This is a genomic window from Pseudomonas sp. UMAB-08 (genome assembly GCF_900095225.1).
Classification (GTDB): Bacteria; Pseudomonadota; Gammaproteobacteria; order Pseudomonadales; family Pseudomonadaceae; genus Aquipseudomonas.
In genome coordinates this window covers 1-57,671 of record NZ_LT607414.1, presented here as the reverse complement: position 1 = coordinate 57,671, position 57,671 = coordinate 1, and the positions used below count along the sequence as shown (strand labels likewise).

Annotated in this window: 45 protein-coding genes (1 of these 45 running past the window's edge); 21 read left to right on the top strand and 24 right to left on the bottom strand. The window is 56.5% G+C overall.

Annotated features, from left to right (window positions below; genetic code table 11):
• Window positions 1–392, top strand: partial view of an undecaprenyl-diphosphate phosphatase gene (locus K0F75_RS00225; RefSeq protein ID WP_219059759.1) — the 3' end only. The gene continues 439 nt to the left of window position 1, outside the view; the window shows 392 of its 831 coding nt (coding positions 440–831); the start codon falls outside the window, past its left edge; the stop codon is at window positions 390–392.
• An 11-nt stretch (window positions 393–403) separates the two neighbouring features.
• Window positions 404–865 (top strand): DUF1294 domain-containing protein, encoded by a 462-nt coding sequence (locus K0F75_RS00220; RefSeq protein ID WP_219059758.1) that lies wholly within the window; start codon window positions 404–406, stop codon window positions 863–865.
• On the opposite strand, the gene K0F75_RS00215 is transcribed toward K0F75_RS00220, so the two are convergent.
• Together K0F75_RS00215 and K0F75_RS00210 are read right to left on the bottom strand one after the other, a co-directional pair.
• Complete coding sequence (locus tag K0F75_RS00215; protein ID WP_257604211.1) at window positions 860–1,207, bottom strand: MmcQ/YjbR family DNA-binding protein; 348 nt, start codon at window positions 1,205–1,207, stop codon at window positions 860–862. The genes K0F75_RS00220 and K0F75_RS00215 overlap by 6 nt on opposite strands.
• A 27-nt stretch (window positions 1,208–1,234) precedes the next feature.
• Window positions 1,235–2,143 (bottom strand): LysR substrate-binding domain-containing protein, encoded by a 909-nt coding sequence (locus K0F75_RS00210; RefSeq protein WP_219059756.1) that lies wholly within the window; start codon window positions 2,141–2,143, stop codon window positions 1,235–1,237.
• Between the two features lie 128 nt (window positions 2,144–2,271).
• Here K0F75_RS00210 and K0F75_RS00205 point away from each other — a divergent pair, with 128 nt between their 5' ends.
• A complete protein-coding gene (locus K0F75_RS00205; RefSeq protein ID WP_219059755.1) occupies window positions 2,272–2,883 on the top strand; it encodes an FMN-dependent NADH-azoreductase in 612 nt (203 codons plus the stop codon).
• A gap of 377 nt (window positions 2,884–3,260) precedes the next feature.
• Entirely contained in the window at window positions 3,261–4,295 is a 1,035-nt protein-coding gene (locus K0F75_RS00200; protein WP_219059754.1) for a dienelactone hydrolase, read from the top strand.
• Window positions 4,296–4,341: 46 nt separating this feature from the next.
• Here the strand turns inward: K0F75_RS00200 and K0F75_RS00195 are convergent, their stop codons facing one another.
• The 9 genes from K0F75_RS00195 to K0F75_RS00155 all read right to left on the bottom strand — a co-directional run bounded on the left by K0F75_RS00195 (window position 4,342) and on the right by K0F75_RS00155 (window position 19,129).
• A complete protein-coding gene (locus K0F75_RS00195) occupies window positions 4,342–5,100 on the bottom strand; it encodes a PIG-L deacetylase family protein (RefSeq protein WP_219059753.1) in 759 nt (252 codons plus the stop codon).
• 138 nt (window positions 5,101–5,238) lie between these two features.
• Complete coding sequence (gene glgX / locus K0F75_RS00190; RefSeq protein WP_257604210.1) at window positions 5,239–7,449, bottom strand: glycogen debranching protein GlgX; 2,211 nt, start codon at window positions 7,447–7,449, stop codon at window positions 5,239–5,241.
• 159 nt (window positions 7,450–7,608) lie between these two features.
• Window positions 7,609–7,923, bottom strand: coding sequence for a DUF2934 domain-containing protein (locus tag K0F75_RS00185; RefSeq protein ID WP_219059752.1), 315 nt, complete (start codon window positions 7,921–7,923; stop codon window positions 7,609–7,611).
• 17 nt (window positions 7,924–7,940) lie between these two features.
• The gene (locus K0F75_RS00180) at window positions 7,941–10,724 is read right to left on the bottom strand and encodes a malto-oligosyltrehalose synthase (RefSeq protein ID WP_219059751.1); all 2,784 of its coding nucleotides are present in this window, start codon (window positions 10,722–10,724) and stop codon (window positions 7,941–7,943) included.
• Window positions 10,721–12,799, bottom strand: coding sequence for a 4-alpha-glucanotransferase (malQ, locus tag K0F75_RS00175; RefSeq protein WP_219059750.1), 2,079 nt, complete (start codon window positions 12,797–12,799; stop codon window positions 10,721–10,723). The genes K0F75_RS00180 and malQ overlap by 4 nt, the downstream gene beginning before the upstream one ends.
• Window positions 12,792–14,603, bottom strand: a complete 1,812-nt coding sequence (gene treZ, locus K0F75_RS00170; protein WP_219059749.1) for a malto-oligosyltrehalose trehalohydrolase — start codon at window positions 14,601–14,603, stop codon at window positions 12,792–12,794. The genes malQ and treZ overlap by 8 nt, the downstream gene beginning before the upstream one ends.
• 13 nt (window positions 14,604–14,616) lie before the next feature.
• Window positions 14,617–16,203 (bottom strand): glycogen synthase GlgA, encoded by a 1,587-nt coding sequence (gene glgA / locus K0F75_RS00165; RefSeq protein ID WP_219059748.1) that lies wholly within the window; start codon window positions 16,201–16,203, stop codon window positions 14,617–14,619.
• A 601-nt stretch (window positions 16,204–16,804) separates the two neighbouring features.
• On the bottom strand, window positions 16,805–18,550 hold the full coding sequence (locus K0F75_RS00160) for a phosphoethanolamine transferase CptA (protein WP_219059747.1): 1,746 nt from the start codon (window positions 18,548–18,550) through the stop codon (window positions 16,805–16,807).
• 393 nt (window positions 18,551–18,943) lie between these two features.
• Window positions 18,944–19,129: a DUF6026 family protein gene (locus K0F75_RS00155; protein ID WP_219059746.1), complete on the bottom strand. Its 186-nt coding sequence runs from the start codon at window positions 19,127–19,129 to the stop codon at window positions 18,944–18,946.
• A gap of 191 nt (window positions 19,130–19,320) precedes the next feature.
• Here K0F75_RS00155 and gnd point away from each other — a divergent pair, with 191 nt between their 5' ends.
• The 4 genes from gnd to K0F75_RS00135 are packed head-to-tail and all read left to right on the top strand — an operon-like array spanning window position 19,321 to window position 24,600.
• Window positions 19,321–20,415, top strand: coding sequence for a phosphogluconate dehydrogenase (NAD(+)-dependent, decarboxylating) (gene gnd, locus K0F75_RS00150; RefSeq protein WP_219059745.1), 1,095 nt, complete (start codon window positions 19,321–19,323; stop codon window positions 20,413–20,415).
• Window positions 20,415–21,944 (top strand): glucose-6-phosphate dehydrogenase, encoded by a 1,530-nt coding sequence (gene zwf, locus K0F75_RS00145; protein WP_219059744.1) that lies wholly within the window; start codon window positions 20,415–20,417, stop codon window positions 21,942–21,944. Before gnd ends, zwf begins: the two co-directional genes overlap by 1 nt.
• Window positions 21,941–22,759, top strand: a complete 819-nt coding sequence (locus K0F75_RS00140) for an HAD family hydrolase (RefSeq protein WP_219059743.1) — start codon at window positions 21,941–21,943, stop codon at window positions 22,757–22,759. Before zwf ends, K0F75_RS00140 begins: the two co-directional genes overlap by 4 nt.
• A gap of 17 nt (window positions 22,760–22,776) precedes the next feature.
• Complete coding sequence (locus tag K0F75_RS00135) at window positions 22,777–24,600, top strand: glycoside hydrolase family 15 protein (RefSeq protein ID WP_219059742.1); 1,824 nt, start codon at window positions 22,777–22,779, stop codon at window positions 24,598–24,600.
• Here K0F75_RS00135 and nhaB read toward each other — a convergent pair.
• From nhaB to K0F75_RS00115, 4 genes are all read right to left on the bottom strand, one after another.
• A complete protein-coding gene (gene nhaB / locus K0F75_RS00130) occupies window positions 24,584–26,086 on the bottom strand; it encodes a sodium/proton antiporter NhaB (protein WP_219059741.1) in 1,503 nt (500 codons plus the stop codon). The two genes, K0F75_RS00135 and nhaB, sit on opposite strands and share 17 nt — an antisense overlap.
• 97 nt (window positions 26,087–26,183) lie before the next feature.
• Window positions 26,184–26,864 (bottom strand): DNA oxidative demethylase AlkB, encoded by a 681-nt coding sequence (alkB, locus tag K0F75_RS00125; RefSeq protein ID WP_219059740.1) that lies wholly within the window; start codon window positions 26,862–26,864, stop codon window positions 26,184–26,186.
• Between the two features lie 48 nt (window positions 26,865–26,912).
• A complete protein-coding gene (locus tag K0F75_RS00120) occupies window positions 26,913–27,092 on the bottom strand; it encodes a hypothetical protein (protein ID WP_219059739.1) in 180 nt (59 codons plus the stop codon).
• Window positions 27,093–27,126: 34 nt separating this feature from the next.
• Window positions 27,127–27,432, bottom strand: a complete 306-nt coding sequence (locus tag K0F75_RS00115; RefSeq protein WP_219059738.1) for a DUF1883 domain-containing protein — start codon at window positions 27,430–27,432, stop codon at window positions 27,127–27,129.
• Window positions 27,433–27,598: 166 nt separating this feature from the next.
• On the opposite strand from K0F75_RS00115, the gene K0F75_RS00110 reads away from it, so the two are divergent.
• Window positions 27,599–27,949 carry a hypothetical protein gene (locus K0F75_RS00110; protein ID WP_219059737.1) on the top strand — a complete coding sequence of 117 codons (351 nt, stop codon included), beginning with the start codon at window positions 27,599–27,601 and terminating at the stop codon, window positions 27,947–27,949.
• Between the two features lie 51 nt (window positions 27,950–28,000).
• Window positions 28,001–28,231: a hypothetical protein gene (locus K0F75_RS00105; RefSeq protein WP_219059736.1), complete on the top strand. Its 231-nt coding sequence runs from the start codon at window positions 28,001–28,003 to the stop codon at window positions 28,229–28,231.
• Between the two features lie 58 nt (window positions 28,232–28,289).
• Here K0F75_RS00105 and K0F75_RS00100 read toward each other — a convergent pair whose 3' ends face one another.
• Both K0F75_RS00100 and K0F75_RS00095 read right to left on the bottom strand, forming a co-directional pair.
• Window positions 28,290–28,571, bottom strand: coding sequence for a hypothetical protein (locus K0F75_RS00100; protein WP_219059735.1), 282 nt, complete (start codon window positions 28,569–28,571; stop codon window positions 28,290–28,292).
• Window positions 28,572–28,704: 133 nt separating this feature from the next.
• The gene (locus K0F75_RS00095) at window positions 28,705–28,893 is read right to left on the bottom strand and encodes a hypothetical protein (RefSeq protein WP_219059734.1); all 189 of its coding nucleotides are present in this window, start codon (window positions 28,891–28,893) and stop codon (window positions 28,705–28,707) included.
• A gap of 371 nt (window positions 28,894–29,264) precedes the next feature.
• Here K0F75_RS00095 and galU point away from each other — a divergent pair, with 371 nt between their 5' ends.
• The 3 genes from galU (at window position 29,265) to K0F75_RS00080 (ending at window position 33,454) form a co-directional block, all read left to right on the top strand.
• Window positions 29,265–30,098, top strand: coding sequence for a UTP--glucose-1-phosphate uridylyltransferase GalU (gene galU / locus K0F75_RS00090; RefSeq protein WP_219059733.1), 834 nt, complete (start codon window positions 29,265–29,267; stop codon window positions 30,096–30,098).
• 128 nt (window positions 30,099–30,226) lie between these two features.
• On the top strand, window positions 30,227–31,585 hold the full coding sequence (gorA, locus tag K0F75_RS00085) for a glutathione-disulfide reductase (protein ID WP_219059732.1): 1,359 nt from the start codon (window positions 30,227–30,229) through the stop codon (window positions 31,583–31,585).
• Between the two features lie 45 nt (window positions 31,586–31,630).
• Window positions 31,631–33,454: an ATP-binding protein gene (locus K0F75_RS00080; RefSeq protein WP_306823010.1), complete on the top strand. Its 1,824-nt coding sequence runs from the start codon at window positions 31,631–31,633 to the stop codon at window positions 33,452–33,454.
• A gap of 21 nt (window positions 33,455–33,475) precedes the next feature.
• Here the strand turns inward: K0F75_RS00080 and K0F75_RS00075 are convergent, their stop codons facing one another.
• Window positions 33,476–34,492 (bottom strand): DNA-binding protein, encoded by a 1,017-nt coding sequence (locus K0F75_RS00075; RefSeq protein WP_219059731.1) that lies wholly within the window; start codon window positions 34,490–34,492, stop codon window positions 33,476–33,478.
• 177 nt (window positions 34,493–34,669) lie between these two features.
• Between K0F75_RS00075 and K0F75_RS00070 the strand changes: the two genes are divergently transcribed.
• The 3 genes from K0F75_RS00070 to ahpF all read left to right on the top strand — a co-directional run bounded on the left by K0F75_RS00070 (window position 34,670) and on the right by ahpF (window position 37,983).
• Window positions 34,670–35,629 (top strand): site-specific integrase, encoded by a 960-nt coding sequence (locus tag K0F75_RS00070; protein ID WP_219059730.1) that lies wholly within the window; start codon window positions 34,670–34,672, stop codon window positions 35,627–35,629.
• A gap of 101 nt (window positions 35,630–35,730) precedes the next feature.
• Window positions 35,731–36,294 (top strand): alkyl hydroperoxide reductase subunit C, encoded by a 564-nt coding sequence (gene ahpC, locus K0F75_RS00065; RefSeq protein ID WP_219059729.1) that lies wholly within the window; start codon window positions 35,731–35,733, stop codon window positions 36,292–36,294.
• 126 nt (window positions 36,295–36,420) lie between these two features.
• Entirely contained in the window at window positions 36,421–37,983 is a 1,563-nt protein-coding gene (gene ahpF, locus K0F75_RS00060; RefSeq protein WP_219059728.1) for an alkyl hydroperoxide reductase subunit F, read from the top strand.
• Between the two features lie 67 nt (window positions 37,984–38,050).
• Here ahpF and gloA read toward each other — a convergent pair whose 3' ends face one another.
• Window positions 38,051–38,572 (bottom strand): lactoylglutathione lyase, encoded by a 522-nt coding sequence (gene gloA / locus K0F75_RS00055; RefSeq protein ID WP_219059727.1) that lies wholly within the window; start codon window positions 38,570–38,572, stop codon window positions 38,051–38,053.
• A 153-nt stretch (window positions 38,573–38,725) separates the two neighbouring features.
• On the opposite strand from gloA, the gene K0F75_RS00050 reads away from it, so the two are divergent.
• Window positions 38,726–39,277, top strand: coding sequence for a DUF4946 domain-containing protein (locus K0F75_RS00050; RefSeq protein ID WP_219059726.1), 552 nt, complete (start codon window positions 38,726–38,728; stop codon window positions 39,275–39,277).
• A 523-nt stretch (window positions 39,278–39,800) separates the two neighbouring features.
• Here the strand turns inward: K0F75_RS00050 and K0F75_RS00045 are convergent.
• The 5 genes from K0F75_RS00045 to mexE all read right to left on the bottom strand — a co-directional run bounded on the left by K0F75_RS00045 (window position 39,801) and on the right by mexE (window position 47,651).
• Complete coding sequence (locus tag K0F75_RS00045) at window positions 39,801–40,163, bottom strand: histone-like nucleoid-structuring protein, MvaT/MvaU family (protein ID WP_219060318.1); 363 nt, start codon at window positions 40,161–40,163, stop codon at window positions 39,801–39,803.
• A 377-nt stretch (window positions 40,164–40,540) separates the two neighbouring features.
• Entirely contained in the window at window positions 40,541–41,641 is a 1,101-nt protein-coding gene (locus K0F75_RS00040) for a tetratricopeptide repeat protein (protein WP_219059725.1), read from the bottom strand.
• Window positions 41,642–41,826: 185 nt separating this feature from the next.
• Complete coding sequence (locus K0F75_RS00035) at window positions 41,827–43,221, bottom strand: efflux transporter outer membrane subunit (protein WP_219059724.1); 1,395 nt, start codon at window positions 43,219–43,221, stop codon at window positions 41,827–41,829.
• Window positions 43,218–46,397 carry an efflux RND transporter permease subunit gene (locus tag K0F75_RS00030; RefSeq protein ID WP_219059723.1) on the bottom strand — a complete coding sequence of 1,060 codons (3,180 nt, stop codon included), beginning with the start codon at window positions 46,395–46,397 and terminating at the stop codon, window positions 43,218–43,220. The genes K0F75_RS00035 and K0F75_RS00030 overlap by 4 nt, the downstream gene beginning before the upstream one ends.
• Window positions 46,398–46,409: 12 nt before the next feature.
• Window positions 46,410–47,651, bottom strand: coding sequence for a multidrug efflux RND transporter periplasmic adaptor subunit MexE (gene mexE / locus K0F75_RS00025; RefSeq protein WP_219059722.1), 1,242 nt, complete (start codon window positions 47,649–47,651; stop codon window positions 46,410–46,412).
• A gap of 789 nt (window positions 47,652–48,440) precedes the next feature.
• On the opposite strand from mexE, the gene adhP reads away from it, so the two are divergent.
• From adhP to avs1c, 4 genes are all read left to right on the top strand, one after another.
• Window positions 48,441–49,451: an alcohol dehydrogenase AdhP gene (adhP, locus tag K0F75_RS00020; protein ID WP_219059721.1), complete on the top strand. Its 1,011-nt coding sequence runs from the start codon at window positions 48,441–48,443 to the stop codon at window positions 49,449–49,451.
• Window positions 49,452–50,256: 805 nt separating this feature from the next.
• The gene (gene avs1a / locus K0F75_RS00015; RefSeq protein ID WP_219059720.1) at window positions 50,257–51,447 is read left to right on the top strand and encodes an AVAST type 1 anti-phage system MBL fold metallo-hydrolase Avs1a; all 1,191 of its coding nucleotides are present in this window, start codon (window positions 50,257–50,259) and stop codon (window positions 51,445–51,447) included.
• A complete protein-coding gene (gene avs1b / locus K0F75_RS00010; protein ID WP_219059719.1) occupies window positions 51,440–57,265 on the top strand; it encodes an AVAST type 1 anti-phage system protease Avs1b in 5,826 nt (1,941 codons plus the stop codon). Before avs1a ends, avs1b begins: the two co-directional genes overlap by 8 nt.
• An 8-nt stretch (window positions 57,266–57,273) precedes the next feature.
• Window positions 57,274–57,558, top strand: a complete 285-nt coding sequence (avs1c, locus tag K0F75_RS00005; protein ID WP_219059718.1) for an AVAST type 1 anti-phage system protein Avs1c — start codon at window positions 57,274–57,276, stop codon at window positions 57,556–57,558.
• Window positions 57,559–57,671 lie beyond the last annotated feature (113 nt).

Below are 57,671 nucleotides of genomic sequence, written 5' to 3'. Positions count from 1 at the left end.
TCGATGCCCTGAAAGTGGGTTGTGCTCAGTGTCTGGCGATGATTCCCGGCACCTCGCGTTCTGGCGCAACCATCATCGGCGGACTGCTGTTCGGCCTGTCACGCAAGGCGGCTACCGAGTTCTCGTTCTTCCTCGCCATGCCAACCATGGTCGGTGCGGCGGTCTATTCGGCCTATAAATATCGCACTCTGTTCCAGCACGATGATTTGCCGGTGATTGCCATCGGTTTTGTGACCTCGTTCATTTTCGCCATGATCGCGGTTCGCGCGCTGCTCAAGTTCATCTCCACCCATACCTATGCGGTGTTTGCCTGGTACCGGATCGCTTTCGGCCTGGTGATTCTGGCGACCTGGCAGTTTGGCTGGATCGACTGGTCCTCTGCGGCCGCGTAAGGATCAAACCGATGGAGCAACGCACGCAGTCTCAAGGAAAGTCTGGACAGGGCAAGCCAGGCGCCGATGCACGCCGGCCAAAACAGTCGGTGCAGCATGTTCGGCTCAAGCTCCTCATCCTCTTGGGGTTGTGCGCGTTGCCAGGCTTCGGCGCGCTGTCGATGGCAATCAGGGGCGTTTCAGCGATCCCGGCCAGCGCTTACGCAGTGATGAGTTTGCTGGCGTTCTTTCTCTATTGGCACGATAAAAACAGGGCCCGCAATGACGGCTGGCGCATGCCGGAGAAAGTCCTGCATGGCGTCGAGTTGCTGGGCGGCTGGCCGGGTGCCTTGCTGGCACAGCAACGCTTTCGGCACAAAACCCGCAAACTCTCTTATCAAACGGTGTTCTGGATGATCGTTCTGCTGCATCAGGTGTTCTGGATCGACCTCTTGTTTCTGCAAGGCAATTTCCTGGCCCGCCATTTCTCATGACACCTTCAAACCTACCTGTCGGATTTTGGGCAATTTGCTCACCACCAACTGATGCGAGCGTGTCAGCAGATCGCGCAACTCGTTGTCGCTCATGGGGTAGGGCGGTGCCACGCTGATCCAGTACGCGCGCGCCAGATAGGGCGCGGGGCGGATACCCGGTCGGTCGACATAACCCAGAAACAGCTCGGCACCGATTTTGAACGACAGCCCGGCGCCTGCCAGATCAAGCACAGCGAACATCTTGTTTGTTGCCACTGAAAACACTCGGGTGCCCCCCCATTTGTAATCCTCGCGGGCACCAGGCAGTTGCAGACAAAACTGCGCCACTTGCTCAGGATTCATCCTCGCTTTCCTCCCTATCATTGGCGTTCACTCATGACCGTGCAGGTCATGAGTGAACGCGTTGCTGATGTGATCAATCCATGCCCTCACCGCCGGAAGCATACCGCGCCGCTGGGTATAAGCCGCTTGCAGGTGTCCGCCCGGCAGTGACCAATCAGGCAGCAACTGAATCAGACGCCCGTCAGCCAATTCTTCACGGCAGTTCATCATCGGCAACATGGTCAGACCCAGTCCACTCAAGGCGGCGCTTTTGCGGATAGGGAAATCATCGATGGCCAGGCGCGCCTCAATCGCGACTTCACATCGCTCGCCGCTGCTATGGACCAGATCGTAGTGGACCATCCGATCAGCCTCGATAGCGCCCAGTACCGGCAGGCTCGCCAAGTCCCGAGGTGTACTGATGACGCGACCGGTCAGCAAAGTGGGTGACGCTACCAGTGCGGCAAGAGCCGGTGCCAGTTGGCGTACGATCAGGCTGGGGTCTTCATCGCCGATGTCACGCACCCGTAACGCGACATCGATGCCCTCATTCACCAGATCGACACGTCGATTGACCAGCAACATTTCCAGCTGGACCTGTGGGTGACTTGCCAGAAACGAGCTGATCACGCTGGCCAGATTCCAATGGATCAAGCCGGCCGGGCAGGACACCCGTAGCCGCCCGCGAGGTTCGGCCGACAGTGATGCGACGGCTTCATCGGCCATTTCCGCTTCCAGCAACATGGCTTGGCAATGTTGCAGGTAACGCTCGCCAACCGCTGTCAGCGACAGTTTGCGTGTTGTGCGTTGCAGCAGGCTTGCGTTGAGGCGGGTTTCCAGCTCGGCGATACGTCGAGACAGGCGGGATTTGGGGATGCCGAGCAAACGTCCCGCAGCCGCGAAGCCTCCGGCCTCGACGACTTTTGCGAAGTAATAAAGATCGTTAAGGTCTTGCATGCAGATGCCTCGACTGTTCTATATATAGGACAAACTATCGCATTTACGCTGACTAATCATGAATTGGTTTGCCCTGTAGGATTATCCGTACTTGATCGCCCGGCGGCGATCCCTTCTTGGAGAGCCCTATGAAACTTCTGCATCTCGATTCCAGCATCCTTGGTGACCACTCTGCTTCTCGCCAACTCAGCCAAAGCGTCGTTCAGGCCTGGCAGGCAGTCGAAACTGACGGCCAAGTGACTTATCACGATCTGGCAAATGATGCGCTGGGCCATTTTTCCGCTGCCAGCCTTGCCGCTGCCGGCACGCCAAGTGAGGCTCGCAATGCTGCGCAGCAGGCCGACGTCGACCTGAACGAAGCGACTCTGCAGGAGTTCCTGGCCGCTGACGTGGTTGTGATCGGCGCGCCGATGTACAACTTCACCATTCCAAGCCAACTCAAGGCCTGGATCGACCGGGTGACTGTCGCCGGCCGTACCTTCCGCTACAGCGAAACCGGGCCCGAAGGCCTCTGCGGCGGCAAAAAAGTCATCATTGTCTCCACTGCCGGTGGCCTGCACGTTGGCCAGCCGACCAGCGTGGGTCACGAGGACCTGCTCAAGGTACTGTTTGGCTTCATCGGTGTGACTGACCTGCAATTCGTCTTCGCCCATGGCCTGGCGTACGGTGATGAACCACGTGCCAATGCAATGGCTTCAGCCCGCAAGCACATCAGCGAAGCGTTGTTCGCCACCGCTTGATCGTTGCCCTGAATAGGGCAACACCGCACACCAGAAACTCTGCCGCCCTGCGTAATGACGTAAGGGTTGCAGGGTTTTTTGCGTTTGGCGCCATTCAAGAGCGCCATTGCGACAAACCTTCATCTTTGACGATTTACTTACGGGTAAGCGGACTGCAATCACAGTAAGATTGCATTTGTTAGCTATCGAACAGGCAGCGGGGTCATTTTGGATCTCGTTTTCATGTTTTTTTAGTATGTGGCTCGGCTTATGCACTATTTGTCGAGCAGCTACTCTTATAGCTATCGGCGCCGGGAGCGCGGATCAGTGTAGAGCGCTGCAACCCGCAGCGGACTTCACCGTTCGCTTACTCGGATCTACAAAGGTGGGGCCTTGCGATGGTGCGTCTTTGTGCGGTGATGTTGGTATGTCTGCTTGGGAGCCTGATTTCGGTGCAAGTCGAAGCAGGTACTCACTGGAGCGCGGGATTTCATCGCCTGACGTTTCTTGATCCGCTGGATTTGCAGCCGATGAGCGCGATTGCGTTCTATCCATCGACTGACTCAAAAAAAATCAGCAAAGTCGATGGCTATCAAATTGCTGCCGGTGAAGACGCGACGATCGCCATGGGGCGTTTTCCCCTGCTGATGCTATCCCACGGCAACACCGGTACGCCGCTGGCGCTGCATGACCTGGCAACCTCTCTGGCCCGTAAGGGGTTTGTCGTGGTCGCGGTGATTCACCCCGGTGACAACTATAAGGACCACAGCCGTCTCGGCAGTCTTAGCAATTTGTACGGACGGCCCCTGCAAATATCCGAAGCCATCAGTGCTGCGCTCATGGACCCGATGCTTTCTGCTTATGTTGATGGGCAGCACGTTGGCGTCATTGGTTACTCGGCCGGTGGTGAGACCGCGTTGATCCTGGCCGGTGCTCAACCTGATCTGCAACGCCTGCGTAAATATTGTGCTGAACGTCCAATGGACCGCGATGCTTGCACGAGGCAGGGCGAGCTGATTGCCGATCGGGACGATTTACGTGCAGAAGCGGACCCGCGTGTAGGGGCGTTGATGCTAATGGCGCCATTGAGCTTGATGTTCGGTCGCCATACCTTGGCTGACGTTCATGTACCCGTGCTGCTCTACAGCGGTGATGGGGACCAATTGCTCGCTCTGGACAAGAATGCCGAAGCCCTGGCGCGCAAACTGCCTAAGGCACCGAATTTCAAACTGTTGCCCGGGGCAGGGCATTTCGTGTTCCTCGCACCGTGTACGGATGAGCAGCAAGTAAGTACTCCGGGCCTGTGTACCGATGCCGAAGGTGTCGACCGAGTCGATATCCACCGTAACCTGAGTGCCGACGCCGTGCGTTTTTTCAGTGACACACTGAGCCAGCCGAGTCGCGCAGGGTTACAGACAGCGCATCAGGAATAACGCGTGAGCGGCGAGGGTGGTAGCGCTCGCCGCTACTCCCCGCTACTCATAGAAACACCACTTCGAAAGGTCGCAGCAGGCGCTCCAGCACCGGGGTAGCCAACTCCGGTAGCAGGCCAGTCTCGGGATCACCTTGCAATTGGCTGGCGAATGCGTGTGCGGCATGCCGTTTACGCGCCACCGTCGCCGGGTCCAGCAAAATCTTGCGCGCGCGCTGCCAAGGGATCAGGTCGTCCTCCGGTTGCGCCCAGTGCCAGGCCCAGATCGGTACTTCGTGGCACTGGGCACCCGCGGATTCAACCGCTTTAGCGGTCGCGCGGCCCACCGCATCATGGTCGCACTGGCCGTCGTGATCCCATGGGGTGAAGACCACGTCGGTTGTGCGCAGATAACGCTGGATGAAATCGGTGAGTGCGTCCTCCTGTTTAGCGACAGCATTGTCGGTAAAGCCGCCACGAATCCATTGCAAACTGTGCAGCGGCAGGTCCAGGCGGCGCAGGGCTTCGGCGCTTTCTTGCGGGCGGATCACACTTAAACGCGCCACTGGCCAACTGCTTGATCCAGGGTGACTGGCACTGCCGTCGGTCACTGAAATCAACTGAAGTGGCCGTCCCAACTGCGCCAGTTGTTGCATCAGGCCGCCGAAGCCCAACACTTCGTCTATGGGATGAGGCGCAATGATCACGGCGCGAGAACCGGGCGGCACCAGCATATTGGTGCTGATGACGGGCAGTTCGGCCAGGCGTTTAGAATGCTTCCAGGCATGGCGAGAGGCACCACTGCCCACGATCAGATGTTCGCTCACAGATCTCACGTCCTTGTCGGCGGATGGCCAACGCCTTGACTGCATGCCAGCTACCCGGGGCGGCCAGTAGAGGCCGCTCGGGTACAGCATTCGTCGATGATTGTCAGCGCGTCTGTACGTCCTTGCCCAGCGCCCGGTTTAGGGTTGCTCTTCGCGGTGCAGTTCGAACAGCAGCAGGGAGCGCCCCGTGATTGTGTATTCCGTCCCGAATTGCAACTCCCCATGGCTGTGACTGTCGGGCTGATTGGTGTCTATCAGGCACGTCCAGAAGATGCCTTCGGGCACTTTGGGTAACGTGAAATTGACGCCGTCGTGATGCGCATTGACCACTAACAGCAGCGTGGCGTCCTGGCCGGGGCGGCGAATGCCGGAGACCTGTGCGCGGCCATCCATCAACATGCCAAGGCAGCGACCGTTACCGTCTTCCCACTGCTCAATGGACATCTCAGAGCCGTCTGGAGACAGCCAAGTGACATCCTTTACGCCGATTTCTTCATTGTAATTGCCGACCAGAAAACGACCACGGCGCAGGATCGGATAGGCTTGGCGCAGCTTGATCAGGCGTCGTACGAATCTTAGTAGCGACTTGCCGTCATCATCCAGTTCCCAGTTGACCCAACCGATTTCGCTGTCCTGACAATAGGCGTTGTTATTGCCGTGCTGGGTGCGGGCGAATTCATCCCCGGCAACCACCATCGGCGTGCCTTGGGCGAACAGGAGTGTAGAGAAGAAATTGCGCATCTGCCGCAAGCGTAGTTCGTTTATTTCCGCATTATCGGTGGGGCCTTCTACGCCATGGTTCCAGGACAGGTTGTTGTTGCTGCCGTCCTGATTGTCCTCGTCGTTGTCTTCATTGTGTTTTTCGTTGTAAGACACCAGATCGTGCAGGGTAAAGCCGTCGTGGGCGGTGATGAAGTTGACGGACACATAAGGCCGACGCCCGCGCTGATTGAACATCTCGCCCGAGGCAGTCATGCGGCCAGCGAAGTCGGCCAGCTGGCCGTCGTCGCCTTTCCAGAACGCACGTACGGTGTCACGGAACTTGTCGTTCCATTCCACCCAGCCAGGCGGGAAACCACCGACCTGATAACCACCGGGACCACAGTCCCACGGTTCGGCGATCATCTTCACTTGGCGCAGCACGGGGTCTTGGCGGCAGGCGACCAGGAAGCTGTGGCGTTCATCAAACCCGTCGTGATAGCGGCCCAGAATCGTCGCCAGGTCAAAACGGAAGCCATCGACGTGCATTTCTGTCGCCCAATAACGCAGCGAGTCGGTCACCATCTGCAACACGCAGGGGTGACTGAGGTCGAGGGTGTTACCGGTGCCGGAATCATTGATATAGAAGCGTTTGTCGTCGGGCATCAAACGGTAGTAGGAGGCGTTGTCGATGCCGCGCATCGACAGGGTCGGGCCAAGCTCGTTGCCTTCGGCGGTGTGGTTGTAGACCACGTCGAGGATCACTTCCAGGCCGGCATGGTGCATGTGAGCGACCATTTCCTTGAACTCGGCGATCTTGCCGTGGGCCAGGTAACGCGGGTCAGGGGCAAAGAAGGCGATGCTGTTATAGCCCCAATAGTTGGTCATGCCTTTCTGTAGCAGATGCTGGTCATTGACGAACGCGTGAATCGGCAGCAATTCCACCGACGAGACGCCGAGCTTGCGAATGTGCTCGATGACTTCATCGACCATCAGCCCGGAGAAGGTGCCGCGCAATTCCTCAGGCACCGCAGGGTGGCGCATGGTGAAGCCACGCACGTGGGTTTCGTAAATGATGGTTCGGTCCCACGGCACACTGACCCTTTGGTCACGACCCCAGGTATAGGCAGGGTCGATTACCTTGCTTTTCGGCACGAAAGGGGCGCTGTCACGTTCGTCGAAGCTCAGGTCGCCATCCGGGTGACCGATGGTGTAACCGAACAGCGATTCAGACCATTTCAGTTTGCCAACCAGTTGTTTGGCATAGGGGTCGATCAGTAGTTTGTTGTGATTGAAGCGGTGACCGTTCTGCGGGTCGTATGGGCCGTACACACGGTAGCCGTAGATCAGCCCAGGGTGGGCGTCGGGCAGATAACCGTGAAAAATTTCGTCGGTGTACTCGGGAAGCTCGATGCGTTCCAGTTCGACTTCGCCAGCGGCATCGAACAGGCACAGCTCAACCTTGGTGGCGTTGGCCGAGAACAGCGCAAAGTTCACGCCCAGGCCATCCCAGTTGGCGCCGAGCGGGAAGGGCAGCCCTTCACGGATTCGCGACACAACGGCTTCGGGCTTTACGTCACTTTTATGGGCTTTTTGATCATGGGCGGGTTGAACGTTCTCTTTCGGGGTCTTGGAGTGCGGTGTGCTCATATTCATTCCTGACGACGGATGATTTCTTGAAAGCGGCCAAGGCCGCCACCGCAGCTTAGGGCGCTCCGATGTATGTAGGTCACCTGTTAGAACTACCGCAGTTAATGGCCGGGTTTAAAGCGACTGCTGCGGTAGTACACGTTGCGGCACCCAGGAATATCAGGTCCCAGCGGGCTTGCCCGGCGACTTTGGTTTCTTCGCGGGCGCGGTTTTCGGTGTCGGGGGTGAGGCAGGCTTGGCCGCTGATTTAGAGGCGGCTTTGGACGCAGCAGGCTTGGCATCGCCCGGCCCGTCAACTTTCGGCAGCTTGGGCTTGACCGTTTTGCTCACGTCTTTTTTGTTTGGCGACAACGCCTCGGCCTCGGCCAGCTTGCGGGCCATTTCCCAATGCCGTTCTTCCTGACCGTGAGGTTTACCCTCGGACTCCCAGATTTGATAGGCAAAATCGCGGATTCGTTTTTCGTCGGCACTCATCTCGACACTCCTAGGTATTACGCAGTTTGAATAAACAGGTTTACAGAAAAATCCTTGAGCGCTGCGCTGAGCATCAGCGCGTTGTTAGTTGTGACTACTGTCTCTGAAAAAAGTCCCTTCCAGCAATGATCTGAATCCTTGAACGGCAACATAACCTGTGTATCTCCCCAACTACTCGCATTGATCAATGGAGTTTGGGCAGTGCCTAATAGTTCACTGCTCAATCTGGGGACCACAACGATGGCATGGCGTCCGTCGATCACTCGAGCAAACGCCAGGACTTGATCGGCACACAGACCGACCACGCGCAAAGGAATATAGCTCCCCCGGCTGAACAGCGCTGAGTGTTGGGCGCGCATATTCAGCACCTTGGCGATCAAGGCTTGTTTGATTCGCCCATCCTGCCAGTTTGCCAACAGTGCATCGGCGCTCATGGAGTGTTCGAGAGCGTGTACCCGCGCGGCGTAATCCACGGGGCGACGGTTGTCCGGGTCGACCAGGCTGAAGTCCCAGAACTCAGTGCCCTGATACAGATCAGGTACGCCGGGAACCGTCATGCGCAGCAGCGTTTGCGCCAGGCTGTTAAGCGCGCCAGCGGTTGCGATACGGTTGGCAGTGGCGCCGACAGACTGGCGCAAGGCCAGACCCTCCGGCGCCAACAGCAAGCGATTGAGAAAACTCCGGCAAGCGCTTTCATAAGGCTCGTTCGGCGTGCTCCAACTGCTCTGCAATTTGGCTTCGCGCAGGGCTTTTTCCTGCCACATCACCAACCGTTCGGCGTAGTCTTCGAACGCGTGCCCGCCTTCCATATTCAGCGGCCAACTGCCGAGCAGCGTCTGATAAAGCATCAACTCGTCACCGGCGCTGATGCTGATACCTTCATCCTTGAGGGGTATCGCCAATTGTCGCCAATGCTCAACCTGTTCGGTGTACCAGTTCGCGCATTCGCTCAACACCGCCAGGCGTGTGCGGCTGTCTTCGCCGCGCTTGTGGTCATGGGTGGCGGTGGCCAGAAGATTGTCCGGGAACGTCTCGGCGCGGCGGGTACAGGCGTCATGAAAACGGGATGCCGGAGCACTGAAGTGCTGCGGATGAAAACCTACATCATTACGTGAGAGCAGCACTGCCGAGCGATAGAAGGCGGTGTCTTCCACTGATTTGGCTGCCACGGGCGACGTCAGTTGCTGGAAGCGCACGCAGGCATGGCGATGAATCTTGCGTAAACGGCCCAGTGGCAATGCACGCCATGATTGGCCTCCGAGCCAGCATTGCAGGTAATCAAGTACTGGCCAGTCGGCTTCGCTGAGGTTGAGTCGGGCACCTTCAAGCGCTTGCCGGAAGAAACGATCGTCTTCGGCCGAACGTCCGCATGCGCTGATATAGGTGCGGTAAACGGGGAAGTTGACCACCAATGCCAATAACGCTCGGCGAATTGCGCCATAGGTCAAATCACGGCTCATCAGGTCGCTACGGGCCACTTGCAGCATGGCCTGAGCAACGTTTTCAAAATCCCCTGCCAGGCTGCCCTGTAACACCAGGTTGCGCGCTTCCAGTACTTCCAGGTTGAAGTCTGCGGTGCGTTCGCTGAGACGACTCCACAACTCGCCGAGAGGGGCTTCGCCTTTGGCGTCGTGCTGCAATAACGACACCTGATTCATGAATTCGTAACCGGTGGTGCCGTCAACGGTCCAATCCTCGGGCAGTTGTTCATCCGGACCGAGAATCTTCTCGACGAAGATGGGCAGGTGACTCAACGGCGCAGCCGGCGGACGCTGAGCCAGCAAACCGTCTACCCGGCGTCGCAACTTGCGACAGTAGCCGCGCGGATCGGCCAGCCCGTCGATGTGATCAATGCGCAGTCCATCTACCAGACCCTCGCTGATCAGTTCGAAAATCTTGCCGTGGGTTGCTTCGAACACGGTAGGGCGCTCGACACGCAGTCCGCCAAGTTCGTTGATATCGAAAAAGCGCCGCCAATTGATGTCGTCTCCCGCCGTGCGCCAACTGGCCAGCCGGTAGTGCTGGCGTTCCAGCAGCTCATGAAGGCGCTCAAAGCCGTCTTGCGTGCGCGAATCGAACTGCTTCAGCCCGTGCTCGATGGCCTGTTGGATACCCTTCTGTTGGGCCAACGTCGCCAGTTCTGCGCGCGCTTGTCGGGCGCGTTCATACGCTTGCGGGTAGTGATCGAGTACTACAAAGCGCTGGGCCAGTTCGCTCAGTCTCGGGTCATTGGCCGCTTTGAGTAGCGGCGCATAGGTCGCCGGGTTGACGGGAAAGTAATGCTGATAATGTTCGACGTAAAATGCACCGTGCTCGGCATCGAAGCGCAGCGGTATTTCGCCTGCCTTAAGTACGGTGCCGTAATCGCTGCTGAGAAAGGGCAGGAGTAATTGACCTTCCAGCAATGGGTCCGGAGAGTGCCACTGGATGTCGAAAAAGTCGGCATATGGGCTGCGACGCCCCCATTCCAGAAGGTCGAGCCACCAGGGGTTGTCCGCACCACCGACCGCCATGTGATTGGACACGATATCGAGAATCAGACCCATGCCCTGCGCACGCAGGGCACTGACCAGGCGCCGCAACGCCGGTTCACCGCCCAGTTCCGGGTTGATGACGCGCGGATCGACCACGTCGTAGCCGTGCATCGAACCGGCGCGCGCTTTGAGCAGCGGCGAAGCATAGAGATGACTGATGCCCAGGCTGGCGAAGTAGGGCACCAGCGGCACGGCGTCATCCAGGGTGAAACCCTTGTGAAACTGCAGGCGCTGTGTGGCTCTCAGTGGTTTGAGTGGAGCGTTCATCGGTCCCGCTCCGCCGCTTCCTGGCGTGCTTGCGCCAGCAATGCCAGGCGTCGGGTGGCATCGTCGCCCTCAAGCAACGTGGCACAGTCACCGGGTAGACGTCGACGCCAGTTTGGATGGCTATCAATGGTGCCTGGCAGATTGAACTGCTCCTCGACGCCCAGCAGATCCTCCATGGGCAGCAGTACAAGCGGGGCACGGGTGTGGCCAAGGTAGCGAACGCTGGCATCAATGATTTGATCGCTTTCGCTGACGTCATTACGGAAATTGGCTGAATCCTGACTCAAGGCCTGCCGCAGGCCTCGGCGTTCGCGTTGCCGGCTTTCGCGCCAATCGCGCTCGGTCTGTTCATCAATATGACCGAGCGTGCTGTTCCAATCGATATCACGCTCGCTCCACCAGCCCGCAAGGGTGGGCAAATCGTGGGTGCTGGTAATCGCAAGTGCCTGATCGGACCACTGCAGAATGGGTTTGAAGTGGGCGTTGTCTTGTTCAAACAACAGTACGCGCATGCCAAGAATTGCCCGCGCCGACAATTTATCGTGCAAGCCGTCCGGAACGGTGCCGAGGTCTTCGCCCAGTACGATGACCTTGTGCCGCCAGGATTCCAGGGCCAGCAATCGCAGCAGATCGTCGAATGGGTAGTTGAGGTACGCCCCTTCGCTGGGTGGCGAACCCACAGGTACCACCCAGAGCCGTTGCAGGCCCAGGACATGGTCGATGCGCAAGCCTCCGGCGTGGGCCAGGTTAGCCTGGAGCATCTCGATAAAGGCGCGGAAGCCGTTGCGCTTCAAGCCATCCGGCGAGAACGCTGAAATGCCCCAACTTTGCCCGGAGCGATTGAGAATGTCGGGCGGAGCGCCAACGCTCAGCGCCGAAAGCAGCTCATCCTGTCGGCTCCATGCTTGACTGCCAGCACCGTCGGCACCTACCGCCAGGTCGGCGATCAGGCCGACGCGCATTCCGCTGCTGCGGGCCGCCACCTGTGCACGCTCCAGACTGCGCGCGATCAGCCATTGGGCAAATGCATGGAAGCTGATTTGCTCCCCATGACGTACGGCGAACTCCGTAATGGCGCCGCTCTGGGGGTTCTTGAATTCGTCCGGCCATTCGCGCCAATCCTGACTCATGCCAAGCGTGGGGCATTCGGCCTGCAAGGCTTCGAAGCGACAATGGTTCTCCAGTGCTTCGCCACCGCAATGGCGGAAGTGGATGAAGTCGTCATACAGCGGGTGCGCTTCGCTGCAAAAGTTTTTATACAGCGCGTGCAGTAACGTCCATTTGGCGTGGGCTGCCCCTGGCCAATCAATCAGTGGCAATGCCTCGAGACGCTCAAGCTCTGCGCCCAGTCCGGTCTCGCCGATGGCCATGCGCACTGCTTGCTCGCCAAGAATGGTCTCGGGCGAGGCGTATAACGCATTGAGGAACAACCGGCTGGAAGGTGAGTAGGGGCTATAGCGCTGGGTGTCGCAGGCAAACATGGCGTGAACCGGGCTGATAGCCAATGCATCGGCACCGCGCTCACCGGCCGCTCGGGCCAAGGCTTCCAGTGCCTGGATGTCGCCAAAACCACCATCGCCCCGACGCCGTAGCCCATACAGCTGTACGGTCAGTCCCCAGGCGCGAGGGACGTCTGTGTCGGTCGCCATGGCCATGCTGTAGCAGGTTGCAGGCGCGACGGCCAAGGTTACGTGTTGACCGGCAATGCGCAGTTGCTGATACCCCACAGGCGCCACGGCGGGCAGATGGGCTGTATCCGTCAGCGTTGCAGCGACGGTGGTGCCGTCCTCGAGGTTTAACACGAACGGCGTTTCTGGCGCGAACCACGTCGACAAATCCAGCAGGCTGCCATGGTCCAGCGTCAGCAGCGGTGGGACCGCGCTTGGCGTACTGGACTTGTGCAGACGTTGCAGGCTGATGCAAATATCATCGGCACTTTCGGCGGGGTAGCCCAGGCCGTCGAGTACCTTGCGTAGCGCCTCAGGGCTGACGGTTTGCAGCCGCCCGTTGGCATCGATCCAATTCACAGACAGCCCGGCCCGGGCAGCTAAAATATGCAGTTGCTCATTACTCATCCTGTTCCTCCAGAACATCAGTCGTTATCAGGCTGACAATGGCCGTGTAGGGGTTGAGGGTTCCCCGCCGGAAAAGTTCGGCCGCCCCAGGCAGAGATTCATACAAAAGGGTGTCCAGATGGGCCGCGGCCAGCTTGACCGGGCGCTCGCCGAGGTTGAGGTCGATGCGCAAGACACTGCCGTCACCCATACGCCAGCGAGCCGTAACGGCTCCGTCGTCCAGCACGTCAGTCTCCAGTGCCTGCGTACCTGACAGGCGTGGAATGATTTCGCGATGGCGAATGTTCAACAGCTGCTGGTATAGCGCTAGCCAGCGTTGATGATCAATGCCTTTGTCGGTGTTCAGGTGCGTTGTCTCGTAGGCGGGGCGCGATGCCTCGAACGTGCTGTGGGCATTTGGGTCGGGGATGCGCTCACGCTGCTCTTCATCGGCAAACGCCGGGAAGTCGGCAAACTCGGCGCGACGACCCTCACGCACGGCATCGGCCAACTCATCATGGTGGCTGGTAAAAAACAGAAAGGGTTCGCTCGCGGCCCATTCATCGCCCATGAACATCAACGGAATCATGGGTGAGAGCAGGAGCAACACCGTGGCCGCTCGCAATGCAGGACCGTCGCTCAGTTGTGGCAGGCGCTCGCCGAAGGCACGGTTGCCCACTTGATCGTGATTCTGCAGGAACAGCACGAAGGCGCTAGGGGGTAAATGCCCACTGGATTGTCCTCGGCTATTGCCGTGGCGATTACTCTCGCCCTGGTAAACGAAGCCCTGGCTCAAGCAGCGGGCCAGTTTTTGGGTAGGCTTATGGGCGAAGTCGGCGTAGTAGGCATCGCGTTCGCCCGTCAGCAGAACGTGTAAAGCGTTATGACCGTCATCGTTCCACTGCGCATCAAAGCCTTGTTCCAGCAAGCTGGCGTCGTTGAATTCATTTTCCAGGGTCAGCCAGACCTGCCGGGGCGGGGCGATTTGCTCGCGGACTCGTCGGGCGAAGTCCCGGAGAAAGGTGGGGTCATTGATGGCGTGTACCGCGTCCAGACGCAGACCATCGAAGCGATAGTCGAGTAACCACATCAAGGCGTTATCAATGAAAAAGTCGCGCACTTCCTCGCGGCGGAAGTCGATGGCCGGGCCCCAGGGGGTTTTCACATCATCGCGGAAAAAGCCTTTGGCATACTGGCCCAGGTAGTTGCCATCCGGCCCGAAGTGGTTGTAGACCACGTCGAGTATCACCATCAGGCCATGACCGTGCGCGGCATCGATCAAGTGTTTGAGCTGGTCGGGTGTGCCATAGGTCGATTGCGGTGCATAAGGCAACACACCGTCGTAGCCCCAGTTACGCCCGCCAGGAAACTGCGCCAGGGGCATCAATTCAATCGCGGTAACACCCAGTGCGGCCAGCCGGGGCAAATGTTTTTCAACCTCTTCGTAGCCGCCCAGCACCCCCACGTGCAGTTCATAAATGACAGCTTCCTGCCACGGCCGTCCCAGCCAGTCAGTGTGCAACCAGCGATAGGCCAACGGATCGACGACAACACTGGCTGAATGCACATCGGACACCTGCGCACGGGACGCGGGATCAGGGACTTTCATTTCTCCATCAATGTTGTAGCGATAGCGACTGCCAGCAGAACAGCGGGTCTCCAGCACAAACCAGCCATTGTCCTGCGGCAGCATGGTCAGCGACTGCCCGTTTTCGAGCTCGACACTGACGTAATAGGCATCCGGTGCCCAGAGGGCAAACCGGGTGTGTTCAGGGTCCAGCAATACGGCACCGTGGCGCCAGTTTTTATCCGTGCGCAGAGGCATCCGTTAACGCCTTTTAATAATGAACAGAAACACCTGCATTCTTTTTCAGCAAGTCCTGGTACAGCTCGGCGTATGGCTCCACGGCTTTGTGCCAATTGAACGGGGCGGCCATGGCGCGGCAGCGCATGGCGTTGAGTAGCTCGGGATTGGCGAAGACCTTGATCGCCCGCGTCAGCGCTTCGGCGTAGCTTTCCACGGTCGACTCTTCGAACAGAAAACCGGTCACGCCATCTTCAATGGTGTCGGCCAACCCCCCTGTTTTACGGGCCACCGGCAAGGAACCGAAGCGCTGGGCGTACATCTGGCTCAAGCCACAAGGCTCATAACGCGAAGGCATCAGCAGGAAATCGCTGCCGGCAAACATGCGTCGGGCATCCGTTTCGTTGAACCCGATGCGCACGCCGATCTGGCCAGGGAAACGCAGGGCCAGTTCGCGCATGGCGTCCTCTTCCTCCGGTTCGCCGCGACCAATGATCGCAATTTGCCCCCCCTGATTGACGATATGCTCGGCAACACCGATGGTCAGGTCCAGGCCTTTCTGGAAGACCAGGCGCGATACCACGGCGAACAAAGGGCCCGTGGAAGGTTCAAGCTCGAACAGCTCGCGCACATGGTCGGCATTGATTTCCTTGCGCTGCCATTCGTTCGGGGCAAACCGGCAAATCAAGTGTTCATCGGTTTCCGAATCCCAGCTGGCGTCGATGCCATTGGGAATCCCGCTGAGCAGCCCTTGGCTGGCCTTGCTTTGCAGGAAACCTTCCAGGCCACAGCCAAAGGCCGGCGTGGTGATTTCCTTGGCATAGGTCGCACTCACGGTGGTGATGTGGCTGGCATACGCCATACCTGCCTTGATGAATGAGAGCTTGCCATAGAACTCCATGCCGTCGGCGCCCAGCGCCTGGTCAGGAATACCCAGTTCGCGGCTGGAGCCGGTGCTGACCGTGCCTTGATACGCCAGGTTGTGGATGGTGAAGATGCTCGGTGTGGTCTGACCCCGCCAGCGCATATACGCCGGGGCCAATCCGGCTGGCCAATCGTGGGCGTGTACCAGTTCCGGGCACCACTGGGTTTTTACCGCGCCGGCGGCGAAGTCGGCGGCGGCCAGGCCGAGGCGGGCGAAGCGGATATGATTGTCAGGCCAGTCCCGGCCGTTGTTATCACCGTAAGGCGTGCCTTCCCGTTCGTACAGCTCCGGGCAGATCAGCACGTAAATGACCAGACCGTCTTTCATGTCCATCCGCCCGATCTTGCACGGTGGCAGGGCTGCATGACCGCCCAGCTCGCTGATGACATGGATCGGGTTACCGCTATTGAGTACTTGCGGGTAGCCGGGAATCAGCACGCGTACATCGTGCAGGTGGCGCATGGCTCGCGGCAGTGCGGCAGACACATCGCCCAAACCTCCGGTTTTCACCAGATCAGCCAACTCTGAGGTCACGAACAGAATTTTTCTTCTGTTGGTCAGGGTAATACTTGGCTGTGAAGTCGGCAGTTGCAGCAGTGGAACGCTAGTCGAAGCGAAGACCGGCAGATGGGTCAGCTCGCTGGCCGGCTGGTTAAAACTCTCTCCCTTCTGGGTTTTGGCAGCGGCGCTAATCATCTTTTTCTCCCATTCAATTCAGTGTTGGTACAGCACTTGAGTTGTTATGGGCCATGTCCTATGGCCGGGCACACAAGCACTACGCAAGATCGGTACCTATTTACCGGTTGCGTGGTAGTAGGACGGGTGGTGGGGCCCAAACTCGGGTTACGCCAATAGCTTAGGCTCTCTTTAATGATGACCCCATGGCATAGGGCAAAGTTTCGACTTTTTTTTTACGCAGGTGTCTGGCTTGCGGATCGGCGGCGTTTGATTAACCCCCAAAGTGGCAGATAACAACGCATTTAGCTGTCGAATCGCGCTTTTATGGGGCACGCAAACGTACAAAACCGACGTTATACCGCCCGTCGGATTGTTCGACAATCTGTCCGCGTGGTTCGGTTACAAGACAAAATCACTCGATTTCAGGCGTATTTGACCCAGGAGAACAGAAGGGCCTGCGCCATTTCTCGGTGCGCCGGGGGTGCTTGTTGAGGCGGGGCTTGCTTGTTTTTGAGCGCGGAAGACTATTTTGCGCGTGACTCAGGTCGAGCCGGCAAGGACATGAGCGTGTTTGGGGGATACAGAAAGGCCTGCCGGATTGGCAGGCCTTTGGGCAGGATTACTGCTGGACCACTTTAGGCGCGATCAACGCAGGAGGGGTGTTGCCGCGCATCAGGCTGAAGTCGGTCAAGCCTTTTTCCTGATAGGGGTCGCCGATGAGACGAGGGCGCTCTTTGAAATCGAAACTGACCAGGCTTTTAGTGCCGTCCAGCTCATCGAAGCTCAGACCTGCCAGTTGAGCCCAGGTGTGAATCAGAGAAGAGCTACTAAAAGGACGGCTCTTGATGCTGGCGAAGTCCCAATTGTGGGTCTGACGCCATTTCTGCGACGCGTAGACCAAAAACGGCACCGTATACATCGGGGCGGTCGGCTTGGCTTCGTTACGACCCAGGACGTCATGGTTCGGGCCGTCGTAAACATCTTCACCATGATCGGAGAGGTACAGCAAAAAGCCGTTGGGATCGGTCTTGGCGAAGTCCTTGATCAGGCTCGAGACCACGAAATCGTTGTACAGGACGGCGTTGTCGTAGGTGTTATAGATCGGCACCTGCGCGTCGCTGACGCCTGCTGGCACACCCTGGCGGTCGGTGAACTTGTCGAACGCCGGCGGATAACGGTACTGGTAGCTCATGTGAGTGCCCAGCAGGTGTATCACGATAAACTTGCGGGGCGCAGCGTCGGCCAGCACTTTGGAAAACGGTTCGAGCACATCGCCGTCGTATTGGGCCGCATTCTGATTACGGTTGTTGTTCAGGTACACCTGCTCGTCGGTCTGTTCAGAGAACGTTGTGAGCATCGTGTTGCGCTTGGTCATGGTCTGCTGGTTGGTGATCCAGTAGGTCTTATAGCCCGCTTGCTTCATGACGCTGACAATCGACGGCGTCTTGAGGTAGAGATCAGGGTTCTCTTCGTTGGCGAAGGTCAGCACTTGCTGCAAGGCTTCGATGGTGTACGGCCGTGGAGTGATGACGTTGTCGAACACCTGCAGCTGATCTTTGAGCTGGTCAAGGTTGGGCGTCGTTTCACGCGGGTAGCCATACAGGCTCATCCGTTGGCGGTTGGTCGACTCGCCGATCACCAGCACCATCGTGGCGGGGAGATTGGCTTGCTGGTCCTTCAGATTGCTCAGCGGCGTAATCTTGCTGCTGCTGTCGAGCATGCCCTGCATGCTGCTCAACTGCTCGCCATAGCGACGATAAGCCACCAGCATCTGCCATGGCACCGCGGGCTCAATGCGGGTTTCGAAGCTCTCGAGTCCTGCTCTCAGTTCGTCATGCCGTGCCAGTTGTTTGATCAGCGGATAACCGATGATGGTGAACAGCAAAAGGAACGAAACCACCCAGGCACGAGGGCGTGGCATGTAGACCGGCCGCAAACGTGACCAGAGGAAAATCGCCATCGCAGTGTGCGCCAGGAAGCCCAGCACCATCCACCAGGCGAAATACTGTGTCATGTATTCGCCAGCTTCCGAGACGTTCGACTCGAACATGATGAAGATGACGCTTTGCGAAAACTCCTGCTGATAGATGAAGAAGTAACCCAGGCTGGCCATGGAGCAGGCCCACAACACGACGCCGATGACTGCGGCCATCACGCGTGTTTTAGCGGGGAACAGCAGCATCGGCGCTAACCAGATGCCGCTCATGACAAAGGCTTGGCGGAAACCGGCAAAACCGGAAGTTCCGGTCACTTGTATAAGGAGTTGGGTGATGCCAGAGAAATACCAAAAAAACAGGAAAAGCCAGCACAGTCCGGCCCAGTCAAAACCTTTCGGAGTAGTCGCGCTCCGTTTGAAAATCGCCATCAAGGGCTCCAGCACGTTAACAAATCGAATTGCCGGTTACGGAGGTCCGCACCAGCGAATTTTTCCCGGCGTTCGGGCTGCTTTTAAAAAAGGCTGAAATTTTAGTCAAAAGTTTGTGAAAAGAATGTGAACTATCAGTCCTTTTCCGAGGGGCGGCACAGGGAGACGCTTTAAGCAGGCGCGCTAAAGCATGCGTCTGGTTCGACGAGTCAGGAGATAGGCGGGACACATGTATATAGGTGGCGATGGGATTTTTTGATCCTCAAACCTTTAAGGTGAGCATCAAGCGGACGCTAATCGGGGGATCGCGGGGATTCAAGGCAGGCGAATTGCCGGGCAAGCCAACGCCCCGATCGGGCAGTGCGTGGCTTGCGGCGAGGACGCAAAGTGGCGTCAGTTGCAGGCTTGCAGACCGTGGGTGGGTCCGGCCAGCAGAGACTGAGACTCTTGCAGCAGCAAGATCAAATGGGCGACTTTATTCTGCAGTTGATCGCGTTCATCTTTGAGCTGCTTGAGCTCATCACGACGGATGCTGACATACAGGGTCTGGGGGGGACGTGCTGCTAGTAATGTGCCCATTGCTCACCTCGCAAATGGTGTGTTTCAACAACGTTAGCGGGAGGGGGGCGGTAATCATCCAAGCCTTAACCACCTTTGCCAACCACTCTCGCTGCCGATTCTGATTTCTTTTTCGCAAGAATGGAACTTTTTTATTTTTTATTGTCAGGAACGTTTCCTGATCGCGGAAGCGCGCGTTATCAGGCAGGCTCATGCCGACACCCCAGCCTGTTGCGAACTATGTCCGAGCCCTCTGGACTAACCTGTTGTGTACTACCGGGTTATCAGGTGAGGCATTCCCTTTTCTTTGCATTAAGGAGCACCACCACATGCAACTTGGAATTATTGGACTGGGCCGCATGGGCGGCAATATTGCTAGACGGTTGATGCTCAAGGGCCATTCAACCGTAGTTTACGACTGGGATGAAGCCTCCCGCACTACCCTTGCCAAAGAAGGCGCAACCGCTGTTGCAGACATTGCCGCGCTGGTGGCCACCCTGGAGAAACCACGCGCAGTGTGGGTCATGCTGCCAGCCGGCGAGCCGACGGAAGAGACCATCGACGCCCTCAGCGAACTGCTCGAAGCTGGCGATGTGATCATTGATGGCGGTAACACGTTCTATAAGGACGATATTCGCCGGGCCCAGGCCCTCACGCAAAAGCATTTGCACTATATCGACGTGGGTACGTCAGGCGGCGTCTGGGGCCTCGATCGGGGTTACTGCATGATGATCGGCGGCGACAGTGCGGTGGTGCAGCGTCTTGATCCATTATTCGACAGCCTCGCCCCTGGCTATGGCTCGGTGGCGCGGACCAAAGGCCGAGACGCTGCCGATGATCGGGCTGAGCGTGGCTACATTCACGCCGGCCCCGCAGGCTCCGGGCATTTTGTGAAGATGATTCACAATGGCATCGAGTACGGGATGATGCAGGCGTTCGCCGAAGGTTTTGACATTCTCAAAACGAAGGGCTCCGACAACCTTGCGCCTGAACAGCGCTTTGATCTGAATGTGGCTGATATCGCCGAAGTCTGGCGCCGCGGCAGCGTTGTATCCTCCTGGTTACTGGACCTGACCGCCGATGCGCTGGTCACCGATCCGCAACTCGAGGCCTATTCCGGGTCAGTGGCTGACAGCGGCGAAGGGCGCTGGACCATTGATGCGGCCATGGAGCAGTCGGTGCCTGTGCCCGTATTGTCCGGCGCACTGTTTGCACGTTTCCGCTCACGCCAGCAGAGTACCTATGGTGACAAGCTGCTTTCTGCCATGCGCTTTGGTTTTGGCGGACATAAAGAAGGACCAAAATAATGGGCCTGTTGCACTCCAAGTCAAAACAAAAGCCTGAGGTTGCACCCCCTACGACCTTGTTTCTGTTGGGCGCTCACGGCGATCTGGTCAAGCGTTTGTTGATGCCCGCGCTCTACAACCTGAGCCGGGACGGGTTGTTGGGCAGTGGCGTTCACATCGTTGGCGTGGACCACAACGCAATCAGTGACATCGACTTCGCCAAAAAACTCGAAGACTTTATCCGCCAGGAAGCATCGGGCAAGGTCGCCGAGGGCGGGGCTGAGCCATTGGACCCGGAACTGTGGCGCCAACTCGCCTCGCGGATCAGCTACGTGCAGGGAGACTTCCTCGACGATTCCACCTACAGCGATATGGCCGAGAAAATCAAAGACACTAACACCGGGAATGCGGTGTTCTACCTGGCCACGGCACCCCGTTTTTTCAGCGAAGTCGCCAAGCGCCTGGGCTCGTCCGGGTTGCTGGAGGAAACCGATGAGTGTTTTCGGCGTGTGGTGATTGAAAAGCCCTTTGGCTCGGATCTGCGTAGCGCTGAAGCCCTGAACGCCTGCCTGCTCAAAGTCATGACGGAAAAACAGATTTATCGAATCGATCACTACCTTGGCAAGGAAACGGTGCAGAACATTCTGGTCAGCCGTTTCTCCAATGGCTTATTCGAAGCCTTCTGGAATAACCACTACATCGACCATGTACAGATCACTGCTGCGGAAATCGTAGGCGTGGAGACCCGGGGCAGTTTTTACGAACATACCGGGGCGCTGCGAGACATGGTGCCCAATCATCTGTTCCAGCTGTTGGCGATGATCGCCATGGAGCCACCGGCCGCCTTCGGTGCTGACGCGGTGCGTGGGGAGAAGGCCAAGGTCATCGGTGCGATTCGCCCATGGTCCGAGGAGGAGGCGCTGGCTAACTCGGTGCGCGGCCAGTACACCGAAAGTACGATTGGCGACAAAAGCATTGCTGGCTACCGGGAAGAACCCAACGTAGCGGCTGACAGCACCACGGAAACCTTTGTCGCCTTGAAGGTCATGATCGACAACTGGCGCTGGGTCGGTGTGCCGTTCTACCTGCGCACAGGCAAGCGCATGAGCGTCCGTGACACCGAAATAGCCATCTGCTTCAAGCCAGCGCCTTACGCACAATTTCGCGACACCGACATCGAAAGGCTCAAACCCAACTACCTGAAAATCCAGATCCAGCCTAACGAAGGCATGGGTTTCGATTTACTGGCGAAACGTCCGGGGCCGACGTTGGAACTGGAAAGTATCCGGCTTGGCTTTGCCTACAAGGATTTCTTCGAAATGCTGCCCTCCACAGGTTATGAAACGCTGATTTTTGATTGCCTTGCCGGGGATCAAACCTTGTTCCAGCGCGCCGATAACATCGAAAATGGCTGGCGTGCAGTGCAGCCGTTTCTGGATGCATGGAGCAAAAACAGCAGCGTCGAGCTATACAAGGCCGGTGAGGATGGGCCCTCTGGCGCCGATGACTTACTGACCCGGGACGGACGTGAATGGCACAGCATCGGATGAGCAGTCAACAGCGGCCCCTCATCCAGTTTGTGTTGTGCGATATCGACGGCACTTTGTTGCGTCCCGACCACAGTTTGAGCCAGGCAAACATAGAGGCAATCGGGCAATTACGAGCGGCCGGTATCCAGTTCACCCTGGCCAGTAGCCGTCCGCCCAGGGCGATGCGTCAGCAGGTTGAAGCATTGGGCATCGATCTGCCGACCGTGGCGTTCAACGGAGGTTTGATTACCTACCCCGATGGCCGCGTGATGTCGGCCCACCGCATTCCGCAGGCGGCAGCTATCACCAGCCTGGCAATGTTTGCCGATCACGAGTGTGCCGTTTGGGTATTCGCCGATGATCAGTGGTTATTGCTCGACCTGAATGGCGCTTACGTTGATCACGAACGTCATACGCTGGGCTACGACCCAATCCTTGTGCCCAGTTTCGCACCCTACCTGGACCGGATAGACAAAATCGTCGCCGCCAGTGCCGATCACGTGTTACTCAAACGTCTCGAAGCGCAGTTGAATCCACACATCGCCGGGCTCGCGCTGGCCTCGCGCTCACAAGTGTATTACCTGGATGTCAACGCGGTGGCGGCGAACAAAGGCGCGGCGCTGGTGACATTGGCCGAGTATGTGGGCATATCGCTGGCACACACGGCCGCCATCGGCGACGGGAGCAACGATGTTGCGATGTTCCGCAAGGCAGGGCTGTCGATTGCCATGGGCCAGGGCGAGGAAAGCGTGCGCAGCCAAGCTGACTACGTCACCGGCAGCAACCTGGAGGACGGCGTGGCGACGGCAATCAAGCGTTACATTCTGCCAGACTGAATTTTTGGATACCGACTATGGCCGCACTGATTGAAGACTATGCATTGCTCGGCAATTGCAGGACTGCCGCGCTGGTCACAAAGGACGGTTCGCTGGACTGGCTGTGCTTCCCTCGATTCGATGCGCCAGCCTGTTTCGCCGCGTTGCTCGGCGACGCGGGCAACGGACGCTGGAAAATCAGCCCGAAAGATCCGGTCAAACACACCGAAAGGCGCTACCGCGAAGGTACGTTGATTCTCGAAACCCTGTTCGAGACTGACACCGGGCGCGCCATGCTGATCGACTTCATGCCCACGGAAACCGCCAGCAGCGTGGTGCGCATCGTGGTGGGACTGGAAGGGAGTGTGGGGTTCGAGTTGGACCTGTCCATACGCTTTGATTACGGCAGCAGTGTGCCTTGGGTTGAAATGCGCGATCCGCACACCCTGACGGCTGTTGCCGGCCCTGAAATGTTGGTGCTGCGCACGCCGACAGCACTGCATGCACTGGATCACCGCACCGGTAGCAACTTCCTGGTCGAGGCTGGACAGCGCAAGGTGTTCGTCCTCAGTCATCAAGCGTCGAATCATCCAGTCCATACCGTTATCGACGGCGAAAAAGCGCTGAAAACGACTGAGCAATTCTGGCGGAAGTTTTCTGATCGATGCCCGGAGGTCGGTCAGTGGTCGGCCCAGGTCAAGCGTTCGTTGATCACCCTTAAAGCACTGACGTATGAGCCTACCGGCGGCATCGTCGCGGCCGTGACAACGTCATTGCCAGAGCAGTTGGGCGGAGAACGGAATTGGGATTACCGTTATTGCTGGCTGCGAGACGCAACAATGACCCTGCTGGCGTTCATGAACCTGGGTTATTACGAAGAGGCCAGCGCATGGCGGGAATGGCTGTTGCGCTCCGTGGCCGGCAATCCGGAACAGATACAGATCATGTACGGCCTGGGCGGCGAGCGGCGTCTGCCGGAATACGAACTGCCTTGGCTCGGCGGCTACGAAAACTCACGTCCGGTGCGAATCGGCAACGCTGCGGCGACGCAAATGCAACTGGATGTGTATGGCGAGGTCGCCGATGCCATGACGCAGGCCAGTAAAGGCGGTTTGCCCAGGCCGCCACGCAGCGCGGCCATCATCAAGGTGATCATGCCGTTTCTGGAAAACGTCTGGCACCTGCCTGACAAGGGCATATGGGAAATTCGTTCTGAGCCACGGCACTTCACCCATTCCAAGGTCATGACCTGGGTGGCCTTCGACCGCAACGCGCACTTCGCTGCCCAGGTGGCTGAAACCGAAGAAGACCATGCATTGGCGCGCCATTACCGTGCGGTTGCCGATGAAATTCATGCGGACGTGTGCCTCAATGGCTTCGATCCGCAACTGGGCAGTTTTGTACAGACCTACGGTTCGACAGCGCTGGACGCCAGCCTGTTGCAGATCGCCTTGACCGGGTTTTTGCCGGCAAATGACCCCCGGGTAATCGGCACCGTTGCCGCGATAGAAAAGGCCCTGATGCAAGAGGGTCTGCTGCTGCGCTACGACAGTGATCGGACGCAGGATGGCGTCTCAGGTAGCGAGGGGACCTTCCTGGTGTGTTCGTTCTGGCTTGCCGATGTATACGTGCTGCTGGGCCGTCATGCTGAGGCCCGCACGTTGTTCGATCGATTGTGTGGCTTGTGCAATGACGTTGGGTTGCTGGCTGAGCAATATGACGTCTTGGGGAAGCGCATGCTCGGCAACTTCCCTCAGGCGTTCAGTCACATAGGCATCATCAATACCGCGTTGAACCTGCACCGCACGGCGTGTCCGGCCAAGGCGCGAGCCAGCGGTTGTGCTGCTACAACCAATAGCTGACCGCGTACCAACCCAAAAGGCCCATGACCACGGTATAGGGCAGGGCCATCCAGACCATGCGCCCGTACGACAGGCGTATCAGGGGTGCAATCGCCGAGGTCAGCAGAAACAAAAACGCTGCCTGACCATTCGGTGTGGCGACGCTGGGCAGGTTGGTCCCGGTGTTGATTGCAATAGCCAGTGCCTCGAAGTGTTCACGGCTCATATGCCCGGAAATAAACGCCTGCTTCACTTCGGTGATGTAAATAGTGGCAACGAATACGTTGTCGCTGATAGCCGACAGCAGGCCGTTGGCAATGAACAGCATGCCTGGCTGTTGCTCGGGCGGCAGGCTCAGCACCCAGTGGATCAGCGGCGTGAACAATTGCTGATCGTGAATCACCGCGACGACAGCAAAAAACGTGACCAGCAGGGCCGTGAAGGGCATTGCATCCTTGAATGCCTCGCCGATGCGGCTGTCTTCAGTGATCCCGGTAAACGCCGTGATCAGCACAATCACCAGCAGGCCGATCAGTCCCACTTCGGCGATATGGAACGCCAGCCCGCCAATCAGAATCAACGCTGACAGCCCCTGCACGATCAAGGCTGCGCGTTGGTCGTTGGTTCGTTCGGCATTATCTTGAGCCGCGTAGTCAGCCAGCACCTTGCGCACGCTGACGGGCAACAAGGCGCCGTAGCCGAACCAGCCCAGTTTTTCCAGCAGCACACAGGACACGAGTCCGGCCACCAACACCGGCAGTGAAACCGGTGCGACATGCAGGAAAAACTGGCTGAAATTCCAGCCCATTTCATGCCCGATCAATAGATTCTGCGGCTCGCCAACCAGCGTACAGACGCCGCCGAGTGCCGTACCGACCGCGCCGTGCATTAATAAACTGCGCAGGAACGAGCGGAATTGGTCCAGGTCGGCATGGTGATTGGTGTGCAGGCTCTGATCATCGTTGAATGCAATCGGTTCGCGTGGATTGTTGCCCGAGGCGACCCGGTGATAGACCGAATAGAAGCCAACCCCAGCGCTGATGATGACCGCCGTCACGGTCAACGCATCCAGAAATGCCGAGAGAAACGCCGACAAGAAGCAAAACATCAACGCGAGCATGCTTTTCGAGCGCACACCGAGCAACAGACGGGAAAACAGAAACAACAACAGGTCTTTCATGAAGTAGATGCCTGCGACCATGAACATCAACAGCAGGATCACCGGAAAATTGTGCAGCAGTTCGTCATACAGTGCCTGCGGGCTGGTCATCTTCAGCAGCAAGGCTTCGACCATCAATAATCCGCCGGGCAGCAGCGGGTAGCACTTGAGCGCCATCGCCAAGGTGAAAATAAACTCACCCACCAGCAGCCATCCTGCTGCAACCGGGCCAGCAATCCACAGTAACAGCGGGTTAACGAGCAAAAACAACAGCAAACAAAGCTTGTACCAGCGCGGTGAATGTCCGAGAAAATTGTGCGCGAAGGCGCTGGCCAAAGAGCGGGGCATGGAAAATCCTTGAGGTGAGACGTGCCGGCAAAATGCCGTATGCGGTGGTCAAGATCAAGCGTGAGGCTTAGTTGCGGTCTTTCGGGGGTAGTGCGCTTTATCCGGCTTTGCGAAAGGTAAAGTTGATGCGCTGCTCACCCAGCAACGGATGTTCAGCGTGCTTAAGTGGCAAGACGCCGTGATAGCGCAGTCGGTCTTCTCCGCCCCACACCACCACGTCGCCATGAAACAGCGGGACGCGTTGGGTTTTGTCGCTGCGCGCCATGCCGCCAAACAAGAACATGGCCGGGATGCCCAAGGACACCGAGACGACCGGCCACTCATAGTCGAGTTCGTTTTTGTCCTGATGCAAGGACATTTTTGCCCCGGGTGCATAGCGGTTGATCAGGCAGGCATCGGGTACGAAGCCTGCAAATCCGGCCTTGCTCGCCGCAGCCTGGGCCAGTTGCATGAACACATCAGGCAAGTCTGGCCATGGGTTGCCGGAGCCTGGATCAATTGGGGCGTAGCGATAGCCGCTGCGGTCAGTGACCCAGCCGAGACTGCCGCAATTGCTCAAGGCCACCGACATAGTGAAACCACCGGGGGTGACCATATGCCTGAAAGGGGCCTCGCTGAGAACACGCTGTAGCGCAGGCAATAGTTGTTCGACCCGCGACAGAGCGAATCCTCTGAGGACAAACGAGCACGGGCCGATGTTTTCAATGCAGGGTGCTTGCGGTGTGTCATCGGCGAACAGGTCAAGGGTGGCGGGCACCGAACGCTCACGTCGAATCATGGGAAGTTTCTCCTGATTCAGTCTCTATGCCCGTCGCTCAAGCGCTCCTCAGAGCGCCTTGCTGACTTTGACGTCGGTAATGTTATCGTCGCTGGCGTTGTGCATTTTCTTCAGATTCGCCGTGGCCTCCTCGGAGGAGGCTGACTGCAGCTGAGCAAACTCAAACCGGCGTTCGCCGTTGAGTTTGTAGCTGATAGCGTATTTGGTGGTCGCGGTTGGAGTGCTCACAAGGGATTCCTTTTCTGACACGATTCAAGCGTTATCAGCTCAGCCGGGTTGCCGAACGACGAACAATCTTGATGGTGTGAGTGAACGAGGGCTTGCGGCCACCGCCTGCATCGACTTTGCGCCCGGAGGTATCAATGGTGATGTTCCAGAAGCCAGTGCTGGGCGCCACGATCTTCGCCGGGAATCTGTCGAAAGCACCGCCGTGGTAAGTGTGGCGGCCGCCGTTCTTGAAGCTGCGAAAATTCGCGTCATTCATCAAGCGGATATTACAGAGCTGGGAACACTCAATGACGACGATATCGTCTTCGTTGAGATGCTCGCGCTGGTGTACAAATTTCATGGTGTCTCCGAAAAAGGCTTTTTCTGCAAAATCAAAACGATAGCATGAGCGCGCAGGCATTTATTCGCCGATACCCATTTTATTACGTTAATACTCGATAAAAAGTGCCTAAATCCGGATCTAATCGTTCTCAGGCTTGTCGTAGGATTCTAACTGGAGGGATTGTATGAAATTGGCAGTAGTTTTTTTGGCTCTCGCGATGACCGGCTGCGCGACCCTGGAAGAAATTGAGCATACCCCGCCCACCATGAGCGTGATTTCCGGCAAGAGCCCGCACGCTTATGCCGATTGCTTGGTGGGCAAGCTCGCCGACAGCCGCAAGCCGCCATTGATCGAGGCACACCATGATGGCTTGCGCGTCATCATTGCGCAAAAGTTCAGCTCGGACCCCGCAGCAGTGGTGATGATCGAAAACCGCTCCAGTGGCAGCTCAATCAAGGTCTACGAACGTATCGCGAACATGCCGCTGCGCCCCATGGATGTACAGAAAGCCGCCACAGCTTGCATCTCCGGCTGATGCGGGAAGCAGGTCTGATGGCGTGAAGAGTTTCGATTTTTTGAGGGATGTATGAAGCGAGAGTTGGTGACGCAGCGGCATGCAGAAGGCAGTATTTCTACCACTCACATCATTCAGAATCCGGCCACCGCCGGGGAGTGGATCGTATTTTTCAAGACAAGCGCGGGCACAAGTTTTTTTCTGGTAGATGACGACGACGAAGTCGAGTCCTTCTGCCAGTTGGACGAGTTAGTGGTAACCATTCGCGGATTGGGTATCAAGTTTGCGGAAATTCACCTGTAAAACGCCCTGTCAGCTCAAACAGTCGACAGGGCGTTTCCTGGCGGGCGTGAAATCAGCGCTACTTGCAGGTCACGATCACCGTGCGGCTCGTGTAGTTGCCTACGTCGACGCCTAGCGTTTTGTCGCTATCTTTAGGTTGCGCCGTTCCATTAGTCGCAACGATGTTGTAGCCCGTGCCCGCGCAAGAGGCGTCCGCTTTCTCGTAGCAACTGCTCCAAGACATGGCTTCTCCTGAGCAGTCGATGCTCAGGCCTTGCTGGCCATTGTTCAAGTAGGTGTTAGACGCTGTCGCACAGCCGGTGAGCCCCAGTACAGCGATAACTGCCAAAAGTTTGTTCATGGTTTCATGCTTCGTGATGAGCGCTATCGGGGAGTGTCTGCCGTTTTTCTGATCGACTGATGGTTTAATAGTTGCGCGCCAGCCCTGCGAGACTTGCGTCCCGCGCACATCGGTGTGGCGACCGTCGTGACGATCAGGGTTTAGGGTTGGAGCGGCGGCGTGGGGCTTTTGGTTGGTCTTGCAGGACGGCAGCGACTTCAATGGCTGCGCTTTCCGAGGCGAACGGACCCGCAATAGCTTCGCCACTGGCGTCGGACACCCACCATTGGCCGTCCTGCAATTTGTTGATCAGGTATCCATTAACGCTTTTCGCTTCCGACATCATCGATCTCTTTGAATGTTCCAGGCTGAGCATGATAAAGCGCATGCCAACACGCTGCACTTTATTCCCGCACAATCAAACGGGGTCAACTACGCTTGAGCGAGTCATGGCATGCCGTGTTCAAGGCGCTGGGGCCTTGGTTCGAGTGATTGAATGTACGCCGTCAGGCAGACAGATTTCGATCATATGCGTGATTTGAAGCATGGACCAACGGTCTTTGATGCGTGCAATATCTACGATGTTGCGGAACTATATGCACTGAAATTCCTCTACCAAAGCAGCGGACGGCCAGTGAAGGGGCATTGTAAGGTTACCGCCGCCTGATTAGACTGCGCCGCAAACAGCCACAGCCTTTTTTATTAGGGACTTATATGATCAAGAAATGCTTGTTCCCAGCAGCCGGTTACGGCACTCGCTTTCTGCCAGCGACAAAAGCCATGCCCAAGGAAATGCTGCCGGTGGTCAACAAGCCACTGATCCAATACGGCGTGGAAGAAGCACTTGATGCAGGCCTGAATGAAATCTCCATCGTCACGGGTCGTGGCAAACGAGCTCTGGAAGACCACTTCGACATCAGCTATGAGTTGGAAAACCAGATCAAGGGTACCGACAAGGAAAAATACCTGGTCGGTATTCGTCGCCTGATCGACGAATGCAGCTTCTCCTACACGCGTCAAACCGAAATGAAAGGCCTGGGTCACGCAATCCTTAGCGGTCGTCCCTTGATCGGCAACGAAGCGTTTGCCGTCGTACTGGCCGATGACCTGTGTGTGAACCTTGAAGGCGAGGGCGTTCTGGCCCAGATGGTCAAGCTGCACAAGCACTATGGTTGCTCGATCATTGCGATCCAGGAAGTCGATCCGCAGGAAACCAACAAGTACGGCGTGATTGCTGGCGATGAAATCAAGGACGGTCTCTACCGCGTCACTAACATGGTAGAAAAACCGGCTCCTGAGGACGCACCGTCCAATCTTGCGATTATCGGCCGCTATATCCTGACCCCCGATATCTTCAAATTGATCGAAGAGACTCCGCCGGGCAAAGGCGGTGAAATCCAGATCACCGACGCCCTGATGAAACAGGCCGAGCAAGGCAACGTGCTGGCCTACAAATTCAAGGGCAAGCGTTTTGACTGCGGCGGCGCTGAAGGCTACATCGAAGCGACCAACTTCTGCTTCGAGCACTTCTACAAGAAGGGCAGCTAAGCATCTGAGTTTCTTTCAGGCTTGCTTATAGGACAAAGCCACCTTCGGGTGGCTTTGTCGTTTCTGGCCAACAGCGCTGACCGACAATGCCGAAGCGGTTATGCTGTTGGCCTGCTAAGGAGACAGCAATGGCCTACGACTTCGACCTTTTTGTGATTGGTGCCGGTTCCGGCGGTGTACGAGCGGCACGTTTTGCCGCCGGTTTTGGTGCGCGCGTAGCGGTTGCGGAAAGCCGATATCTGGGCGGTACCTGTGTCAACGTGGGCTGTGTGCCGAAAAAGTTGCTGGTCTATGGCGCTCACTATTCTGACGATTTTGAGCAAGCCAAAGGCTTTGGCTGGTCGGTCGGTGAGGCCAGGTTCGATTGGCCGACCTTGATCGCCAACAAAGACCGTGAAATCCACCGCCTCAATGACATCTATCGCAACCTGCTGGTCAACAGTGGCGTGACCCTGATTGAGGGGCACGCCAAGCTGCGCGATCCGCATCAGGTTGAAATCGACGGTCAGACTTACAGCGCCGAACACATTTTGATCGCGACTGGCGGCTGGCCGCAGGTCCCTGAGTTCCCAGGGAGCGAATACGCGATTACCTCCCAAGAGGCTTTCTTCCTCAAGCAACTGCCCAAACGTATCGTGGTGGTCGGCGGTGGCTATATCGCCGTGGAGTTCGCGTCGATCTTCAATGGTCTTGGCGCTGAGGTCACTCAGCTTTATCGCGGCGAATTATTCCTGCGCGGTTTCGATGGTGCCGTTCGGACCCATCTGCAACAAGAGCTGACCAAACGCGGCATTGATCTGCAATTCAATTCCGATATCGAGCGTATCGACAAACAAGACGACGGTAGCTTGCAGTTGTCGCTCAAGGACGGTCGTCAATTGATCGCCGACAGCGTGTTCTACGCCACCGGGCGGCGGCCGATGCTGGATAACCTGGGGCTGGAAAATACCCGGGTCAAACTCGACAAGGCCGGCTATATCGAAGTCGACGAACGCTATCAAAGCAGTGAACCGTCGATTCTGGCGATTGGCGATGTCATCGGCGGGGTGCAACTGACGCCAGTCGCGCTGGCCGAAGGCATGGCGGTTGCTCGACGCCTGTTCAAGCCTGAGCAGTATCGTCCGGTTGACTACACTCATATCCCAACGGCGGTTTTCAGTCTGCCGAACATTGGGACCGTGGGCCTGACCGAGGAAGATGCCCGGAAAGAAGGTCACGAGGTTCAGATTTTTGAAAGCCGTTTCCGCCCAATGAAGCTATCGCTCACTGACAATCAGGAGCGCACGCTGATGAAGCTGGTGGTCGACGTTAAAACGGATAAGGTGCTCGGTTGTCACATGGTCGGGCCAGAGGCTGGCGAAATCATCCAAGGCTTGGCCATCGCGTTGAAAGCCGGCGCCACCAAACAGATATTCGATGAAACCATTGGCGTACACCCGACAGCAGCCGAGGAATTTGTCACGCTGCGTACGCCCGTCGCCAGCTAAGCTGGTTAAATATCGCCAGTCATCACTCGAGCTGCAGGACGAGGATTGAGCCATGCAGAAGAAGTTTTCAGGACGTGGGTCAGCTTCTTGAGCAGCCACAACCTTGGGGTCGCAGCGCCCTGGAGTGAGGAGGCGCGATTAGCCGCGCTTGCTCACTTCAACATCCTCGACACGTTACCGGAACAGGCATTCGATGATATTGCCTGTCTCGCGGCCCAGCTGTGCGAGGTGCCGATGGCGCAGATCAATCTGATCGATGCCGGGCGCCAGTGGCCCAAGGCTCAGGCGGGACTGGCGTTGCCGGAAGTGCTCATTGAACATTCTATTTGCGCTCAGACGATTCGTCAGCCCGGCGTGATGATGGTCGACGATCTGCGAGTGGATCCGCGGTTCGCCGATAACCCTCTGGTCGCCGATGTCCCAAACCTGCGTTTTTATGCCGGGACCGCGCTGCTCACCGCTGAAGGGCTGCCGCTGGGGACGCTCTGTGTTTACGATGTAGAGCCTCGACATCTTTCTGAGTCGAAGCTTGCCGCTCTGGCCGCCTTGGCGCGTCAGGTGGTCAACCAGTTGGAGCTGCGTAGGGCTTTGTACGATCAGCAAGAAGCGTTGCGCGATCTCAATGAAGGCCTGGAGCGGCGGGTGGCAGAGCGCACCCTGGAAATGCTTCGGATCAACGAATTGCTCCAAGTCGAAATGAGAGAGCGTGAAAACGCTGAAGAGGCGCTGCGTCATGCGCAAAAAATGGACGCTATCGGGCAACTGACGGGTGGTATCGCCCACGACTTCAATAACATGCTGACGGGCGTGCTTGGCGCGCTTGAGTTGATTCAGCGGCGTGTCGCAGCCGGGCGCGTAGGGGAGATCGATCGCTACATTGATGCGGCGATGACCTCGGCCAACCGTGCAGCCTCGTTGACGCACCGACTACTGGCGTTTGCCCGGCGTCAGTCGCTGAGCCCGAAGGCGGTGGACGTGAATCGGATGGTGATCTCCATGGAGGAGTTGCTGCGGCGCACGCTTGGCGAAAGTATCGTACTGCGCACTGACCTTCAGTCTCGCTTGTGGCAAGCCAATACCGACGAACATCAGTTGGAAAATGCCTTGTTGAACCTGGTGATCAATGCCCGCGACGCGATGCCAGGGGGTGGACAGCTGACGATCAGTACAGCAATCGCACGCATCGATATGCAACAGGACACGCTGACGCCCGGTGAGTACGTGCTGCTGACCGTTGGAGACAGTGGTAGCGGAATGTCGGCCGAGGTGCTTGGTCGTGCCTTCGATCCCTTCTTTACCACCAAGCCGATCGGGCAGGGCACCGGGCTGGGCTTGTCCATGGTTTATGGGTTCATCAAGCAAACCGGTGGTCATGTGCATATCGACAGCGCCGAGGGGCAAGGTACGCGCATTCATTTGTATTTGCCTTGCCATCTGGAGTTGGGTGAGCGGCATATCGCCGAGCACGATAACCCACGCCCACCGCGGGCGCTAAAGGGTGAGCAAGTGCTGGTGGTCGAGGACGAGGTGGCTGTGCGCACGTTGGTGATCGATGTATTACGTGAACTCGGTTACGCGACGCTTGAGGCGTGCGACGGTGAAACCGCACTCATTGTGCTGCAAGGCCGGGAACGTATTGATCTGCTGGTCAGCGATGTCGTGCTACCAGGGCTTGACGGACAACAACTGGCAGGCATTGCCCGACAGCACCGCCCTGATCTGGGTGTGCTGTTCATGACGGGGTATGCGAGTAACGCTGAAATGTGTGCGGGGTTTCTTGATCAAGGCATGGATATGTTGATCAAGCCGTTCAGCATCGATGAGCTAGCACTCAAGGTACGCAATATGATCGAGCGCGCACGGCCCTGAGCGCCAAGGCCTGAGTGTTGATTACGGTTGCTGGGGTATTGGCGTTTCGGACACTTCGTTGATGGCTGAATGAGATATGCGCAGGTTTTCCAGGGCCAGCTGCGCCTTGATCATCTCGAGCTGAAGTGTTTGGTTTGACTGCTGTTGCTCGGCCAGAGCCTGTTTGAGCAGATCGCTTTCGCTCTGTGCTGCACTCAGGCGTTCTTGCAGTAATGCGCACTGGGTGTGCGTGTGCTGGTACTGCTCGTTCAGACTTGCCGATTGGTTCGTCGCCTTGTTCAGTTGCTCTTGCCGCGCGCTCAGCTCGCGCAGGGTGCTGCGGGTTTCGGCCAGCAAGCGCTCGTTGTCACGATTCAATTGGGTAATTTCATCCTGGCGCACCATCGCGCTTTGTTGCGCCTGGCGCAGTTCCATTTGCACCTGTTGCAATTGCCCCTCGTGACGACGCTGTTCCTGCTCGCGCTGTTCCTTGACTGAGTTGCGATAGTGCTCAAGGGCGTCACGCGCATGCAGGTGTTTTTCCTCCAGTGACCGTATTTGTCCCTCCTTGTCCTGCACGCGAAGCTCGAGATCGTGATGGGCCTGAAAGAGGCGGGCGGTGGTTGTTTGCTCGGTATGCAGCAACTCGCGAGTGGCATCCAGGGCTGCGTTTTGTACGCTGAGATCATCGCCTTGGGCAATGAACTGGCTCTGCAACTCGCTTAACTGGACTTGTGCTGCCGTCAATTCCTTTCGCAGTTCATCCTGTTTGGCCGTGAAGGCGGCTTGCGCCTGGTCGACAAGTGCATGCGCCTGTTCCTGTAATCGCTGCGCCAGTCGACTCACCAACTCAGTCAGTTCGTCCCCGATCTCGGCCTGCGGCGCATTGCTGCGGGTATCAGTTTCGTCCAACTCCTTCAAATAGCGGTGAATGGTCGTCTTCGAGCCGGTGTTGCCCATTTCGATACGTACCGCGTCGATGCTCGGGTGCTCGCCGCGCGCGAGCAGCGCCGAGCGTGCCATCTGAACGACTGCCTTGTTTACACCGCCGCGTGCCATGTCGAGCTCCTACGATTTCGTACTGTGGTATGTACCCTGTAATTACATACTATAGGAATACAAATTATGCTGCTGTAATTCTAAAAATACACACGGGATATTAAGGTATTATCCAATCCGAGCCGCAAAAAACGCGTTTCAACCGCGCTTTTCAGTACACAAACGGAATCTCCAACCATGAATGATCTCGATCGCTACTTATCAGCCGCGACCCGTGACAACACGCGACGCAGCTACCGGGCGGCCATCGAGCATTTCGAAGTGACGTGGGGCGGGTTTCTGCCTGCGACCAGCGACAGCGTGGCGCGCTACCTGGTGGCGTATGCAGGCGTGCTGTCGATCAACACGCTGAAGTTGCGCTTGTCGGCATTGGCGCAATGGCACAACAGCCAAGGATTTGCAGACCCGACCAAAGCGCCCGTCGTACGCAAGGTGTTCAAGGGTATTCGCGCCCTGCATCCCGCTCAGGAGAAACAGGCTGAGCCACTGCAACTGCAACAGCTGGAACACGTGGTGGCGTGGCTCGATCAAGAAGCCGTACAGGCGCAGGCCGACGACAATCAGCCAGAGCTTTTACGTTGCCGTCGCGATGCGGCGCTGATCCTGCTGGGATTCTGGCGAGGTTTCCGCAGCGACGAACTGTGTCGCCTGGACATCGAACATGTTCAAGCGGTCGCGGGCTCAGGGATCAGTTTGTATCTGCCGCGCAGCAAAAGTGATCGGGACAATCTGGGCAAGACCTACCAGACCCCGGCACTTCAGCGTTTATGCCCGGTACAGGCCTACATCGAGTGGATCAATTGCGCAGCTCTGGTGCGCGGCCCGGTGTTCAGAGCCATTGATCGCTGGGGCAATCTGGGCGAAGAGGGCTTGCACGCCAATAGCATCATTCCGTTGCTGCGTCAGGCGCTGGGGCGTGCGGGTATTCCCGCCGAGCAGTACACCAGCCACTCATTACGCCGGGGTTTTGCCACGTGGGCGCACCGCAGCGGTTGGGACCTGAAGTCGCTGATGAGCTACGTCGGCTGGAAAGACATGAAGTCGGCTTTGCGCTATATCGAAGCCACGCCATTCATGTCAGTCAGTGGCAGCGCAGAGGCTCCAGTGATTTCTTCTATTAATAAACATCTCTTATAGTGAAAACCAATCAGCGGCATGAGGTTTGCCAATGAGCCCGTGCCGCCGGTTGTGCGTAAGATCCATCTCATAGATTTTTCCAACCATCAGGAGATTCATCGATGCCTATCATCAACAGCCAAGTCAAGCCATTCAAAGCCACTGCGTTCGCCAACAACGCATTCGTCGACGTCTCTGAAGCCGACCTGAAAGGCAAATGGTCTGTCGTATTCTTCTACCCAGCTGACTTCACCTTCGTTTGCCCTACCGAACTGGGCGATCTGGCTGATAACTACGCTGAGTTCAAGAAACTGGGCGTTGAAATCTACGGCGTGTCGACTGACACCCATTTCGCCCACAAAGCCTGGCACGACACCTCCGAGGTGATCAGCAAAGTCCAGTTCCCATTGATCGGTGACCCGACTCACGTGATCTCGCGCAACTTCGATGTACTGATCGAAGAAGCAGGTCTGGCTGACCGCGGCACCTTCGTGATCAACCCGGAAGGTCAGATCAAAATCGTTGAACTCAACGATGGCGGCGTAGGCCGTGACGCTTCCGAGCTGCTGCGCAAGGTCAAAGCTGCCCAGTACGTTGCTGCTCACCCAGGCGAAGTTTGCCCAGCCAAATGGAAAGAAGGCGAAGCCACTCTGGCCCCGTCTCTTGACCTGGTCGGCAAGATCTAAGTCGACATGCATCGGCTGGGGGCCATGAGCTCTTAAGCACGTAAACCGCATCGCCCCCAAAAACGCCCGGGCGACCATCGCCTGGGCGTTGTTTTTTCTAGCGTACAAAAAAAGGAAATCGCCCTCATGTTGGACGCCAATCTTAAAGCCCAGCTGAAGTCATACCTGGAGCGGGTTACCCTGCCGTTCGAGATCGTTGCATCCCTTGATGACGGCGCGAAATCCGAAGAAATGCTCGCGCTGCTCAAAGATATCGTCAGTCTGACGCCGCACATCACCTTGCTCGACAACGGGACCGATGCGCGCACGCCGTCGTTCTCGCTGAACCGCCCGGGAGCCGATATCAGCCTGCGCTTTGCCGGCATCCCCATGGGCCACGAATTTACCTCGCTGGTGTTGGCGCTGTTGCAAGTCGGCGGTCATCCGTCCAAAGCCAGTGCGGACGTTATCGAACAGATTCGCTCGCTCAAGGGTGAATTCAATTTTGAAACCTATTTTTCCCAGTCTTGCCAGAACTGCCCGGACGTCGTTCAAGCCTTGAACTTGATGGCCGTGCTCAACCCTGGCATCCGTCACGTCGCCATCGACGGGGCATTGTTCCAGGCCGAAGTCACTGACCGGCAGATCATGTCTGTGCCGAGCGTTTACCTGAACGGCGAATTGTTTGGTCAGGGTCGCATGGGCCTGGAGGAAATTCTGGCCAAGATCGACACCAGCGCTAGTGATCGGCAAGCTGAAAAGCTCAATGCCAAAGAAGCCTTTGATGTACTGATAGTCGGTGGCGGCCCCGCCGGTGCGGCGGCTGCGGTCTACGCGGCACGCAAAGGTATTCGGACCGGTGTTGCGGCTGAGCGTTTTGGCGGTCAGGTGCTTGATACCATGGCCATCGAGAACTTCATCTCTGTCCAGCACACCGAGGGTCCTAAACTGGCCGTTGCGCTGGAAGAGCACGTCAAGCAATACGACGTCGACATCATGAACCTGCAGCGCGCGGATCAGCTTATTCCGGGCAAGGACGGAGCGTTGCACGAAGTGAAGTTCGCCAGCGGCGCCTCGCTCAAGTCCAGGACCGTGATTCTCGCGACCGGCGCAAGATGGCGCGAAATGAACGTCCCCGGTGAGCAGCAATACCGCAACCGTGGCGTGGCGTACTGCCCGCATTGCGATGGCCCGCTGTTCAAGGGTAAACGTGTCGCCGTGATTGGTGGTGGCAACTCGGGTGTAGAAGCGGCCATCGACCTGGCGGGTGTCGTCAGTCATGTCACCTTGCTGGAGTTTGATGTCCAGCTGCGTGCCGACGCTGTCTTGCAGCGCAAGCTCAACAGCCTGCCGAACGTGACGGTGATCACCAGCGCGCAGACCACGGAAGTGACCGGCGACGGTCAAAAGGTCAACGGCTTGCTCTACAAAAATCGCCAATCAGGCGAAACATTGACCATCGGGCTAGAAGGGATCTTCGTCCAGATCGGCTTGCTGCCTAACACCGACTGGCTCAAAGGCACCATCGAGTTGTCACCGCGCGGCGAGATCGTTGTTGATTCCCGTGGCGAGACTTCTATTCCCGGGATTTTCGCAGCCGGTGATGTCACCACAGCGCCTTACAAGCAGATCATCATCGCGCTGGGCGAAGGTGCAAAAGCATCGCTGAGTGCGTTTGATCACTTGATCCGTACTTCTGCGCCGGAGTGATTCAGGCGATTGCGACTAAGGAGCCCCCTGCATGCAGGGGGCTTTTTCATAACACCGTATTTTGAGGTCAGAGCGGCGTCGGTTGAATGATTTCGACCCAATAGCCATCCGGGTCTTTGATGAAGGCCAAGTTGTTCATGCGGCCATCGGCCAGGCGCTTCTGAAACGGGACGCCCAGGCTTTCGAAGCGTTCGCACGCCACGTGAACATCCGGAACGGAGAGGCAGATATGGCCAAAACCGCGCGGGTCGGTATTGCCGTTGTGGTAGGTGAAGGCTGTGTCGTTCTCGGTACCGTGGTTGTGAGTCAGCTCCAGAATCCCGGGAATGGATTTCATCCACTGGTTGCGAGCGGCGTCGTCTGCCGGGATCTGTCCTTTATCCACCAATGCAAGGAAATACAGGCTGAATTCCGCTTCAGGGAAGTCACGTTTTTCAACCAGGCTGAAGCCCAATACGCGGGTGTAGAAATCCAGGGAAGCCGTAATGTCCTTGACTCGCAGCATAGTGTGGTTGAACACAAAGCCTTGTGTCGCGACATCCGGGGTGGCGGTGACGCCGGCAAAGGTGTTCAGTTCGTGCAAGCTCATGGGTATCTCCCGTTAAAAAATCTGTAATCGCCAAATGATACGGGGCAGGGCAGTCAGTGCCAAACCCGGGCGGTGATAAAAAGGCGGCAAAGCCTTGTCCGTTGGCGGTGACAGGCTCAAACTTTCCGGCTCATTGTCCTGGTAGTCCCGATCATGATTTACCTGCAACGCAGATCATCCTTGATAAGCCTGTGCCTGCTGCTCGGCCTGAGCGGTGTGCATGCGGCCGATGTGTTGATCACCTGGCCAAGCGGCTGGGAAGTCGAGCCTTTGCCACCAGCCGCTGATGCCGCAGCGCAGCCGTCAGTGCAAATGAGACAACGCGCAGTCAAGAATGATCAGAATGGCGACCCGATCATGGTCATGGAGTTGACTCAGTCGCGGCTTCAGCCGGGGCATGATGTCAACGTGCAGAGCGTATTGCTGGAAATGCGAAAATCGGTCCAGATCGACTTTGTCCGGGGTGGATTTCAGAGCGTTTGCAGCAAGATCCATGAAAGCACTCTGAGTGATCTTCCGGCGCTGGAAACCACCTGCACCATCACTCAGAACGGCGGGCACGTCATGACTCAGACGCTGGTCGCGGCAGCAAACCACGACATGGCCTGGTCACTTTCATACGCGGGCTCTGCCGATGGCTACGTCGCGAGCAAAGAGGAGGTGCAGCGTATTCGGGACAGTCTGCACTTGGTGGTTGCGCCGTAAACGCAAAGGCGCGAACAGCGCTGGCGCCAAATAACAGGCAAAAAGAAACCCGCCGAAGCGGGTATTGGGGCGCTAATCCTTTAGCAGCGCTCATCCTGTAAGAATTGATGTGAAAAATGTGTGAAGTGAAAAATCTGTCCGACTAGTGAGCACGATGGTGCCGGGCGGATGCAGCTCCCGCAATCAGGGCCGAGCGCCTCGGTGTATCGCCGGGCTGACCATTATTAGATGTGCGCAAGCGGTAGCATCGAATAGCCACTAGATGGTCTGCCTTCAAGTAAGCTGCCTGTTATTATTTTGTTACATCACCGACTAATGCCGCACGGGAGGACAGTCAAACAGGGGGAGGTAGGAAAAATCTGAAATACCTGTATGAATGGGTACCTGATTTAACTACTTACGACACTGTTCGTGACTATTTTTCTGTCGGAAGGCTGAACCAGTTACACATTGCCATGGCAGTGAAGTTGACAGGCAATAAAAAGCCCTGCACAGCAGGGCCTTTTAAGTTCGATGATTTCGATCAAGTGCGAAGCCATGAATCTACGGTATCGACACCGTATTGCTCTTTCCAGGATTTCAGACCGCGGTGATTGCCGCCTTTGGTTTCAATCAACTCACCTGTGTGCGGGTTCTGATAAACCTTCACGACACGTGCTCTGCGGCGTTTTGGACCTGTAGGCGCGACCTGAGACGACGAGCTGTTGGGGTCGAGTATGGCGACGATGTCGCGCAGGCTCTTGCCGTAGCTGCTCATCAAGCCCTGAAGCTTCTGTTCGAATTCGATCTCCTTCTTTAGTCCAGCGTCATTCTTCAAGGACTCCAGCTGTGCCAGCTGTTCTTGAAGGGCTTTTTCTGCTGCGCGAAACTCGGCGAGTCTAGACAAATATATTACTCCGACAGTGTAGTTGGCTGTTCCCAGCCCGACAAAGCTATAAGGCAAGAGCTTCTGGCCGATTCCTTCGTTCAATTCTCTACCACAACCCCTGAGCGCGTTCCTTCTGTGAAGAAACTAACGGCTTGCGGTCAGTCACGCTCAAGTGGAAAAAAGGGTAGTTGTTAACCAGTTGCAGGTAAATAATGCACTTTTTTTTCGAGTTAGAAAATAGTCTTTATGCAAATGATTATAGTGAATGCGGAATTTCACTTTGCCACTGCCCTAATTCTCTGTGGTATCAGATGAAGCGCGGTGTAAGTAATTTCCGATATTAACCGCGCATCGGAAAACCAGTAACATCGGCTTCCGGCGGCTATATCAGAGCACTAGAGGCCCTGTTGAAGCGCGGGGTCGTCCGGATTCTGCTGCTCCAGTTCTGCAAGCAGTACCTGAACTTTTTGCAGTTGCCCACTTTCTTGCCAGTAACGAATCAGCAGGACCCGTGCGTCGCGATTGGCGGGATGACGCTGTACGATTTCTTCGAGCTGCTTCTGTGCCGCCTCCAGTTGATCGAGGTCGTGCAAGGCAACGGCCAGGTCATAGCGGTAGCCATTATTTTCCGGCTCAAGCTCCAGCGCTTTTGCCAATGCAAGCAGGGCATATTCGCTTTGCCCATGGTGCAGCAGCCACAGACCCAATACGTGTTGCAGCATCGCGGATTTGGGGTTGCGCTCTAGCTGTTGACCCAGCAGCTGCCGAGCCTTGTCGACCTGGCCCTGCTTATCGAACGCGGCAATCTGCGCCAGTCCGGCTTGCAGATTATTCGGGTCCAGCGCGAGCGCCTGTTCCAGGGCCTTCATGGCCGGAATCTGATCACCGCTGTGCAGATAAAGGGTGGCCAGTTGCAGCTGACTCTGACTGGTCGGCGGCTGGCCAGCGAGGACATGCTCATACTGTTCAACGACCTGCTCCAGCGGGCCAAAGTATAGCCCCAACTCATCAGGTGTCAGACCCAGCAGGGCTTCCGCTGCACTGAAGCGCGTGGCCTGGTCAGTTTCATCGAGCAGAGGCCCCAGCAACACACTGCGTTGACTGCCGGAAACCAGCTTGACGATGGCATCAATCGCCGCTTGCCGGACCGCTGGCGCGCTGTGGTGTAAATCACTGTTTGCCAGTTTCAATGCCTGTGGGCTGGGGTAGTTGGGCAACTCGACCAGCAAGTTGACGCGGCGGACGTCAGACAGGTCGGTACGCGACAACTGTTGATAGAGCACCCGAGCCGCTCCCGGCTTACCGTTGTGCGCTTGTTCCACGGCTTGGGAGTAACCGTGTGGGGTGGCAAAGGTCGGCGGAGTGGAAGGGGGGCTGCGAAACAACAGGAAGCCTGCGCCAAAAACAATGATTGATAGCGTGATCGTGTAACCGAGGCGCCACTGACGGCCGGTTTTTGGCTCAGTGGAGGAACCTTTAAAAGGCGGTTTTGGCATACCTGTATCCAGTCCATGACGGCTTGCAGCTTCACGGAGTGACTGGCAGCTGTCAAACGACAATCATCCCGGCAGGCCCGGCAACGTGGTTTTTGGAGGGGGAGGCACAAGAAAGCCCCGCGACCGAAAGGACGCGGGGCTGAAAGGTTAACCGATGGAGTCCATCACTGGAGGGATTGCAGGCATCAAGCCTGTGGCTGCCAGCCACCCCCCAATGCCTTGTAAATGGCAACAATCCCCCGATACATCTCGACCTCGGCCTGGGCCTGAGAATCTTCGGCGGCCAATCGCTCACGCTCGGCATCGAGCAGCACAAGGAAGTCCACTGTGCCTTCGCGGTACTGAATAGATGCCAAGTCAGCAGCGGAACGACTGGCTTCGCTTTGACGCAGCAGAGAGATCAGGCGTTGTTGCCGTTTAGCATAGTCGCTGAAGGCATTTTCCGACTCTTCCAGGGCCAGCAGCACCTGCTGTTCATAGGTGGCCAAGGCGCCGTCGGCTTGAGCATCGGCGCCCCGAATCCGCGCACGCACGCTGCCGAGGTCAAACGCGGCCCAGGTAATGCTTGGACCAAGCGCCCAGGCTTGCGCGGCTGAGGAGCCGAGTTGCGAGCCGCGTGCGGCCGTGAAGCCCAGGAACCCACTGAGGCTGACGCGAGGGAACAGGTCCGCAGTCGCGACACCGATGCGCGCCGTCGCAGCCGCCAGTTGGCGCTCGGCGCTGCGCACGTCGGGACGATGGCGCAGCAGCTCAGTCGGATCGCCGATGGGCAAAGCTTTGGCGATGGCCGGCAATTTAGCCGGGCTCAGGTCGATGGTCAGCGCCTCTGGCCGCTCGCCCAGCAGCGTGGCGATGCGATTGCGCTGGCGCACTTGTTCTGCTTGCAGTTGCGGCACCGTGGCCTCGACGGCGGCCAGTCGTGCATCGGACCGCACTACGTCGAGCTCATTGCCGACACCGGCTTCACGCAGGTTCACGGTAATGGTGCGCGAGTCCTGCTGGTTCTTCAGGTTGGCCCGAGCAATGCCTTCGCGCAGCTGTGCGCCCCGCAGTTGCCCGTAAGCATCGACCAACTCGGCGGTCATGGTGACCTGAAGTTGGTAAAGATTGGCTTCGGCCACCTCCTGATCGGCAGTGCTGGCTTCCAGTTCGCGCTGGATCCGCCCGAACAGGTCGAGCTCCCAGGCCATGTCCAGTCCCAGGTCATAGCGCTCGGTGTTGACTCGCTGAGTCGTGGTCCCTGGTTGCTGACCTTTGCCCAGATCGCTGCTGACGCGGCTGGTGATCACCGGCATGGCATCGTTGCTGATGTCATCGCGAATCGCACGGGCTGCGCGCAAACGGGCGAAAGCGACGCGCAATTCACGGTTCCCGGTCAACGACTGGGCCACCAACTGGTTGAGAATCGGGTCATCGAACTGCTGCCACCAGACGGTTTCAAGGTGACTGCGGTCGTAGTGACCTTGTGCCGCTGATTCGACCTTAGCCGGTGCGGTGTCCGGGGTTTTATAGTCCGGGCCGACGGCGCAGGCCGCGAGGGCAAGGACCAGAAGGCTCGGGAGAAAGAGTTTTACGCTCATTGTTGCGCCTCCAGCGTCAGGGCCTTGTCAGCGTTACGAGCCTGCTTGCGTCCCACATAGTTACGGATCAATACGTAGAACACGGGTGTCAGCAGCAGGCCGAAGAAGGTCACCCCGAGCATCCCGGAGAACACCGCCACGCCCATGGCATGACGCATCTCTGCACCGGCACCGCTGGACAGGACCAGAGGCACAACACCCATGATGAACGCGAAGGAGGTCATCAGGATTGGACGCAGACGCAGACGGCAAGCTTCCAGTACCGCAGCCAGCGGGGTCATGCCTTCATCTTGTTTGTCTTTGGCAAACTCGACGATCAGGATCGCGTTCTTGCAGGCCAGCCCCACGAGTACGATCAAGCCGATCTGGGTGAAGATGTTGTTGTCGCTACCGGCAATGATGACCCCGGTAATGGCTGACAGCAGCGTCATCGGCACGATCAGGATCACCGCCAGTGGCAGGCTCCAGCTTTCATACAGGGCCGCCAGCACCAGGAACGCCAGCAGTACGCAGAGCGGGAAGACCAACAGGGCGGTATTGCCGGACAAAATCTGCTGATACGTCAGGTCAGTCCACTCGTAGGTCATGCCGTTGGGCAATTCCTCCTTGAGCAGTTTTTCAACGGCGCTCTGCGCTTGCCCGGAGCTGTAGCCGGGCGCGGCTGCACCGTTGATTTCAGCCGTGATGAAGCCGTTATAGTGCATGACGCGATCAGGCCCGGAGGTATCGCTGACCTTGATGAACGTCGCCAGGGGGATCATTTCGCCGACGTTGTTGCGCACTTTCAGTTGACCGATCTGCTCAGCCTCCAGACGAAATTGTTGTTCAGCCTGAACGTTGACTTGATAGGTACGGCCAAAACGGTTGAAGTCGTTGGCATACAACGAACCCAGATAAATCTGCAGGGTATCGAAGATGTCCGAGATCGCTACACCATGGGTTTTGGCCTTTTCACGGTCGATAGCGGCATCGACCTGTGGCACGTTGACCGTGTAGCTGGTGAACAAGCCCGCGAGTTCTGGAACGCTGTGGCTCTTGTTGATGACGTTCTGGGTTTCTTTGTACAGCTCTTCGTAACCCAGGTTGCCACGGTCTTCGATTTGCAGGCGGAAGCCGCCAATAGTGCCGAGTCCCTGCACCGGCGGTGGCGGGAAGATCGCCATGTAGGCTTCCTGGATGACACCGAACTTACCGTTCAAGGCACCGGCAATGGCACCCGCCGATTCGCTCTTGTCCTTACGCTCGTCGAACGGCTTCAAGGTAACGAAGACGATGCCCGCGTTAGGGCTGTTGGTGAAGCCGTTGATCGACAGGCCGGGGAAGGCGACAGCACTTTCTACACCGGGCTGTTTGAGCGCGATGTCAGACATGCGTTTGATCACATCTTCGGTACGGTCCAGGCTTGACGCATCCGGCAGTTGAGCAAAGGCCACCAGGTACTGCTTGTCTTGTGCAGGCACGAAACCGGTCGGCGTGTTGGCGAAGCCGAACCAGGTCATCACGATCAAACCCGCGTAGACAAACAAGGCGATGCCGCTGCCACGGATAACCCTGCCGACGGTTCCTACATAGCCACGGCTGGCTTTGTCGAAGAATCGGTTGAACGGCCGGAACAACCAGACCCCGAACAACTTATCGAGAAATCTGGAAAAGGCATCCTTCGGCGCATCGTGGCTTCTAAGTAACACGGCGGCCAGGGCCGGCGACAAGGTCAAGGAGTTGAACGCGGAGATCACTGTAGAGATCGCAATCGTCAGGGCGAACTGTTTATAGAACTGCCCGGTCAACCCGGAGATGAATCCCGCCGGGATGAACACTGCGCACAATACCAGCGCGGTGGCGATGATCGGTCCGGTGACTTCACGCATGGCGCGCTTGGTCGCTTCGACCGGCGTCAGTCCTAGCTCGATATTACGTTCGACGTTCTCCACCACTACGATGGCATCGTCCACCACGATACCGATGGCCAGTACCAGCCCGAACAGCGACAGCGCATTCAGCGAGAAACCGAACATGTGCATCACGGCAAAGGTGCCAATCAGTGAGACTGGAACAGCCACCAGTGGAATGATCGAGGCGCGCCAGGTCTGCAGGAACAGGATCACCACGAGCACGACCAGGATCAGTGCTTCGAACAACGTGTGGACCACTGCTTCAATGGAACCACGGACGAAAATCGTCGGGTCATAGACAATCGAGAAGTCCATGCCTTCCGGGAAGTTCTTCTTCAGCTCGGCCATTTTGGCGCGAACTTCGTTGGAGATATCAATGGCATTGGAGCCGGGGCGCTGGAAGATCGGGATCGCCACTGCGGGCTGGTTATTCAGCAGGGAGCGCAATGCATACTGGCTGGAGCCAAGCTCGATCCGGGCAATGTCCTTGAGGCGCGTGATTTCCCCTCCGGCGCCGGAGCGAATAATGATGTTTTCGAACTCTTCCTCACTGACCAGACGACCTTGAGTGTTCACCGACATCTGGAAGCTAGTGGTACCCGGCGCCGGTGGTGAACCAAGGGACCCGGCAGCGACCTGACGGTTTTGTTCACGGATCGCAGTCACGACGTCGGTCGCGGTCAGGTTGCGTGAAGCGACCTTGTTCGGATCAAGCCAGACACGTAACGAATAGTCGCCCATACCGAACAGCTGCACGTCACCGACACCGCCCAGACGCGCCAATTCATCCTTGATATTGAGCAAGGCATAGTTGGACAGGTAGAGCATGTCGTAGCGTTTGTCCGGTGAGGTCAAGTGCACCACCATGGTCAGGTCGGGGGAGGCCTTGTCCACAGTGATACCAATGCGTGTCACTTCTTCCGGCAGCTTGGGTGCGGTCCGGGTCACACGGTTCTGCACCTGCACCTGAGCGTTGTCCAGGTCAGTACCCAGCGCGAAGGTTATGGTCAGGGTGATCTTGCCGTCAGCGGTGGACTGCGAGGACATATAGAGCATGTTCTCGACGCCGGTGATCGCCTGTTCCAGCGGTGCAGCCACGGTTTCACCGATGACCTTGGGGTTCGCCCCCGGGAAGTTCGCACGGACCACGACGGTGGGTGGCACGACTTCCGGGTATTCACTGATCGGCAGCTGGAACAGTGAGATGGCGCCAGCGATCAGGATCAGCAGCGATAACACCGCCGCAAAGATCGGACGCGTAATAAAGAATTGAGAGAAGTTCATTATGGTTATCCCTTAACCGCGTGGCGAAGCAGTGCTGGCAAGTTTGACCGCAAGCTTGGGCTCGACGGGCTTCAGGTTGCTGGCCTCGAGTGCTTGGCGCTGCTTATGCAGGGCGTTGAGGGTCTCGGCGCTGGCCATCAAGGCTGTTTCAGGGTCTACCGCTTGCCCCGGACGCACCCGTTGCAGGCCCTTGACCACGATGGTGTCGTCTTTGCTCAGGCCGCTGCGCACAATGCGCAAACCTTCGAGCTTCGGACCGAGTTCCACGCTGCGGTAGGCCGGTTTGTTGTCGGCCCCCATGACCAGCACGAATTTTTTCCCCAGGTCGGTGCCGACTGCTTCGTCATTGATCAGCACAGCAGAGTAAGTGCCGCTGCCTACCAGCTTGAGACGGGCGTACAAGCCCGGAGTGAATTGGCCGTTGGTGTTATCGAAAACTGCACGACCTCGAATGGTCCCGGTTTTCGGGTTGACCTGGTTGTCGACGAAATTCATCTGGCCCTGATGCGGGTTATCACTTTCATTCGACAGACCGAGGAACACCGGCGTGCTTTGGCCACGTTGGCCTTTGCGAGCCAGCTCGGTGTATTTCAGATAAACCCGCTCATCGGCATCGAAATAGGCATAAACCTTGTCCGTGGACACCACGCTGGTCAGCGGCGTGACATCCGCAGTCACAATGTTGCCGGCGGTGATTTCGGCACGGCTGACGCGGCCACTGATCGGCGAAGTTACGCGCGTAAAGCTCAGGTTCAAACGAGCCAGATCGAGTTGCGCCTGGATGGCATCGACGCCGGCTTTGGCTTCTTGGGCGGCGCTGCTGCGCGAGTCGGCGAGTTCGGCGGAAATAGCATTGCTGGTCAGCAGGCGTTGGCCGCGCTGGGCTTCATTGCCGCTGCGTGTCGAATTGGCACGTGCTTGTTGCAGTTGGGCTTCGAGGCGACGGGCTTCAGCCTGGAAAGGGCGGGGGTCTATCTGAAATAGCAGGTCGCCTTTTTTGACCAACGCACCTTCAGTGAAGGCAACTTGATCAATCTGACCGGAAACCCGCGGGCGGATTTCAACGGTTTCCGGCGCCTCAAGGCGTCCGGTGAACTCATCCCATTCATTGACGGGCTGTTCCAGCACCTTGGCCACGGTGACTTTTGCTGCTGCCGGAGCCACAGTCGCTGCAGGATCGCGACCACACGCGCTGATCACGACCAAGGCCAAGGCGGCAAGGGGGTAGCGCACGTGTTTGAATGACTGTGCCATGGGAATAATCCATCAAATTGTTAAGTTGGCGGATTTTGTTCTGGCGGGTTGTATTGCACGAATCGAATGAGCTGAAGGTCAGTATTATTCAGAATGATATAAAGCCGACGATGAGGCTCTAGACCAGGCTATCCGGGTCGCCAAAGAACATTTCACCAGGGCGCTGGCTGGGGTTTTCACGCATTCGGATCGTAAATTTTGCCCCCACTAGCACGTGGTACACGAGCGATCGCACATGGCGACTCCTTACCCAATACCGTTTTGGTATTGGGTGGTTTTCAGTGTAGCGTTTTTATCGGGATTTTCGGGGCGACGTAGAAGGGGGGGCGTTTCCGCGAGAGTATCCTGACTATGGGGGTTATCGTCATTTCTGTTTGGCTGCTTTCGGACGATTCTGTTGAAAAAGTCGGCCTCGGTTTTTATGGCATAAAAGTACGCGCCGGAGATTGAAAGCGTGAATGTCCGTAGAGCCCTTCAGACTCAGATTTCACGTAGCAGCGTGCTAATTGAATCCCTGACAGCGGGGCCGTCAGCGGTTGCGAGCATTGCGCCAGACCTTGGAGTGCATGAATGGTTGGGTCTCTGGGTGTGGGTTATTGGTATTTGCTGCTGTAATTCGCTAGCACTTATTGGACTTGGCTGAGTCGGATGTAAGCTGCTACACGAACTCCGCAATAATGCATAGGCACCAGATCTGCACTCGAATCCCACAGCGCCGGCCCATTACGAGGGCTGGTTATAAGGATCCAGCTGTAACGCAAGCTCACTCACGGATACAAGGAGATAAGCATGAAAGCTGCTGTTGTTGCCCAAGGGCATCGTGTGAACGTGATCGAAAAAACATTGCGGCCTTTGAAACATGGTGAGGCCCTCCTCAAAATGCAGTGCTGTGGCGTCTGCCATACCGACCTGCACGTCAAGAACGGTGATTTCGGTGATAAAACTGGGGTGATCCTTGGCCATGAAGGCATAGGTATCGTGAAGGAGGTAGGGCCAGGCGTCACCTCTCTAAAGCCCGGTGATCGTGCCAGCGTGGCGTGGTTCTTCCAAGGGTGCGGGCATTGTGAATACTGTAACAGCGGCAACGAAACACTCTGCCGCGACGTAAAAAACTCCGGTTATACCGTGGATGGAGCAATGGCTGAAGAGTGCATTGTCGTCGCCGACTACTCAGTGAAAGTGCCAGATGGGCTTGATTCTGCTGCGGCGAGCAGCGTGACCTGTGCTGGAGTAACGACTTATAAAGCCGTAAAGGTTTCCAACATTCGCCCCGGGCAATGGATTGCGATCTTCGGGCTGGGCGGCCTGGGAAATCTGGCGTTGCAGTATGCTAAAAATGTATTCAACGCCAGAGTCATTGCCGTGGACATTAACGACGATCAACTGCAATTCGCCAGCGAAATGGGGGCCGATCTGGTCATCAATTCACGCAACGAGGATGCCGCGAAAGTTATTCAGGAGAAGGTCGGCGGAGCCCACGCTGTTGTCGTGACGGCCGTAGCGAAGGCTGCGTTCAACTCTGCGGTGGATGCCCTGCGTGCCGGTGGACGCCTGGTCGCAGTCGGGCTTCCTCCTGAAGCCATGAGTCTAGATATTCCTCGGTTGGTGCTTGACGGGATCGAGGTGGTTGGCTCACTGGTAGGCACTCGACAAGACCTCGTTGAAGCCTTCGAGTTTGCCGCGCAAGGCAAGGTGGTGCCTAAGGTAACATTGCGGCCTATCGAAGATATCAATGAGATTTTCGACGAAATGCAGCAAGGAAAAATCAAGGGCCGTATGGTGATTGATTTAAGTAATTAAAAGGCCATTGGCAGTCGCCTAGGTGGCTGCCAATTCCGTTGATTCAGGTGTTATTGGTTGTCACTTGCTTTTCGACTTTCACACAATTGCGCCCGTTTTACTTAACGAGATAAAGTGCTGGGTGTGCCATGTTCAAAGCGCGCGATGGTATCCGTATCGCTGTCTTTGGTGGGCAGGGTGTCGAGCATAGCGTTGCTCTCAAGGTCCGCATTCATGGCAGGGGGCATCCTTTTTCAAAAGTAGAAAACTGACCTAATTATGCCCCGGACGGTCAGGAATAAAGCGGATTTTGACGGATGGCAATGGAAAGTTAAAAGACGTTTCGATCAGTTAAAGCAGGCCTTTCAGGGGGCCTGCACCTCCTCTTAGAGGCTATCCGGATCCCCCAAAAACATTTTGACTTCGCTCTAGCACGGTATTTACAACCAGAAAAAAACTAATTGTGCCCCCAATTGTGCCCCCATTTGCACCGGATGTGCGAGCGATCGCGAATGGCGATTTCTGACAGAAGACCAGGCTGGTGCGGGGTGGCTTGCAGTGGAACTCCACTTTTGATCTGGAAGGAGGGTCCAGGGCTCATCAAGGACGAGCTAATCCGCTCTCGCTCGAGAGCAGCACCTGCGATCAGTTGTGTTCGACCCAAAGCGGACGGACACGACAGACTACTTTTGGCTAGGAGCGGTCAGTATCCTGGACGTGAATATGGCGTTTTGCTAGCGTCTGACGCTCGCTTACCGAACCGCGTTTAAAAAGACGGTGAGGTAGCATAAACAACTACTTTCCTGAGCCAGTGAATGACCCCATTATGCTGAAGATAAAGATGTATCCCGCAGGCAATGGTGATGCATTCCTGATCCGTTTCGAGGGCGTTAACATTCTGATCGATGGTGGTTACGCTTCGACCTTCGACCAGCACATTCGCAATGACCTGAAATCGATTGCACTTAGCGGGGAAAGCTTAAGCTTGGTCATTGCAACTCACATTGATGCTGACCACATTTCCGGCTTGCTCGCGCTGTTGCGCGCCAATGGCAATGCAGCCAACCCCCAAATCATTCGGATCGACCATGTCTGGCATAACAGCTTGCGCAGTCTAGTGTGTCAAGCGTCAGATGAGCCGGAGGGTTTTGCTCGGATGATGCTGGAAAGTATACGCAAAAGGGGGTATCCGAAGCCGGTGGCCAGTGATGCGCGCCCTCAGGAAATCAGCGCACGGCAAGGAAGCTCCCTAGCCAACCTGCTTCGCATCGGGGGCTATAATTGGAATTTGGGTGATGGTACGCAACTCATCAGTACCTTTAACACGCCGAGAGTCGAACTTCATTCAGCGATCATACAAGTCATTGGTCCAAGCGCAGAGAGGATGGACGACCTGCAGCGTCTGTGGATCACTGAGCTGAGAAAAAAAGGCTATCAGGGTCCTGTCGGATCAGGGGAGCTGTTGGACGATGCGTTTGAATTTCTTTGTGCTAATGCGCCAGAAAGGATAAAGAAAAAGCCCGTTCTTATTTCCGCGAATCAAAATCAGCGACTGAATGACATCTACGAGCCCGATACATCCATCCCTAACGGTAGTTCGATTGCCACGATTATCGAGTTAGGCAACAAACGGATGCTTTTTCTTGCCGACAGCTGGGTAGATGATCTTTTGGAGCAACTGCACAAACTGGCAGCCGCGGGCTACTCAATGCTGTTCGACGCTATCAAGATTTCACACCATGGGAGCGTTTGCAACACTAGCCCAGCGCTACTCGAGTTGATCGATGCGCCGATTTACTTGGTCTCATCGAACGGCAAACAACATGGTCACCCCGATTTTCCCGTGCTTAGGGCGATTGTAGATCGACCTGCACCGTTTCATCGCAAGATCTACCTCAACTACCGAACACCTGCATCCATTCGCCTCAGTGAATATCAGTCCAGCTCTGGCGCTGGCTTTACAGTGATTGAGGGTGGGAACGATTGGATCGAAATGGAATTAGCCGACAATGAATGAGCAACAAGTCAAGCTTGCTACCTGCAAAATCACATGTGCCGATGAGCTTGGTACGGGATGGCTGATCTCGGCAGACAAGGTGCTGACGGCATATCACTGCGTAGCACCTGCCATCTACAGCGGTAACCCGATATCTGTGGAGTTTGGCGAGGGTCACGAAGAGGCGATCTTTGCGAGTGTTGTTGCCTATGACGCGGGTTTGGATGCGTGCATTCTGCTCTTGCCGAGTAAATGTTCTAAAACGCCTATTGCGCTGTCTTCGACGCTGCCTCGGGAGGGAGCTGAATGGAGCGCCTTTGGCCACCCAGTGGTGAAGTTTGAAATTGGCCACCGCCTCGAAGGGCGCGTCTCGCAGATACTGGACCAACCAAAAATGTCCATGGACTTAGATCTGTCCGTGAAGCAGGACACTGCGCTGACGGATTATCGGGGTCTTTCCGGAGCAGCACTCATCTGTGGTCCACTCTGCTACGGGATGCTCCGTATTGCTGTTGATCACTCTTTGGGGGCCATTAGCGTCGTACAGCTGGGGCAGTTTCTGATAAAGAACCAAATAGATCTGGAACAGCCAGAGGAACAAGCGACTGCCAACGAGGGCTATGCCGAACGCCCGGAATTCTCCGAGCGGTTTGAGGCAGCAGTAAACCGGAAGTCGAGCGGTTTTTTGTTTCTCGAAGGCGCGCCGGGTATTGGCAAGACGACATTCTGTGAAACGTTTCAACCAGAACTGAATCGACTTGAGCTAGCAGGGACGTATAGCTTTGCCTCGGGGGATCGGGGCACCAATGCAACGCTGCGCATTCAGCCAGAAATTTTCCATGATTGGCTCAACACACTCGTATCGCTTCAAAGTACCGGTAAGCCAGCCAGGCTATCCGAAATGCACTACTCAGCGCTCGTAACAAACACCAGTAGCTTGTTTAGCATTCTTGCGGAGCGGTACGCTTCTCGCGAGAAGGTTGGCGTTTTGTTTGTCGATGGTTTGAATGAAGCGGCTGCGGTCGGCGCAGAAGCTTTTACCAATTTCATCGGTCTATTCCCAGAGAAACTTCAGGAAGGGCTAGTCATAATCTTCTCCGGCCCGAGCTATGCCCATGTCGCAGCGCCTCTGGGAAAACGCCTGCAATCGGACGACAGCATTCAGATGCCTGCCCTTGAAAGGGATGTGGCGACTGAGTTCTGCAAACAGGGGCTGGTGTTTGGCAGGACAAGTCCTTCCCTGGTCGCTCGAATTTGCGATCGTGCGCAAGGTCACCCTTTGTACCTCCATTATCTGATTGATTACGTCAACGGCGGGGCAACCGACGAAGAACTGGAGGAATTACCTACCTTCAGCGGAAGTATTCGAGCGTACTACGATGTGTTGTGGGCGCAACTGCTGAGCGACGCGGAAGCGGTAAACCTGCTTGGGATCATGGCCAGGCTTCGATGGGGCATCCCAATGGAGCAGTTTGCCAACATCCTTACAGGATCCGAACATGGCGCGTTTGTTCCCACAACAACCCGTATTCGCCACCTGCTCCTGTCCCCTGAGCAGACGGCTGTATACCACTCCTCTTTCTCGGATTTTCTGATTGAAAAGACGGCCCACCTCGAACAAAACACACAGCTTCGACTGGCCGATTATTGCTGCGCACAGCAGGCGACCGACTACGGACTGTTGAATGTTGTTTACCACACGCTACGCGCAGGCGACGCTGGAAAAATCCAAGCTATTGCTGTTTGTCAGCAAGATTGGATCGATCATTGTGTAACTAGAGGGGCAGATCCAGACACTTTGCTTTCTGACATTGAAGAGACGCTTGCTGCGGCGACGCAGGTGGCGACTGCCGTCGAAATAGTACGGATGCTGCTGATACAGCAACGCCTTCATTTCCGGTACAACACTCTTTTTGCCCAGCACGCCAGATTGGCGGCGAAGGCATTGATCGCGTTAGGCAAGTCAAATGAGGCACTGCAGCACACCACTCGGTATGGCCACTTGATTGTGCAGCCTGCGCACGTGTTAGGGCTCGCGCTGCAATTGACCCAAGCTGGAGAAAAGGATGCAGCGCTGGATTTGCTGCATAAGGCTGATCAGATTGTCGAAGAGGCTTTGACTGCGCCTAAGCAAAAAGTATCGGCTTTCATTGATCTTGTTCATCTACGCATTCACATTCTTGCGTATATGGCTCATGCGGGCCGGGCTGAGGCACTACATGAAATACTGGCGTTCAATAAATCAGTTTTTGCATACCTCAAGCATGTTTATCAAGATGCCCCCGAGGAGCAGCTCGATGAGGTACTGAATGAAATATTCAGCGATTTTTTGGGAAGTTTAATGTGTCTCCAGGGATACTACCTGCCGCTGTTAAAATTGCCCCAATTTTCTAACAAGCCCCCAGCAGCACTGTTGGAAATTCTTGTCCGTCAGCTGAACTCTTACCACCTCTGCGCCTCAACCAACAACCTGCCTATAAATCATCAAACGATTTCTAAGGTGTTTGATGACATGGCCACCGTTTTAGAGAAGGCCGACAAGAAATCCCTCGAGCTAACCACATCAATCCTAGACACACTGATTCTCTTGCGTGCACCTTGGCCTTTGGTCAACGGCCTCGCTGGTCAGGGTCTCTTGTCTGCACCACCGCCGGTCAACATATTTAATGTGAATAAAGTGAACGTCGATGAGGAGGCTCTCGACGAAGGCACTTCACAGTGGCGTGTATCTTCGTTTCTTCAGGCTGATCTTAAGTGCCCTACCGTCTTAGCATGGGAGGAAACACACTGGCAACACAGTCTAGAGGATGTCGTCAAAGCACTGGCCTGGTGCGATGGCAAGGCACGGCGCGCGGTCGTAGAGGAAAGCACGGCAGTCATTCGACAAACCTGGTTGGATATCGAGAGGGTGGTGCTGCAGCCTTTACGGCGTTTGACCTTGATCCAGCGCGTAGAGTGGAGTGACTGCTACGCCATCCCCGAGGCGGTGTTGCCGAAGATTTACGATCAGATTTTGACACTGTGCCTGGACTGCTACCCCAACGAGATCGGCAAGCTTCTCTTACTGATTGACGAACGCTTCTCGGATCAGTGCGGCATGTACTCGGAAGGCTTCCGCAAAACCCTATTGACGGTACTGAGCCGGCTGTCGCAGGCGACGGTAGACAGCAATGATTCTGACTTGACGTTCACATTGGCAGAGCGCTTTAACGAATATGTGAAACGCAATCTGAAAAATCGCCATGAGTTGGTGCCGGAGTTACTCCAGCTCATTCCTATTTTCAGTCAGTTGGACGCAACGGAGCTGGCGGATGACATTTACCAAGCGGTGCTTTCAGTTTCTATGGGGCCTGGCTGGTATAAGGAGGATCAACTAGCGCTCATGACCCGTACGTTGATGCGCTTTCCTGCAAAAGAGGTGCTTGCCCGACACATACTGCCAAGCGTTGCTGCGAACCTGGACAATGCCAGTGGCGAAATGACTTTTCAGCGGTACGTGCGCTTCAGCAAGGCTGAGTTGCTGGGAGAGATGTGCAGGAGAGGGCAGTATGGCAACGCGGTACGGTACTTTCAGCGCCAGGCTTGTGGCACGGCTGAAGAACTGTTGAAAGAGGCGAGTGAGGGTGACATAGATAGACCTTCACGTTTACGGGGTATGCGGTTTCCTGGCGGTTCACTGGACGAGCAAGGCGCAATAAGTCAGATGTTGAGCCAAACGGGGTCGAGCGCAAGTTGGCAGATCAGTTGGGCGCTGCTTGAGATATTTCAGCACGGTGACAGCAATGATCAGCTCTACTGGGGAAAAGCTTACGCTCGATTGATTGAGCAGGAGGGCGACGACAATGATGCTCTGGCGCTTATGTCGGAACGTATGCGCATCATTGTCAAAGCCGACGTCAATCGGGATCAGCGTCAGGAGTTTCTAGAAGCATTTCAGCAGCATCTAGACGCTCGCTATCGCCAAGCGTTTGCCAGCGTTCTGAGTGAGCTTGGGTCTTCTGATCATTCAAACAGCGCCAAGGATATGTTAGACGGTAATCCGTTTTCTAGTACTAGGCTCGAGCCAAATGAGGCGGAGTTGGCGCAGGAGTCTACCGAGGACTTAGATGATGACTTCTCGATGATGCCTGGGCTGTTTGGAAAGTCGTCAGCGAGTTCTGATGCCGCCGATGCTCTCAAGAAAGCCCGGGCACACCTAACCAGGCGTAACAAAGAACAAGCCAAAGAGGAGGCCATCCGCGCTCTAAAAGCTTTCCAAGATGGCGACTGGTCCATCTGGGGAGACCTTTCTGAGATAGCTCGTGGGGCCGAAAACTTACTGAGTCAAAACTCCTCAGACGCTGATTCTTTGGCCCGGTCGTATGGCCCTCTAATTCTGACTGAGCGCTTCGCCGAAAAATGGAGGATCGCGGATCATCTCATGGGGCGGATAGCAGAGCTCCTTACTGCGGAGGATAGAGCGCTAATTGCAGAATGCGTGTTGGAGCATGTCAAGCTCATGCTCGCATGCGAAGACGAGAGATTGCCGGCCTATCAGTTCCTTGAGGGAAGTAGCTCAGCCAGTGCAACGGATTCATTCTTGGAACTTGTTTTGTGGCTGATTGACCATCCTCAATGGGGGCGCCGTGACAAGGCTGCCGAACTGGTGACGTGGCTCATCGACTCCTATCCTGATGGCATGCGAGTTTTTGTCGACCAGGCTTTTTCCATGAGCAATGGATTCCGAGCGGATATTCTTTGTGGCGGGTTGGACAACCTATCGCAACTCCAGCCTCTGGATTTTTGGAATCGCATTGAACCCTTGCTTGATTTGCCTAACATCGAATCCAACTGTAAGCATGTCGGCCGTATTGCCGTACTGCTTCGAATTGCCGGTCGGGCAGCAGGGAAAGGGGCCGATTCAGCTTCTGCTGCGCTTTTAACCCTGCGAGCAACAATTCAGGGGAAACGTGAAACTCAAACCCATCTTGCGAGCGATCTGCTTCCCGTATGGGCTGATTCGGTCAAATATGAGTGGGACGCACTTGCCACGCAGGGGTTAGCTACGCGAGAAGTCGCAGACGCCATGACCAACAAGCTCGAGCAAGACTCTGCGCCTTTAGATATCGAGACGGCTTGGCAACTGGAGGGCTTAGTTTGCGAAGCATTCGGCGAAAACCCGCGCGCAGCATTGAATCGATGGAACGCGAAGCTTCGATACGCATTGCATACGTCGCTCTATTCGTTCGCGTCGGAAAACGACTTGGAGCCTATAGAGCGCACACTTAGAGCCTACAATCCGGTACCTTTAAGATTGGTGCGTCGGTTCGGCTTCACCTCTCCATCCGAGCAGTGGCTCTCGTGCCTGAACGGCAGTGTTTCTGCAGGGTTTGTTCCTGCAAGCGATACTCATCTGTATCTAGATTTTCATGAGCTGGTAATGGAAGGGGACACTCCGTGTCTGTTGGAAATAACGGCATTCCTTTACCCTACGGGACGACCGGCTTGGCCTATGTCACCGTTACGTACATTCAGTTCAACCGAAGCCCCGAACATTGATGACTACACTGCTGGCGAAGTTTGCTCTAGCGTTAATTTCAAACCCGCTTTTTTGGGCGTATTCACGCCCGCTATGCCTCTTCTAGGCTTCATGCATTTGAGCGGCACTTCGACGTCCGACTTTGCCCGATCTTATTGGCGCGATGGCAGAGTTACAGCTGCAAGAGGAGCAAAACCCATGAGGGAAGGTTGCGGCCTATCCATTAGACGTGATGGGCTTCAACTGCCTCCGGGTTGGAGCATTGGCTGGAGGGTAGAAATAAATGGGCAGCTTGTGGACATACTAAGTGCAACGAAATAGGAGAGCGTATGCGACCAAAGATCGAAGCAATGAAAACACCAGAGACACGAGCAGAGTTTGAGCATCGGTTCAATCTTCTGCACAACTCAATAGATCAGGGAAGATATTCATTTCCTCGCGATTGTGTGGATGGATTGATGGCTCTGAGGCGCCTGCCAAATGGCAGACTCGATATTCTGAGTGTCAATCAGGATGTTCGAATGCAGATGAATATGATGGTTCAGTTTGCGGATGTTATGAAGGGCTCACTGCCGGGCGATACGCGAACGGCAAACACGCCTTCCGAACACTAAAATAAGAATGATAGTGTCCGCCTGTAGGCGGACACTATCGTCCTTAAGGAAACTCTGGAAAAGACTTCCAAATCTGGTGAAATACGCCTGCCCCACGAACTGAACGGTTGAGC

What these genes read in the sequence shown, in the direction of transcription:
- K0F75_RS00220 (WP_219059758.1), top strand. Translation starts at nt 404, where the DNA reads ATGGAGCAACGCACGCAGTCTCAAGGAAAGTCTGGACAGGGCAAGCCA.
- K0F75_RS00215 (WP_257604211.1), bottom strand. Translation starts at nt 1,207, where the DNA reads ATGAATCCTGAGCAAGTGGCGCAGTTTTGTCTGCAACTGCCTGGTGCC.
- K0F75_RS00210 (WP_219059756.1), bottom strand. Translation starts at nt 2,143, where the DNA reads ATGCAAGACCTTAACGATCTTTATTACTTCGCAAAAGTCGTCGAGGCC.
- K0F75_RS00205 (WP_219059755.1), top strand. Translation starts at nt 2,272, where the DNA reads ATGAAACTTCTGCATCTCGATTCCAGCATCCTTGGTGACCACTCTGCT.
- K0F75_RS00200 (WP_219059754.1), top strand. Translation starts at nt 3,261, where the DNA reads ATGGTGCGTCTTTGTGCGGTGATGTTGGTATGTCTGCTTGGGAGCCTG.
- glgX (WP_257604210.1), bottom strand. Translation starts at nt 7,449, where the DNA reads ATGAGCACACCGCACTCCAAGACCCCGAAAGAGAACGTTCAACCCGCC.
- K0F75_RS00185 (WP_219059752.1), bottom strand. Translation starts at nt 7,923, where the DNA reads ATGAGTGCCGACGAAAAACGAATCCGCGATTTTGCCTATCAAATCTGG.
- K0F75_RS00180 (WP_219059751.1), bottom strand. Translation starts at nt 10,724, where the DNA reads ATGAACGCTCCACTCAAACCACTGAGAGCCACACAGCGCCTGCAGTTT.
- malQ (WP_219059750.1), bottom strand. Translation starts at nt 12,799, where the DNA reads ATGAGTAATGAGCAACTGCATATTTTAGCTGCCCGGGCCGGGCTGTCT.
- treZ (WP_219059749.1), bottom strand. Translation starts at nt 14,603, where the DNA reads ATGCCTCTGCGCACGGATAAAAACTGGCGCCACGGTGCCGTATTGCTG.
- glgA (WP_219059748.1), bottom strand. Translation starts at nt 16,203, where the DNA reads ATGATTAGCGCCGCTGCCAAAACCCAGAAGGGAGAGAGTTTTAACCAG.
- K0F75_RS00160 (WP_219059747.1), bottom strand. Translation starts at nt 18,550, where the DNA reads ATGGCGATTTTCAAACGGAGCGCGACTACTCCGAAAGGTTTTGACTGG.
- K0F75_RS00155 (WP_219059746.1), bottom strand. Translation starts at nt 19,129, where the DNA reads ATGGGCACATTACTAGCAGCACGTCCCCCCCAGACCCTGTATGTCAGC.
- gnd (WP_219059745.1), top strand. Translation starts at nt 19,321, where the DNA reads ATGCCGACACCCCAGCCTGTTGCGAACTATGTCCGAGCCCTCTGGACT.
- zwf (WP_219059744.1), top strand. Translation starts at nt 20,415, where the DNA reads ATGGGCCTGTTGCACTCCAAGTCAAAACAAAAGCCTGAGGTTGCACCC.
- K0F75_RS00140 (WP_219059743.1), top strand. Translation starts at nt 21,941, where the DNA reads ATGAGCAGTCAACAGCGGCCCCTCATCCAGTTTGTGTTGTGCGATATC.
- K0F75_RS00135 (WP_219059742.1), top strand. Translation starts at nt 22,777, where the DNA reads ATGGCCGCACTGATTGAAGACTATGCATTGCTCGGCAATTGCAGGACT.
- nhaB (WP_219059741.1), bottom strand. Translation starts at nt 26,086, where the DNA reads ATGCCCCGCTCTTTGGCCAGCGCCTTCGCGCACAATTTTCTCGGACAT.
- alkB (WP_219059740.1), bottom strand. Translation starts at nt 26,864, where the DNA reads ATGATTCGACGTGAGCGTTCGGTGCCCGCCACCCTTGACCTGTTCGCC.
- K0F75_RS00115 (WP_219059738.1), bottom strand. Translation starts at nt 27,432, where the DNA reads ATGAAATTTGTACACCAGCGCGAGCATCTCAACGAAGACGATATCGTC.
- K0F75_RS00110 (WP_219059737.1), top strand. Translation starts at nt 27,599, where the DNA reads ATGAAATTGGCAGTAGTTTTTTTGGCTCTCGCGATGACCGGCTGCGCG.
- K0F75_RS00105 (WP_219059736.1), top strand. Translation starts at nt 28,001, where the DNA reads ATGAAGCGAGAGTTGGTGACGCAGCGGCATGCAGAAGGCAGTATTTCT.
- K0F75_RS00100 (WP_219059735.1), bottom strand. Translation starts at nt 28,571, where the DNA reads ATGAACAAACTTTTGGCAGTTATCGCTGTACTGGGGCTCACCGGCTGT.
- K0F75_RS00095 (WP_219059734.1), bottom strand. Translation starts at nt 28,893, where the DNA reads ATGTCGGAAGCGAAAAGCGTTAATGGATACCTGATCAACAAATTGCAG.
- galU (WP_219059733.1), top strand. Translation starts at nt 29,265, where the DNA reads ATGATCAAGAAATGCTTGTTCCCAGCAGCCGGTTACGGCACTCGCTTT.
- gorA (WP_219059732.1), top strand. Translation starts at nt 30,227, where the DNA reads ATGGCCTACGACTTCGACCTTTTTGTGATTGGTGCCGGTTCCGGCGGT.
- K0F75_RS00075 (WP_219059731.1), bottom strand. Translation starts at nt 34,492, where the DNA reads ATGGCACGCGGCGGTGTAAACAAGGCAGTCGTTCAGATGGCACGCTCG.
- K0F75_RS00070 (WP_219059730.1), top strand. Translation starts at nt 34,670, where the DNA reads ATGAATGATCTCGATCGCTACTTATCAGCCGCGACCCGTGACAACACG.
- ahpC (WP_219059729.1), top strand. Translation starts at nt 35,731, where the DNA reads ATGCCTATCATCAACAGCCAAGTCAAGCCATTCAAAGCCACTGCGTTC.
- ahpF (WP_219059728.1), top strand. Translation starts at nt 36,421, where the DNA reads ATGTTGGACGCCAATCTTAAAGCCCAGCTGAAGTCATACCTGGAGCGG.
- gloA (WP_219059727.1), bottom strand. Translation starts at nt 38,572, where the DNA reads ATGAGCTTGCACGAACTGAACACCTTTGCCGGCGTCACCGCCACCCCG.
- K0F75_RS00050 (WP_219059726.1), top strand. Translation starts at nt 38,726, where the DNA reads ATGATTTACCTGCAACGCAGATCATCCTTGATAAGCCTGTGCCTGCTG.
- K0F75_RS00040 (WP_219059725.1), bottom strand. Translation starts at nt 41,641, where the DNA reads ATGCCAAAACCGCCTTTTAAAGGTTCCTCCACTGAGCCAAAAACCGGC.
- K0F75_RS00035 (WP_219059724.1), bottom strand. Translation starts at nt 43,221, where the DNA reads ATGAGCGTAAAACTCTTTCTCCCGAGCCTTCTGGTCCTTGCCCTCGCG.
- K0F75_RS00030 (WP_219059723.1), bottom strand. Translation starts at nt 46,397, where the DNA reads ATGAACTTCTCTCAATTCTTTATTACGCGTCCGATCTTTGCGGCGGTG.
- mexE (WP_219059722.1), bottom strand. Translation starts at nt 47,651, where the DNA reads ATGGCACAGTCATTCAAACACGTGCGCTACCCCCTTGCCGCCTTGGCC.
- adhP (WP_219059721.1), top strand. Translation starts at nt 48,441, where the DNA reads ATGAAAGCTGCTGTTGTTGCCCAAGGGCATCGTGTGAACGTGATCGAA.
- avs1a (WP_219059720.1), top strand. Translation starts at nt 50,257, where the DNA reads ATGCTGAAGATAAAGATGTATCCCGCAGGCAATGGTGATGCATTCCTG.
- avs1b (WP_219059719.1), top strand. Translation starts at nt 51,440, where the DNA reads ATGAATGAGCAACAAGTCAAGCTTGCTACCTGCAAAATCACATGTGCC.
- avs1c (WP_219059718.1), top strand. Translation starts at nt 57,274, where the DNA reads ATGCGACCAAAGATCGAAGCAATGAAAACACCAGAGACACGAGCAGAG.